45 protein-coding genes and 1 pseudogene are annotated in these 40,730 nt (G+C 65.8%); 9 read left to right on the forward strand and 37 right to left on the reverse strand.

Features of this window, described 5'->3' with window-relative positions; translation table 11 throughout:
* The 4 genes from QZ994_RS03805 to QZ994_RS03820 form a co-directional block, all read right to left on the reverse strand.
* Window positions 1–177, reverse strand: a 177-nt coding sequence (locus tag QZ994_RS03805; RefSeq protein WP_290868560.1) for an ATP-binding cassette domain-containing protein, incomplete at its 3' end; no start/stop codon positions are given.
* Between the two features lie 55 nt (window positions 178–232).
* The gene (gene modB, locus QZ994_RS03810) at window positions 233–931 is read right to left on the reverse strand and encodes a molybdate ABC transporter permease subunit (protein WP_290868443.1); all 699 of its coding nucleotides are present in this window, start codon (window positions 929–931) and stop codon (window positions 233–235) included.
* Window positions 932–934: 3 nt separating this feature from the next.
* A complete protein-coding gene (gene modA, locus QZ994_RS03815; RefSeq protein ID WP_290868562.1) occupies window positions 935–1,636 on the reverse strand; it encodes a molybdate ABC transporter substrate-binding protein in 702 nt (233 codons plus the stop codon).
* A 156-nt stretch (window positions 1,637–1,792) separates the two neighbouring features.
* Window positions 1,793–2,629, reverse strand: a complete 837-nt coding sequence (locus tag QZ994_RS03820) for a TOBE domain-containing protein (protein WP_290868446.1) — start codon at window positions 2,627–2,629, stop codon at window positions 1,793–1,795.
* Between the two features lie 101 nt (window positions 2,630–2,730).
* Between QZ994_RS03820 and QZ994_RS03825 the strand changes: the two genes are divergently transcribed.
* Complete coding sequence (locus QZ994_RS03825) at window positions 2,731–2,943, forward strand: TOBE domain-containing protein (protein ID WP_290868449.1); 213 nt, start codon at window positions 2,731–2,733, stop codon at window positions 2,941–2,943.
* Window positions 2,944–2,956: 13 nt separating this feature from the next.
* On the opposite strand, the gene QZ994_RS03830 is transcribed toward QZ994_RS03825, so the two are convergent.
* The 9 genes from QZ994_RS03830 to cphA (QZ994_RS03870) all read right to left on the reverse strand — a co-directional run bounded on the left by QZ994_RS03830 (window position 2,957) and on the right by cphA (QZ994_RS03870) (window position 12,859).
* Complete coding sequence (locus QZ994_RS03830) at window positions 2,957–3,367, reverse strand: hypothetical protein (protein ID WP_290868452.1); 411 nt, start codon at window positions 3,365–3,367, stop codon at window positions 2,957–2,959.
* A 67-nt stretch (window positions 3,368–3,434) separates the two neighbouring features.
* The gene (gene fdxB, locus QZ994_RS03835) at window positions 3,435–3,740 is read right to left on the reverse strand and encodes a ferredoxin III, nif-specific (RefSeq protein WP_290868455.1); all 306 of its coding nucleotides are present in this window, start codon (window positions 3,738–3,740) and stop codon (window positions 3,435–3,437) included.
* A gap of 13 nt (window positions 3,741–3,753) precedes the next feature.
* A complete protein-coding gene (locus QZ994_RS03840) occupies window positions 3,754–3,945 on the reverse strand; it encodes a CCE_0567 family metalloprotein (RefSeq protein WP_290868458.1) in 192 nt (63 codons plus the stop codon).
* A 1-nt stretch (window position 3,946) separates the two neighbouring features.
* Window positions 3,947–4,438 (reverse strand): NifX-associated nitrogen fixation protein, encoded by a 492-nt coding sequence (locus QZ994_RS03845; RefSeq protein ID WP_290868461.1) that lies wholly within the window; start codon window positions 4,436–4,438, stop codon window positions 3,947–3,949.
* Window positions 4,431–4,850, reverse strand: coding sequence for a nitrogen fixation protein NifX (gene nifX / locus QZ994_RS03850; RefSeq protein ID WP_290868464.1), 420 nt, complete (start codon window positions 4,848–4,850; stop codon window positions 4,431–4,433). The genes QZ994_RS03845 and nifX overlap by 8 nt, the downstream gene beginning before the upstream one ends.
* Complete coding sequence (gene nifN / locus QZ994_RS03855; RefSeq protein WP_290868467.1) at window positions 4,847–6,328, reverse strand: nitrogenase iron-molybdenum cofactor biosynthesis protein NifN; 1,482 nt, start codon at window positions 6,326–6,328, stop codon at window positions 4,847–4,849. Before nifN ends, nifX begins: the two co-directional genes overlap by 4 nt.
* Window positions 6,329–6,340: 12 nt before the next feature.
* The gene (nifE, locus tag QZ994_RS03860) at window positions 6,341–7,840 is read right to left on the reverse strand and encodes a nitrogenase iron-molybdenum cofactor biosynthesis protein NifE (protein ID WP_290868470.1); all 1,500 of its coding nucleotides are present in this window, start codon (window positions 7,838–7,840) and stop codon (window positions 6,341–6,343) included.
* 161 nt (window positions 7,841–8,001) lie between these two features.
* Window positions 8,002–10,584, reverse strand: a complete 2,583-nt coding sequence (cphA, locus tag QZ994_RS03865) for a cyanophycin synthetase (RefSeq protein WP_290868473.1) — start codon at window positions 10,582–10,584, stop codon at window positions 8,002–8,004.
* Window positions 10,585–10,639: 55 nt separating this feature from the next.
* Window positions 10,640–12,859: a cyanophycin synthetase gene (gene cphA, locus QZ994_RS03870; protein WP_290868476.1), complete on the reverse strand. Its 2,220-nt coding sequence runs from the start codon at window positions 12,857–12,859 to the stop codon at window positions 10,640–10,642.
* Window positions 12,860–12,996: 137 nt separating this feature from the next.
* On the opposite strand from cphA (QZ994_RS03870), the gene QZ994_RS03875 reads away from it, so the two are divergent.
* Complete coding sequence (locus QZ994_RS03875) at window positions 12,997–15,306, forward strand: ABC transporter ATP-binding protein (protein ID WP_290868479.1); 2,310 nt, start codon at window positions 12,997–12,999, stop codon at window positions 15,304–15,306.
* Between the two features lie 4 nt (window positions 15,307–15,310).
* Window positions 15,311–15,781 (forward strand): DUF1854 domain-containing protein, encoded by a 471-nt coding sequence (locus QZ994_RS03880; RefSeq protein ID WP_290868483.1) that lies wholly within the window; start codon window positions 15,311–15,313, stop codon window positions 15,779–15,781.
* A 43-nt stretch (window positions 15,782–15,824) separates the two neighbouring features.
* Here the strand turns inward: QZ994_RS03880 and QZ994_RS03885 are convergent, their stop codons facing one another.
* The 7 genes from QZ994_RS03885 to nifH all read right to left on the reverse strand — a co-directional run bounded on the left by QZ994_RS03885 (window position 15,825) and on the right by nifH (window position 21,938).
* Window positions 15,825–16,568, reverse strand: a complete 744-nt coding sequence (locus tag QZ994_RS03885; protein ID WP_290868485.1) for a YkgJ family cysteine cluster protein — start codon at window positions 16,566–16,568, stop codon at window positions 15,825–15,827.
* A 4-nt stretch (window positions 16,569–16,572) separates the two neighbouring features.
* Complete coding sequence (locus QZ994_RS03890) at window positions 16,573–17,082, reverse strand: hypothetical protein (RefSeq protein WP_290868488.1); 510 nt, start codon at window positions 17,080–17,082, stop codon at window positions 16,573–16,575.
* On the reverse strand, window positions 17,079–17,324 hold the full coding sequence (locus QZ994_RS03895; protein ID WP_290868491.1) for a hypothetical protein: 246 nt from the start codon (window positions 17,322–17,324) through the stop codon (window positions 17,079–17,081). Before QZ994_RS03895 ends, QZ994_RS03890 begins: the two co-directional genes overlap by 4 nt.
* A 13-nt stretch (window positions 17,325–17,337) precedes the next feature.
* The gene (locus tag QZ994_RS03900) at window positions 17,338–17,655 is read right to left on the reverse strand and encodes a hypothetical protein (protein WP_290868494.1); all 318 of its coding nucleotides are present in this window, start codon (window positions 17,653–17,655) and stop codon (window positions 17,338–17,340) included.
* A gap of 140 nt (window positions 17,656–17,795) precedes the next feature.
* Complete coding sequence (gene nifK, locus QZ994_RS03905) at window positions 17,796–19,352, reverse strand: nitrogenase molybdenum-iron protein subunit beta (protein WP_290868497.1); 1,557 nt, start codon at window positions 19,350–19,352, stop codon at window positions 17,796–17,798.
* 98 nt (window positions 19,353–19,450) lie between these two features.
* The gene (gene nifD / locus QZ994_RS03910) at window positions 19,451–20,911 is read right to left on the reverse strand and encodes a nitrogenase molybdenum-iron protein alpha chain (protein WP_290868501.1); all 1,461 of its coding nucleotides are present in this window, start codon (window positions 20,909–20,911) and stop codon (window positions 19,451–19,453) included.
* Between the two features lie 145 nt (window positions 20,912–21,056).
* A complete protein-coding gene (gene nifH / locus QZ994_RS03915; protein ID WP_290868504.1) occupies window positions 21,057–21,938 on the reverse strand; it encodes a nitrogenase iron protein in 882 nt (293 codons plus the stop codon).
* Between the two features lie 430 nt (window positions 21,939–22,368).
* On the opposite strand from nifH, the gene QZ994_RS03920 reads away from it, so the two are divergent.
* The 5 genes from QZ994_RS03920 (at window position 22,369) to QZ994_RS03940 (ending at window position 26,322) form a co-directional block, all read left to right on the forward strand.
* Window positions 22,369–22,977 (forward strand): hypothetical protein, encoded by a 609-nt coding sequence (locus QZ994_RS03920; RefSeq protein ID WP_290868507.1) that lies wholly within the window; start codon window positions 22,369–22,371, stop codon window positions 22,975–22,977.
* A gap of 235 nt (window positions 22,978–23,212) precedes the next feature.
* The gene (locus QZ994_RS03925) at window positions 23,213–23,902 is read left to right on the forward strand and encodes a hypothetical protein (protein ID WP_290868510.1); all 690 of its coding nucleotides are present in this window, start codon (window positions 23,213–23,215) and stop codon (window positions 23,900–23,902) included.
* A gap of 225 nt (window positions 23,903–24,127) precedes the next feature.
* A complete protein-coding gene (locus tag QZ994_RS03930; RefSeq protein WP_290868513.1) occupies window positions 24,128–24,811 on the forward strand; it encodes a hypothetical protein in 684 nt (227 codons plus the stop codon).
* Between the two features lie 122 nt (window positions 24,812–24,933).
* Window positions 24,934–25,668 (forward strand): hypothetical protein, encoded by a 735-nt coding sequence (locus QZ994_RS03935; RefSeq protein WP_290868516.1) that lies wholly within the window; start codon window positions 24,934–24,936, stop codon window positions 25,666–25,668.
* A gap of 108 nt (window positions 25,669–25,776) precedes the next feature.
* A complete protein-coding gene (locus tag QZ994_RS03940) occupies window positions 25,777–26,322 on the forward strand; it encodes a hemerythrin domain-containing protein (protein ID WP_290868519.1) in 546 nt (181 codons plus the stop codon).
* Between the two features lie 52 nt (window positions 26,323–26,374).
* Here QZ994_RS03940 and QZ994_RS03945 read toward each other — a convergent pair whose 3' ends face one another.
* The 14 genes from QZ994_RS03945 to nifB all read right to left on the reverse strand — a co-directional run bounded on the left by QZ994_RS03945 (window position 26,375) and on the right by nifB (window position 35,493).
* Window positions 26,375–26,680, reverse strand: a complete 306-nt coding sequence (locus QZ994_RS03945; RefSeq protein ID WP_290868522.1) for a 2Fe-2S iron-sulfur cluster-binding protein — start codon at window positions 26,678–26,680, stop codon at window positions 26,375–26,377.
* Between the two features lie 52 nt (window positions 26,681–26,732).
* A complete protein-coding gene (locus tag QZ994_RS03950; protein ID WP_290868525.1) occupies window positions 26,733–27,608 on the reverse strand; it encodes an SIR2 family protein in 876 nt (291 codons plus the stop codon).
* A gap of 45 nt (window positions 27,609–27,653) precedes the next feature.
* A complete protein-coding gene (locus QZ994_RS03955; RefSeq protein ID WP_290868528.1) occupies window positions 27,654–28,814 on the reverse strand; it encodes a DegT/DnrJ/EryC1/StrS aminotransferase family protein in 1,161 nt (386 codons plus the stop codon).
* 55 nt (window positions 28,815–28,869) lie between these two features.
* Complete coding sequence (locus QZ994_RS03960) at window positions 28,870–29,145, reverse strand: hypothetical protein (protein ID WP_290868531.1); 276 nt, start codon at window positions 29,143–29,145, stop codon at window positions 28,870–28,872.
* Window positions 29,146–29,183: 38 nt separating this feature from the next.
* Window positions 29,184–29,405: a putative nitrogen fixation protein NifT gene (gene nifT, locus QZ994_RS03965; RefSeq protein ID WP_290868532.1), complete on the reverse strand. Its 222-nt coding sequence runs from the start codon at window positions 29,403–29,405 to the stop codon at window positions 29,184–29,186.
* Window positions 29,402–30,613 (reverse strand): cysteine desulfurase family protein, encoded by a 1,212-nt coding sequence (locus QZ994_RS03970; RefSeq protein ID WP_290868535.1) that lies wholly within the window; start codon window positions 30,611–30,613, stop codon window positions 29,402–29,404. Before QZ994_RS03970 ends, nifT begins: the two co-directional genes overlap by 4 nt.
* Before the next feature lie 23 nt (window positions 30,614–30,636).
* On the reverse strand, window positions 30,637–30,978 hold the full coding sequence (locus QZ994_RS03975) for a hypothetical protein (RefSeq protein WP_290868538.1): 342 nt from the start codon (window positions 30,976–30,978) through the stop codon (window positions 30,637–30,639).
* A gap of 92 nt (window positions 30,979–31,070) precedes the next feature.
* Complete coding sequence (locus tag QZ994_RS03980; RefSeq protein ID WP_367172255.1) at window positions 31,071–31,385, reverse strand: nitrogen fixation protein NifZ; 315 nt, start codon at window positions 31,383–31,385, stop codon at window positions 31,071–31,073.
* Between the two features lie 42 nt (window positions 31,386–31,427).
* Complete coding sequence (locus QZ994_RS03985) at window positions 31,428–31,763, reverse strand: nitrogen fixation protein NifZ (protein ID WP_290868541.1); 336 nt, start codon at window positions 31,761–31,763, stop codon at window positions 31,428–31,430.
* Window positions 31,756–32,547 carry a 4Fe4S-binding leucine-rich repeat protein gene (locus QZ994_RS03990; RefSeq protein WP_290868543.1) on the reverse strand — a complete coding sequence of 264 codons (792 nt, stop codon included), beginning with the start codon at window positions 32,545–32,547 and terminating at the stop codon, window positions 31,756–31,758. The genes QZ994_RS03985 and QZ994_RS03990 overlap by 8 nt, the downstream gene beginning before the upstream one ends.
* A complete protein-coding gene (locus tag QZ994_RS03995) occupies window positions 32,547–33,203 on the reverse strand; it encodes a hypothetical protein (protein ID WP_290868545.1) in 657 nt (218 codons plus the stop codon). Before QZ994_RS03995 ends, QZ994_RS03990 begins: the two co-directional genes overlap by 1 nt.
* 11 nt (window positions 33,204–33,214) lie before the next feature.
* Window positions 33,215–33,622 (reverse strand): iron-sulfur cluster assembly accessory protein, encoded by a 408-nt coding sequence (locus tag QZ994_RS04000; RefSeq protein ID WP_290868567.1) that lies wholly within the window; start codon window positions 33,620–33,622, stop codon window positions 33,215–33,217.
* A 15-nt stretch (window positions 33,623–33,637) separates the two neighbouring features.
* Window positions 33,638–33,832 (reverse strand): 4Fe-4S binding protein, encoded by a 195-nt coding sequence (locus tag QZ994_RS04005; protein ID WP_290868548.1) that lies wholly within the window; start codon window positions 33,830–33,832, stop codon window positions 33,638–33,640.
* 77 nt (window positions 33,833–33,909) lie between these two features.
* Complete coding sequence (gene nifB / locus QZ994_RS04010; protein ID WP_290868550.1) at window positions 33,910–35,493, reverse strand: nitrogenase cofactor biosynthesis protein NifB; 1,584 nt, start codon at window positions 35,491–35,493, stop codon at window positions 33,910–33,912.
* Between the two features lie 324 nt (window positions 35,494–35,817).
* Between nifB and QZ994_RS04015 the strand changes: the two genes are divergently transcribed.
* The gene (locus tag QZ994_RS04015) at window positions 35,818–36,177 is read left to right on the forward strand and encodes a nitrogen fixation protein NifQ (RefSeq protein WP_290868553.1); all 360 of its coding nucleotides are present in this window, start codon (window positions 35,818–35,820) and stop codon (window positions 36,175–36,177) included.
* 82 nt (window positions 36,178–36,259) lie between these two features.
* Here QZ994_RS04015 and nifA read toward each other — a convergent pair whose 3' ends face one another.
* From nifA to QZ994_RS04030, 3 genes and pseudogenes are all read right to left on the reverse strand, one after another.
* Window positions 36,260–37,906 (reverse strand): nif-specific transcriptional activator NifA, encoded by a 1,647-nt coding sequence (nifA, locus tag QZ994_RS04020; protein WP_290868555.1) that lies wholly within the window; start codon window positions 37,904–37,906, stop codon window positions 36,260–36,262.
* A 282-nt stretch (window positions 37,907–38,188) separates the two neighbouring features.
* Entirely contained in the window at window positions 38,189–40,543 is a 2,355-nt protein-coding gene (locus QZ994_RS04025) for a response regulator (RefSeq protein ID WP_290868557.1), read from the reverse strand.
* Window positions 40,540–40,730: pseudogene (locus tag QZ994_RS04030) on the reverse strand (hypothetical protein); the annotation flags it as partial. The pseudogene QZ994_RS04030 and the gene QZ994_RS04025, both read right to left, overlap by 4 nt.

Here is a 40,730-nt window from a genome sequence, read left to right on the forward strand (position 1 = left end):
GCCCCGCGCCCGCCCCAGGCCCGCCAGGGCGCGCAGGACCGTGGTCTTGCCGCAGCCCGATGGCCCAAACAGCACCGTGACGCCCTTGCCGGGCAGTTGCAGGTCCACGTCGAGCTCAAACCCGGGGTGAGCCAGGCTCAGGCGGGCGTGGATGGCGCCAGGCAGCCCCACAGCCATGGCCTGCACGGCCCGATCCGAACGGCCCCTCAGGGCTTGCCAGGGTGCCATCCAGTCAGGCATGGTGTGCCCCCCTGGCCGACATGGGCCCGCGGCCGGAGACAAGGTAGAGCAACCACATCACTGCAAATCCAAAGGCCACCATGCCCGCGGCAAGCCACTGCGCCTCGTTCACTTCATTGGCCTCCACATGGCCGTACAGGGCGATGGACAACACCCGGGTCGCGCCAGGGATGTTGCCGCCAATCATCAGCACCACGCCGAACTCGCCCACCGTGTGGGCGAAACCCAGCACCGCGGCGGTGAGGAAGCCCGGTTTGGCCAGCGGCAGGGCGACGGTGACGAAACGGTCCCAGGGACCGGCGCGCAAGGTGGCGGCCACCTCCAGCGGACGCGGGCCCAGGGCCTCGAAAGCCTGCGTCAGCGGCTGCACCACAAAGGGCAGCGAATGCAGCACCGAGGCCACGACCAGCCCCTTGAAGGTGAAGGGCAGCAGCCCCCAGCCCAGGCTCTGCGTGAACTGGCCCACCAGGCCATTCGGCCCCATGAGCAGCAGCAGGTAAAAGCCGATGACCGTGGGTGGCAGCACCAGCGGCAAGGCCACGACCGCGGCCACCGGCCCTTTCCAGGCCGAGCGCGTGTGGGCCAGCCACCAGGCCACCGGCGTGCCCAGCACCAACAGGATCAGGGTGGTGAGCGAGGCCAGTTCGGCGGTCAGCACCAGTGCCTGCACGTCTTCGGCTTGCAGGGGCATCGCTCAGAGCCCGTAGCCGTAGGACTTGATCACCGCCTTGGCTGCATCCCCACGCAGGTAGGCCATCAGGGCCTTGGCGGCGGGATTGGCGGCCCCTTTGCTCAGCAAGACCGCATCCTGCTGGATGGGTGTGTACAGCTTGGGCGGCACCAGCCAGTAGGAGCCGACCACGGGCTTGTCAGGCGGGGCCACCTGCGCCAGGGCCACAAAGCCCAGTTCGGCATTGCCCGTGGCCACGAACTGCTGGGCCTGGGCAATGTTGTCGCCCTGCACGATCTTGGGCGCCACCGCCTCGTACAGTCCAAGGGCCTTCAGCGTCTCGACGCCCGCCGCACCATAGGGCGCCACCTTGGGGTTGGCCAAGGCCAGGTGCTCGAAGCTGCCCTTCTTCAGCACGGCGCCCTGGTCATCGACCAGGCCGGGCTTGGCGCTCCACAGCACCAGCTTGCCGATGGCGTAGGTGAAGGCCTCGCCTTTCACGCCCAGCCCTTCTGCGATCAGCTTTTGGGGTGTTTCGTCGTCGGCCGCGATCAGCACCTCGAACGGTGCCCCCTGCTGGATCTGCGTGTAGAACTTGCCGGTCGAGCCCGTGGCCACCACGGCCTTGTGGCCGGTCTGGGCTGCGAATTCGGCCGCGATCTTCTGGAAGGGCCCGGCAAAGTTGGCCGCCACCGCCACCTGAACCTCACCGGCCAGGGCAGCCATCGAGGGCAAGACGCCCAGAGCTGAGACCAGACAGGCCAGCACCCCACGCCGACGCAAGACACCCCACGACAAAACCGACATTTCGCACACTCCTGTTGAGACAAAACGATCAAACATCACAAGGCTTTGCTCCCCCCGACAAAGGGCGAGCCGCCCTCACCCCAGCACAGACAAGATCACGCTGGATGACTTGAACACCGCACAAGCCCGGGCACCGACACTGAGCCCCAAGGCTGTGACCGATTCCTGCGTCACCACCGAGGTGACCGACTTGCCTCCGCCCAGGTCGAGCGTGACCTCGGTGTTCACCGGCCCGTCCAGCACCCGCGACACCGTGCCCCAGAGCTGGTTGCGCGCACTGGTTCGCAGGCGCTCGTCGGTCAAGAGCAGCACCGCCGGGGCCTTGATCAGGGCCACCACCTCGGTACCGATGGCCATGCCCAGGGATTCGGCCGACTCGCGGGTGATGACGGCCACCAGCTCCTGTCTGCCATCCAGCCGCAGGAAGACCTCGTAATCGACCTCACCGGCGCGCAGGCCACTGACGGTGCAGGCAAACTGGTTGCGCGCGCTCGTGCGCATGGCCATGCGCCGCATGAGCTGCTGCACGCCCCGCACATTGCCCTGCTCGACCTCACCCCAGCGGGCCGTGAGCCGGTCCAGCGCCGCCTGGTATTCGGCCTCCATGGCGCGGTAGAGGGCCACGACTTTCTGACCCTGCTCGGTGAGCACCGTGCCACCGCCGTGTTTGCCACCGGTGGTGCGGGCAACCAGGGGCGCTTCGGACAGGTTGTTCATCGCGTCCACAGCGTCCCAGGCGGCCTTGTAGGACAAGGGCACGTGTTTTGCTGCCTGGGAAATCGACCCGTGCCGGGCAATGGCCTCCAGCAGCCGGATGCGGGTGTCGCCCAGGAAGGCGCCCATTTCGGTGGACACCTCCAGCTTGCCCGTCAGGCGGGGGCCGCTCACCCCTTGGGTCTGCAACGCCGACATCGGTCCATCTCCCACTAGACTGGGGCCACACCACGCGCCCCTTGTATACGCAGAACCATAGCGCAAATGCCGTGCCAGCGCGTCGCGCCCGAGGAATCCCCATGAACATCAGCGCCCGCAACACCTTTGAAGGCCAGGTCGTCGCCATCCGCCTGGGCACCATCAACGCCGAGGTCGAAGTCGCCCTTGCCGGAGGCCAGACCCTCGTGGCCATCGTCACCGCCGACAGCGTCAGCCGCCTGGGCCTGAAGGTGGGTGGCACGGTCACCTCGGTCATCAAGGCCAGCGACGTGCTGCTGGCCACATCCGCCTGAGCCGCTCACCCGCTCAACGCGGCATGCGCTCGCTGAGCGAATAGAAACTGTACGACGTAGGCCGCTCAGCCTGGCTGAGGATCTCGCGGTGAATCACCCATCGGCCATCGCGCAGCAGCCAGGCGGTCAGGTCCTCGCAGTAGGACAAGCGACGGTCCGGCTCGCCGGGCTGCACCTCCTGGCGCGAGATCACGAAGCGGTAGCGGCAGTAACAGGGCTGGTCGTCCTCGTTGTAACCCATCCAGCGCTCCGCCCCCACATCGTGGTCACGGTGCACCTGGACCCACAAGGGCCCCACCACTTGGTCCTTCCAGTTGGGCGGCAGGCGGGCCTGCCAGTCCATCTCGTGGGCCAGGTGCGTGGCCCGCTTGGCCTTGCGGGCTCGCCCATCGTTATAGCCAGATATATACAGCGTATGGTGCATGCGCATCTCTCCATCCATCGCGGAGCGACAAAAAAACGGAGGGCTTCAGGCCCTCCGCCTCAGGGGATCAGACCGTGGCCGCGCCGTGCGTGTAGCACTTCTTGGGGCAGATCTTCGAGCAGGCAGTACAGCCGATGCACATCTCCTGATGGGCGATCGTCATGACCTTCTTTTCGTACTCTTCGTCATCGTCCTCGTCGTCCGAGACCTTGACGCGCTCGCCCTCGTCATTGAGGCCGACCAGCTCCAGCACACCACGCGGACAGACCTTGAAGCAGCGGCCACAGCCAATGCAGGTGTCTTCGTTGATGTTCTGAACGAACTTGGGTTCCCAGGTCTCGCCACTGGGCAGGGTGACGGAAAACGTGCTCATCTCACCCTCTCCTTCAGGCGGCGGCCGCGGCGGCCTTGCGGGCTTCCATCAAGGCGGCATGCGTGTCATGGGCGCGCTGGGCCACCTCCAGGATCTTCTCCCAGTTGGTGGGCAGCTCTTCCGACAGGTCGTGCAGGTCCATCTTGGCCTGCGTGGCCTGGGCGTTCAGCTTCTTGAGCTTGGCTTTGAGTTCGTCGGCGTCCATCTCAGGCTCCGTAGTTCGCGACTTCGGGGTACTGGCGCACCATGGCCACCCCTTCATTGAAGAACTTGCCGCCCTGCTCGGCCAGCTTCTGCAACGAGGCAAAGCCGAAGCGATGCACGTCGCGCAGCTGCTTGTTGAACACGACCAGGCGGCCGGCCAGCAGCACCAGGCGGCCAAAGCCTTCGTGGCTCATCTTCATCATGGGCGAGACCATGTTGCCGGTTTCGCGCTCGATGGCCACACCCACGGCGTTGTAGAACAGCTCCATGCGCCAGAGGATTTCCGGGTCCGGGTCACCGATGATGGGCAGTTCGCGGCGCTGTTCCGCCGTGAGGATGAAAGGGTCGAGCAGGGTGCGGTCGCTCTTGCCTTCCCAGGTGCCGTGGGTGTCCTGGGCGCGCAGCACCTTGACCAGCTCACGCACAAAGGGCGTGGCCATCAGTTCTTCTTCGGTGGGCGCGGCGGGCGCGTCAAGGGTGGCAGCATCAGCCATGGTTGACCTCGTCTTCGTCTTCAAAGTTGGGGGCGGTGGCGGCCTGGTCCTTCATCAGGGCCTTGCGCAACCAGGGAGGCGGGGTGCCCTTGAGCACCTCCTGCAGTTTTTCCAGGATGTCCAGGATGGCTTCGGGTTGCGGCACCTTGATCGGGTGGATCTTGGCGGCCACCACGCGGGCTGCGGCCGAACCACCGATGGCGGCCACGTACAGGATGGCGCAGTCCTTGATGGCCTCCAGCTTGGGCGCGAGCTTGTCCTCGTCGCCGTCTTCTTCGAGCTTGCCGCCGAACTCGAGGTTCTCGATGAAGGTGTAGCTGTCGGGCGTGACCTCGTAGATGGCCAGGTTCTTGGCCCAACCGAAGTGCGCGTCAACGCGTTCCTTGTCCTGGGTGCTGAAGGCGATTTTCATGGGGAGACTCCGTCCGCGGCTGTGGTGTGATTGGTGCTGAGGTCGGCGGCCTGCGGCGCGCTGGCACCGGCAGGGGCCACCTTGGGCCAAGGCAGCTCGGCCACCGCAGGCAGCGGCTGGGCCACGCGCTGGGCGGCCTCCGGCAGCGGCCAGGTGTCCGGCTCGGCATGGGGGATGTGGGCCATCATCAGGTTGGCCACCTCGAAGATGAACTGGCGTGTGCCGCGGTAGCCCACCATCACGCGGTGGGCGTTGCCGATGCGGTCGAAGATGGGGAAACCGATCCGGAAGAAAGGCTTGCCCAGGCGCTCGGCGGCCTGGCGGCCGTGCGAGTGCGTCATCATCAGGTCGCACGCCTTGGCGCCGGTCTCCAGGTCTTCCAGGTCACCCAGCAGCGCGGTCTCGGCAGGCAGCTTGTCCAACACGGCCGATTTGGTCGTGGTGATGCAGCACGTCAGCTCGGCGCCCATCTCGTGCAGGATCGAACCGGCCGCATACAGCAGGTCGGGCTCGGCACCGATGGCCACCTTCTTGTGGCCGAGGTAGAAGTGGCCGTCCAGCATGGCGTCCAGCAACTGGCTGCGCTGGCGGCGGTACTTCTGTGGCACAGGCTGGCCGCTCAACTGGCTGAGCGTCATCAGGAAGGCGTCGTTGCACTCCAGGCCAGTCAGGCGGTCGAACAGGTGGTAAGGCACACCCGTGCGCTGCTGCATCGCCTCGGCCGCATCGCGCATCTGCTCGCCAATGGCCAGCGTGGCGATGGAGCCGCCCATGCGGGCGATGTCGTCGTGCCGGCTGCCGCCCAGCGTGGTGCCACGCCAATCTGGCGGAATGTGCCCGTCCAGCGAGCCCGACACATCGGGCAGGGTGATGGCGCTCAGGCCGAAGTCATCGAGGATGGTCTTGATCTCTTCGAGGTCGCCCGGCGTGAGGTGGCTGCCCGGCAGCAGGTTGACCTGCGTGGCCACCTTCTCGGGTGCAGCTTGCTCGGGCGTCACGTCCGGCACCAGGTGCTCGATGATGCCCTTCACGGCCACGCGCCAGCCATCTTCGAACGCACCCACGTAGTCGGGCGTGGAGATGTAGACCAGGGCCGTGTCGTCCAGCTCCGGCTTGCGTTTGCGGGCCATCTGCAGGTAGCCGTCGACGTCGTCGCCCTTGGTCTCCGTGAGGCCGGTGGAGCAGATGGCAATGATGCGGGGCGCGGCGCGCTTGCGGATGTTGAGCAGGGCCGCTTCGATGTTCTCGTAGCCACCCAGGATGGTGGTCACCTCGTTCATCGCCGTGGTCTGCAGCGGGATCGCTTCCTTGAAGTGGCGCACGAACAGCACCAGGCCGAAAGAGGTGCAGCCCTGCGAGCCATGCATCACGGGCATGCAGCTGTCCAGGCCCAGGAAGGCGTAGCTGGCCCCCAGAGGCTGGCTCATCTTCAGCGGATTGACGGTGCAGGCTTTTTTGGACTCGACGGTCTTGGCCATGGTCGTGTCCCCTCAGGCGTGAGCGTGCTCGTGACCATGACCCTGGTCGTGACCGTGGCCACCACCGCCCTGCCCTTCGGCCTTGACCGGCTTCACGAAGGGATCGGCCTGCAGCATGCCGGCATCGACCTCGTCCCACGGTGCGGGGATGCGCACCTGCTGCCACACCGGGTTGTAGAGTGCCTTGTCGATCTCTTCGACCAGTTCCACCATGCCCTCGTAGCCACCGTAGGCGTGGTGGCGTTCCTGGTTGATGTCCAGCCAGGGCATGCGGGCCTTGAGCGCGATGAACTGCGAGCGGCCGCCCGAGAGCATGATGTCGGCCTTGGCGTCGCGCAGCATGGCGTACATCTCGCGCGGCGTCATGTCGTCGATCATGTGGGCGTCGTCGCCCATGATCTCCTTGATCTTTTCCTTGTCTTCCTTGGTGGACTTCTTCACCGAGGTGCCGACGATCTCCATGCCCACTTCCTGCAGGGCCGAGACCACCGACCAGCTCTTCACGCCGCCGGTGATCAGCAGCACGCGCTTGCCCTTGAGGCGCTCCTTGTACTTCTCCAGCCGCTTCCAGGCGCGGGCCTCTTCTACCTCGATCAGGCGCTCGGTGCGGTCGATCAGGTCGGCGCCGGCGCCCTGCTTCACCAGCAGGCGCGCGATCTGGCGCAGGGTGTCGCTCATGTCGCCGATGCCGTAGAAAGAGCCCTCGAAGTACGGGATCCCCCAGTTCTTCTCCATGCGCGTGGCGATGTTGATCATCGACTTGCTGCACACCATCATGTTGACCTTGGCGCGGTGGCTGCTGGCCACCTCGTGGTAGCGACCGTCGCCCGAGATGCAACTCAGGATGCGCACGCCCAGGGCATCGAGCAAGGGCTTGATCTGCCAGAGCTCACCCGACAGGTTGTACTCGCCGATGATGTTGATGTCGTAAGGCGTCGTGTATTCGGGCTCTTCGGTGCCGATGACGTAGTCCAGGATGGACTCGCCGCCCAGCTTGTTGCCCAGGTTCTTGGGGCCGGCAAAGCCCGGGCTGTTGACGGGGATCACCGGCTTGCCGAACTTCTCCGAAGCCTTCTTGCACACCGCTTCGATGTCGTCTCCGATCAGCGCCGTGACACAGGTCTGGTAGACGAAAACCGCCGGCGGGTTGTACTTCTCGATGATCTCCCGGACCGACTTGAACAGGCGCTTCTCGCCGCCATAGACGACGTCGAGCTCGTTGATGTCGGTGGTGAAGCCCGTGCGGTAGAGCTGCGAGCCAGACGAGGCGCTGTGCCGGTTGTCCCAGCTGTTGCCCTCGCAGGCGATGGGGCCGTGCACCAGATGGGCCACGTCCACGATGGGCTGCAGCGCGATCTTGGCGCCGTCGAAGGCGCAGCCCCCGGCAGCGGCGCCGGGCGACAGCTGCTTGGTGCAGCCCTTCTTGCGTTCCTTCTCGCTCTTGCCCTGGTTCTTGTCGCAACCAGGTTCGTCAAAGACTTCGGCAATCTTCTGTTTGAGCGATGCGGCCATGGTTCGACTCCGGTGGGCGGGTTGAACCAGGTATTGCAGCTTCGGTGCCAGCTCGCGATTCTTTTGGAATCAAGCACTTAAGCAAAAGGGCCCACCGCAGTGAGCCCTTTGTGTTTCGCACAAACCCGACAGAAGGCTGTCAGGAATGCTTCAAGCGCCGATCAGGGCGTCGGCACCACGCCGTCGGCACAGCGCTGAGCCAGATGGGCCAGGGCCTCTTCAACCTGGTCGACCAGGACCAGGCAGAGGTCACCAGGCTGCAAGCGCGACAAGGCGGTGTCGATGGCGATGAACTCGCCCCGGATCTCGTCCACACGCTGCACACGCTGGGCCTTGCTCAGGCCTTCGCGCAACAGGGCCAGCACCTCGCCGTCCTCGCGGCCACGCTGGCAGGCGTCCTGGAAGAGGATCAGGTCATCGAAGGCCTCACCCAGGATGGCGGTCTGCTCGCGGATGTCTTCGTCGCGGCGGTCGCCCGCGCCACTGATCACCACCGAGCGGCGCTTGCCCGGCAGCGCGTTCACGGCCGACACGAGGGCGCGCATGGCATCGGGGTTGTGGCCGTAGTCGGCGATCACGGTGGCCCCGCGGAAGTCCATCACATTGAAGCGGCCGGGGGCGTTGTCGGCGTCGTTCACGAAACTGGCCAGGCCGTTGCGGATGCTGTCCCAGTCCAGGCCCGAACTCCAGGCTGCGCCCACCGCGGCCATGACGTTGTCGACCTGGAAGCCGATGCTGCCACCGCGGGTGATGGGGATGTCGCGCAGAGGCAGGGTTTCGCGCCAGCTGCCTTCGCACACCACGATGGCGTCGCCATCGACCGAGATGGTGCGCTTGCCCTGCGCACGGTGGGCCGTGAGCACGGGGTTGTGCGAATCGGCCGCGAAGAAAATGACACCGCCAGGGCACTTGGGCGCCATGGCCACCACGATCGGATCGGTGGCATTGAGCACGGCGTAGCCCGTGGGCGCCACGTTCATGACGATCACGCGCTTGAGCACGGCCAGGTCTTCGACGGTGGTGATGTAGTTCAGGCCCAGGTGGTCACCGGCGCCGATGTTGGTCACCACCGCGGTCTGGCATCGGTCGTAACCCAGGCCTTCACGCAGGATGCCGCCACGGGCGGTCTCGAAGACGGCCGCATCCACATCGGGGTGCATCAGCACGTTGCGGGCGCTCTTGGGGCCGGAGCAGTCGCCACTGTCGATCTGGCGGCCGTTCACGTAGACGCCATCGGTGTTGGTCATGCCCACGCGCAGGCCACTGGTGGCCAGCAGGTGCGCGGTCAGGCGGGCGGTGGTGGTCTTGCCGTTGGTGCCGGTCACGGCCACCACGGGGATGCGACCATCGTCACCCGGCTTGTAGAGGTTGGCCACCATGGCCTCACCCACGTTGCGGCCCTTGCCGAAGGACGGCGAGAGGTGCATGCGCAGGCCGGGCGCGGCGTTGACTTCGACGATGCCACCGTTCTGCTCTTCGAGGGGCTTGTGCACGCTCTCGGCCAGCACATCGACCCCGCAGATCTCCAGGCCAATGCACTGGGCCGCGGCGATCGCACGGGCGGCCACCTCGGGGTGAACGTCGTCGGTCACATCGGTGGCGGTGCCGCCGGTGGAGAGGTTGGCGTTGTTGCGCAGGATGACGCGGCGGCCCTTTTCGGGCACGGAACTCGGCTCCAGACCCTGCACTTCCAGGCGCGCGATGGCGATGTCGTCGAAACGGATCTTGGTGAGCGAGGTGGCGTGGCCTTCGCCACGGCGCGGGTCGGCGTTGACCTTGTCGACCAGTTCGCGCACGGTGTGCACGCCGTCACCGATCACGTGCGGGGGATCGCGGCGGGCGGCAGCCACCAGCTTGTCGCCCACCACCAGCAGGCGGAAATCGTTGCCTGGCAGGTATTTTTCAACCATGACCTGGCCGATTTCGGCCGCGGCCTTGTAGGCAATGGCCAGGTGCTCGCGGCTGACGATGTTGACCGTCACCCCCTTGCCCTGGTTGCCGTCCTGGGGCTTGCAGACCACGGGCAGGCCGATCTCCTGGGCCACGACCCAGGCGTCGTCCACGTCCGTCACCGGGCGGCCGATGGGCACAGGCACGCCAGCGGCGGCCAGCAGGCGCTTGGTGAGGTCCTTGTCCTGCGCGATGGACTCGGCCACGGCACTGGTGGTGTCGACCTCGGCGGCCCAGATGCGGCGCTGCTTGGCACCCCAGCCGAACTGCACCAGGCTGCCCTGGGTCAGGCGGCGCCAGGGGATGCCGCGCGCGGCAGCAGCGGTCACGATGGAACCGGTGCTCGGGCCCAGGCGGACGTCTTCATCGAGCTCGCGCAAGGCGGCCAGCGAGGCCTCGACATCGAAGCTGCCGTCGTTCAAGGCCGCATCGACGAGGGCGCGGGCCTGCTCGAACGCCAGCTTGCCCACGGCCTCTTCGCTGTACTCGACGACCACCTGGTAGATGCCGGCTTCCACCGTGGCCGCGGTGCGGCTGAAGGTGACCGGGCAACCGGCCTGGGCCTGCAGGGCCAGGGTGGCGGCCTCCAGCACATGGGCCAGCGAGATCTGCCCCGGGCGACCATCCGGGCGCAGCGGGCCCAGGGTGGGGAAGAGTTTGCGCAGGCGCACCTCGAAGCCATCGAGCAGGCTGAGCTCGCGCTCGGCCGGCTCGCAGGCCACCACGGCTTCGATCGCCGTGTGGCGGCTCCAGAGGTTGGGACCACGCAGGGCCCGGATACGGGAAACGTCCATCAGCCTATCTCTCTCAATGCTTTGCTCAAAGCGTATCGGTGCGCCAGCCAGGGGCTCAGCGCGCAGCGCGCGGTGCGGGGTCGTAGGTTTCCAGACCGGCGGCAATCAGCTCGGGCGAAATGCCCAGGGCCCAGGCCGCGGCCACGGCGGCCAGCAGGTAACGCACGGTGGCGCCCGGCACCGACTGGTCGGCGCCACCGGCCACCATGCGGCGGGCGGCGTGGCCATTCAGGTCGGCACAGCGAACCGGGCTGTGCCCGTTGTGGCTCAGCAGCACGTGGTGGCCGTCCACCGACACCGTGCGACCGCCCTTCTCGCGATGGGCCACCAGGACGGGGTTCTCGTGGTCCAGGTCATAGAAGATCACGTCGCCATCGCACAACTCGGCCATCTCGACCAGTCGCTCGTCGGCGGCGTTCAGCACGGCCACGCCATCGGGCAGGACCACGTCCACCTGGGTGCGCAGCACCTTGAACATCTGCCCAGCCTCGTGGATGTCGTGCTCGGCCAGGGCCGGTGCCACGGGGGCTTCGGAACCCAGCAGATCCGTCACCACGCCCACGGCGCAGCGGTCGTAGGCCAGGCCATCATTGAGGATGCTGGCGGCGCTGTTTTCGAGCACCACGGCATTGACCTCGCGGTTCATCAGCAGGCGCTGACCCGAGGCCCAGTTGGCGCGGTCGCCCGCTTCCACCTTGCGGCTGCCCAGGAAAAGGCCTTCGCGGCAGGCCAGGCCCACGTGGCGGCCACTGAGGTGCAGCAGCCAGGCCGTGAGGCGGGCGATGTTGGCCGTGCCCTGCGAACCCGCGACCCCGATGATCGGGATGCGGCCGGACTCGTCTTCGGCAAACAGGTTGTCGACGATGGCCTTGCCCACCGGACGCGGCAGGCCCTCGGCCGGCTTGAGGTGCATCAGCAGGCCCGGGCCGGCGTTGACCTCGACCACGGCGCCGCGCTGCGGGCCCAGCGGCTTGGAGATGTCTTCCACCACCAGGTCGATGCCGGCAATGTCCAGGCCCACCACGCGGGCGGCCAGCGAGGCGGCAAAGGCCACGTCGGGGTGGACATCGTCGGTGCAGTCGATGGCCACGTTGCCATTGCGCTGCACCAGCACGCGCTGGCCGTCGGCCGGCACGGAATCGCCATTCAGGCCCTGGCGCTCCAGCAGCAGGCGCATGGCGGGCTCGCGCTCCAGCACGATGGTCTCGAGCGGGAATTCCTCGGCCTCGCCACGGCGGGGATCCGAGTTGAGCTGGCTGTCGATCAGCTGGACCACGGTGTCGCGGCCATTGCCGGTGATGTGCAGGCTTTCGCCACGCGCCGCCGCCACGACCTTGCCGCCAACCACCAGCACGCGGTGCTCGTCGCCCGGGATGAAGCGCTCGACGATGACCTCGCTGCCCTCCTGTTCCGCGATGCGGTAGGCGGCTTCAATGTCTTCGCGGGTGCTCAGTTCCAGCGACACCCCCCGGCCATGGTTGCCGTCCAGCGGCTTGACCACCACCGGCAGGCCGATGTCCTCGGCCGCATCCCAGGCGGCTTCGGGGCTGTCGACCACCTCGCCCTCGGGCACGGGCACGCCGCAAGACTTGAGCAAGGTCTTGGTCAGGTCCTTGTTGCCGGCGATGCCTTCAGCGATGGCGCTGGTGCGCTCGGTCTCGGCCGTCCAGATGCGACGCTGGGCGCTGCCATGGCCCAACTGGACGAGGTTGCCATCGTTCAGGCGGATGTGGGGGATGCCCCGGTCGGTGGCGGCGCCCACGATGGCCGCGGTGGAGGGGCCCAGGTAGCAGTCGTCGATCTGGGTGCGGATGGCGTCGACCGCCGCTTTCACGTCGAAGGGCGTGTCGTTGATCGCGGCCATGATCAGGGCGTGGCCCTGTTGCAGCGCCACACGCGCCACCTGTTCGTCACGCGCACGGAACACCATGCGGTAGACGCCGGGCTGGCTGGTGGAGCGCGTCTGGCCAAAGCCCGTGGCCATGCCGGCCAGGTTCAGCAGCTCGATGACGATGTGCTCCAGCACATGGCCGGCCCAGGTGCCTTCCTGCAGGCGGGCCAGGAAACCACCCCGCTCGCCAACACCGCAGTGGTGTTCGATCAGGGCTGGCAGCCAGGCTGTGAGGCGTTCATTGAAGCCCGGGAGCAGGTTGGAGGGGAAAGCTTCCAGCTCACCCAGGTCCAGCCAGACTTCCAGCACCGGACGGTAGGTCCAGATGTTCGGGCCACGGAGGTAATTGATGCGCTGCAGCGCGATGTCGTTCTTTTGGGTCATGTCCAGCTTGATTACTGCGCCCGGTCGGACCAGCTGGTGAAAAGCGAGAACGCGATTGTGAGGCCGGCATCGGTCAAAATGCCACACCTTGCACCAGGGGTCGCGGAGTCGAGACCCAGCCGGGCCATACCATCACCATGCACCATCATCACTCCGTCGACGCCTCCGGGCGTCAGGCCGTATCCGAACAATCCAGCGCAAATCTGTCGCTGGCACCAGGGGAGAACGTTCTGGCCAGCCTGGAGGTTGACCTGAACGCTCAACTTCAATTCTGCGCCATCCCGCTGGTGCTGACCACCCGGCGCCTGGCAAGTCGGCCTGAAACCGCGGCCCCCTGGGCCGAGTGGGCACTGACCGCCGACCTGGCCCTGCACCAGCACGACCACGCTGGCGTCGGGGTGTTGACCCTGCAAAACAGCCAGCAACGCCTGGCCGTCTGGCATTTCACCCTCGAAGCCCAGGCCCAGGTTCTGCGCCTGATCGAGCAGTTCAAGCGCCACCAGGCCGCCCTCGCCACCGGCGACGCCGCCCAGGCCGAAGACGCCAGCCTCTGCCCCAGTTGCAAGGCCCAACTGCCGCCCGACAGCGAGGAATGCCCGGTCTGCCACCGCGAGCTGCAAACCCCGCCCTCGACCTGGGTGCTGCTGCGCCTGTGGCGTTTTGCCAAACCGTATCAGGGCAAACTGGCCGCCGGCTTCGGGCTGACCCTGGCCTCCACGGCCGCGACACTGGTGCCGCCCTACCTCACCATGCCGCTGATGGACGAGGTGCTGATCCCCTTCCAGAACGGGCAGACCATCGACCAGCACAAGGTCACCCTGCTGCTGGGCGGGCTGCTGCTGTCGGCCCTGCTGGCCTGGAGCCTGGGCTGGGCCCGCACCTACCTGCTGGCCCTGGTGTCCGAGCGCATCGGCGCCGACCTGCGCACCACCACCTACGAACACCTGCTGCGCCTCTCGCTGGACTACTTCGGCAGCAAGCGCACCGGCGACCTGATGAACCGCGTGGGCTCCGAGACCGACCGCATCAACGTCTTCCTCTCGCTGCACGCGCTCGACTTCGCCACCGACGTGCTGATGATCGCCATGACGGCGGCCATCCTGGTCTCGATCAACCCCTGGCTGGCCCTGGTCACCCTGGTGCCCCTGCCCTTCATCGCCTGGCTGATCCACCTGGTGCGCGACCGCCTGCGCACCGGCTTTGAGAAGATCGACCGCGTCTGGGGCGAGGTCACCAACGTGCTGGCCGACACCATCCCGGGCATCCGCGTGGTCAAGGCCTTTGCGCAAGAGCAGCGCGAAGCCAACCGCTTCAAGGCGGCCAACCAGTACAACCTCGAGGTCAACGACAAGCTGAACAAGACCTGGTCTCTGTTCACACCCACCGTCTCCCTGCTGACCGAGATCGGCCTGCTGGTGGTCTGGGCCTTCGGCATCTGGCTGGTGTCGCACCACGACATCACCGTGGGCGTGCTGACCGCCTTCATCGCCTACATCGGGCGCTTCTACGGCCGGCTCGACTCCATGAGCCGCATCGTCTCGGTCACGCAAAAGGCCGCGGCCGGTGCCAAGCGCATCTTCGACATCCTCGACCACGTCTCCAACGTGCCCGAGCCCGTCAACCCGGTCAAGCTGCCGCCGCTGCAAGGCGGCATCACCATGGAAAACATCGGCTTCCGCTACGGCAGCCGCTCGGTGGTGCGCAACCTGAGCCTGGACATCCGCCCCGGCGAAATGATCGGCCTGGTGGGCCACTCAGGCTCGGGCAAGAGCACCCTGGTCAACCTCATCTGCCGCTTCTACGATGTGAGCGACGGGGCCATCAAGGTCGACGGCGTCGACATCCGCCGCATCGCCGTGGCCGATTTCCGCCGCCACATCGGCCTGGTGCTGCAGGAGCCTTTCCTCTTCTTCGGCACCATTGCCGAGAACATCGCCTACGGCAAGCCGGGCGCCACCCGCGACGAGATCGTGGCCGCCGCCCGCGCTGCCCACGCGCACGAATTCATCCTGCGCCTGCCTCAGGGCTACGACTCGCTGGTGGGTGAACGGGGTCAGGGCCTGTCGGGCGGTGAGCGCCAGCGCATCTCGATTGCACGCGCCCTGCTGATCGACCCGCGCATCCTCATCCTGGACGAGGCCACCTCGGCGGTCGACACCGAGACGGAAAAGGAAATCCAGCGCGCGCTCGACAACCTGGTCAAGGGCCGCACCACCATCGCCATCGCCCACCGTCTGTCGACCCTGCGCAAGGCCGATCGCCTGGTGGTGATGGACCGCGGCGAGGTCGTGGAAGTGGGCCCGCACGACGAGCTGATGGCCCTGCAAGGGCACTACTGGCGCCTGTACGAAGCCCAGGCGCGCAAGGCCGAGCAGGACGCCCTGCTCGACGCCGAGCCCCTGGACCACACCGCCCTGCCCGCAACGCCCCCAGCCATCCAGGGATGACCCCATGAGCACACCCGACTTCACCCTGGCCCGCGATGCCTTCGGCAAGCTGGTGTTCACCGGCACCGATGGCGTGGCCCATGTGGGCGCCGTGCCCGTGCGCGCCTTCCCCATCGCCGCGCCCGACGAAGGCCTCTCGCTCATCGGCCCGCAAGGCCATGAACTGGCCTGGGTGCCACGCCTGAGCGCCCTGCCTGCGGCCCAGCGCGAACTGATCGAGGCCGAACTGGCGCTGCGGGAGTTCACGCCCGTGATCGAACGCATCCGCGAGGTCTCGACCTTCTCGGTGCCCAGCACCTGGACGGTCGACACCGACCGCGGCCCCACCCACTTCGTGCTGAAAAGCGAAGACGACATCCGCCGCCTCGGCAACGGCCGCCTGCTGATCGCCGCCAGCCAGGGACTGAGCCTGAGCGTGCGCGACATGGGTGCACTCGACAAGCACTCGCGCAAGCTGCTGGAGCGTTTCCTCTGAGTGCTCAAGCGGGCTCAAGCAGGCTGGCGAGCTGCTGCCCGCGTCAATGGGCCTGCTTGATGGCGTCGAAGGTCTGGGCCATTTCAGACTCGCTGACCTCTTCCAGGCGCGCTGCGGCCAGCACGTCCTCTCCGGCCAGCCAACGTGCCTCGAGCGAGGCATCGCGCAAGGCCAGGGTGAGCGACTGGTTCAGCTCGTAACTGCCCCAAGGCAACTGGGCATCCCGCAGCGCCGACTGCATGGCGTTCTGCACCAGGCTGCGCACGTTCATGTGCGGTTCTGAATAGGGGATGCTGTCACTGCGACCCGATGCAGCCTGTGCACAGGCGCGCTTGTCGTACGAGGCCAGGCCCCTGCAGGCCAGCGGCCGAACCTGGTACACCACGCAGACGCCCTGTGCGATGAAGGGGCAACGCTGGCGGGCCTTGACCCGCTCGGACTCGCTCAGTCCCTGGGTGCGGGCATCGGCCTGGGCAATCTGGCCCGGCAGGTCCACACCACGGGCCTGCAGACCCGGGTCCACCGCCCGGATGAACCGCGCCATCAAGAACACCTCCGGGGCGGTGGCACTCACACGCAGCGTGCAACAGGTGGCGCACCCCCGGCCGCAATCGACCTCGGGCAGCCCTTCTGACTGCACGGCCACGTTGGCATCGAAGCTGCCAAAGGCCAGGCTCAGCAGGCCTTCGATCAAGGCTGGCTGCCCGGGCCGCTCGCGCAAAACCTGGGCATAGGCCCCATGCAGATGCTGGAAGTAAGCCAGCGACGACAGCTGCGGCGCCCCCATGGGTTCAGTTCTCCGCCACCACTTCCAGGGCCAGCAGCTGTTCGCGCAAGGCATGCAGGGCGCGCCAGCCATTGGCCTGCTCATAGAAAGGCTCGATGGTCTCGGTGGCCAGCACGGCCTCCGGATCGCTCCAGTAAATGCGCACATCGCGCAAAGGCCCTTGAGCGGAGTCTGCGGCCACGCGGGCCCGCAAAGCCGCCTCGCAAGCGGCCTCGACGCTCACCGGTTCGGGCTGGTAGGCCCCGCGACCCAGTTGGTGGTCGGCACGGTAGAGGTCGGTGTCCCAGCCGTGCTCATCCCCCAGACTGCAGATGCCGGGGAAGGCCTCTCGGGCCGCATCCGGCTCGCCGTCATGCCCCACCAGGTCCAGCAGCTCACGGGCCGTCGTGACGTCGTGGATCTCCCACTCGTCCAGCGGATCGGCCGCGGCCACCTTGCGAAAGAAATCTTCCGCATCGAAAGCGAACCAGGCTGACGGGTCGCCCTCGTGGGGCAGTTCGACGACGTAGATCATGCGCCCGCCGAAGGGCGCGGATCGCCCATGAGGCTGCGAATGAAGCCCACGGCTTCCGGTGCCAGCAGCTCACGCTTGCCCACGGCACCGCACTTCACGCACTTGCCAGACGCGTCAAAACCCTGGTTGGTGCACAGCTCGGGCTTGTTCTGAGTGCAGCCGATTTCGCCGCACACGCATTTGTAGAGAGAGCCGTTGCACAGCATCTTGTAGCCCGCACGGGCGCCATCACATCGAACCATGGTGATCTCCTGTTTACTCGACGCCTTCGGCCTGGGCCTTGGCCCAAACCACCTTGCGGAAGCGTTCCGCGATGGCGACGGGGTCGTCTGAAAAGGTGCGCTTGGCCACGTCCATGGCCCCTTGGGCGATGGCGGCCTCGTCATGGCGCAGGGGAATGCGCCCGCCCATGTGCGTCGCGCCAGGCACGGCCCGCTGGATGGCCTGGCGATTCGGATGCTCGATCAAGGGCACCAGGGTGTCGGCTTCCACCACACCATTGAGGCAGAGCTTGCCGTCGATCACTTCGACCGTGCGGCCGTCCATCGTGGTCTTCACAAACGTTGCAGGCATCGCGTCACTCCAGGCCAATCAGGCATCGAGACAGAGGGGACAAATCGAGGGTGGGGCAAAGAGCAGGTGAAAGGGCGACAAAGAACGAAGCAGACAGGGCAAAAAAAGGGGCAGCCCACGCCGCCCCTTTTCGCCAGACATCAGCGGATGATGTCGTAGGAGTAGTCGGTCTTGCCCGGGATGATGGTGTTGGCATCCAGGGTTTCGAAGTACTCATCCAGCAGCTGGACCAGCACGCGCAGACCGCCGTCGTAGCCCCAGATCGGGTAACGGTGATAGTGGTGACGATCGAAGATCGGGAAGACCATCCGGATCAGCGGGGCGCCGGTGTCGCGCTCCAGGTACTTGCCGTAGGTGTTGCCGATCAGGAAGTCGACGGGCTCGGTGTGCAGCAGCGAGCGCATGTGCCACAGGTCGCGCTTGGGGTAGACCTTGCAGCCTGCGCCGTAAGGCGAGCTGTCGAACAGGGCTTGCACCTTGGCGGCCCACTTTTCGTCGCCGTTGGTGGCCAGCACGTGGGCGGGTTCGGCTCCCAGCTCCAGCAGGAACTGCGTCAGGCCCAGCATCTCGTCGGGGTCACCGTACATGGCGTAGCGCTTGCCGTGCAGGTGGGCCTGGCTGTCGGCCATGGCGTCGAGCAGCTGGCCACGTTCCTTCTCCAGCTCGGCAGGGATGGGCTTGCCCGTGGCTTCAGACACGGCCATCAGGAAGGCATCGGTGCCGGCAACACCGATCGGGCTGTTCAGCACGATCACGTTGTGGCCCTTTTCCTTCAGGTACTTGATGGTCTTCTCGGCGCTGTACTCCTGGAAGACGATCGTGGTCTTGGCGTTGAGGGCGCGGATCACCGTTTCCTTGGACGTGCCACCTTCGTACATGCGGAACTCGCCATCGGTGGGGGTGTTCCACACTTCGGACGGGTCGCAGATGATGTTGTAGTCCAGGCCGAACAGGCCCAGGATGCGCTTGATTTCCTTCATGTTGCCCACGACGTAACCGTCGAAGCCGCCGATGAAGTTGATGGTGTCGTCGGGCACGCGCTCCAGGGCGGGCACGGTGCCGGCCTTGCCGTCCCAGAAGTGCTGCAGGATGCCCAGCAGCGCGTTGTCGTAGCCGGTGATGTGGCTGCCGACGAAGGCCGGGGTGTGGGCGAAGGGCACGTCGAACTCGGCAGGCACCGAACCCTTTTCCTTCGAGGTCTTGATGAAGGCGTTCAGGTCGTCACCGATCACCTCGGCCATGCACGTGGTCGAGACGGCGATCATCTCGGGCTTGTACAGGTTGAAGGTGTTGGCCAGGCCGTCGATCATGTTGTTGAGGCCACCGAACACGGCTGCGTCTTCCGTCATCGAGGACGACACGCAGGACGTGGGTTCCTTGAAGTGACGCGAGAAGTGCGAGCGGTAGTAGGCCACGCAGCCTTGCGAACCGTGCACGAAGCTCATGGTCTTGGCAAAGCCATTGGCCACGAAGACGGCACCCAGCGGCTGGCAGGCCTTGGCGGGGTTGACCACCAGGGAGTCACGCTTGAAGTTCTTCTCTTTGTAGTCTTCGGTCTTGGTCCACTCGACGATCTGCTTGATCTTCTCGTCGGCGTGGTTGAACTCGAAGGCCTTCTTGCCTTCCAGCATCTCTTGGTATTCCGGCTCGCGGAACAGGAATTCGTGGTCAAGGACCTTGTCTGCGCTTTGCGGCATGGTGGCTCTCCTAGATAACGATGGTCAACTCAAGTGGTTCTCTGGACGCCGGCCGTCCCCAGGACGGGCCGGCGTCTTGTGCGCTGGGATCCGGTGGATCAGGCGGCCTTCTTCCAGGGCGCCTTGGTCAGGCCCCAGATCGGGCTGCTGATGGCCATGTCCATGTCACGGGCGAAGATGGCGAAGCCGTCGTAGCCGTGATAAGGGCCGGAGTAGTCCCAGCTGTGCATCTGACGGAAGGGCACGCCCATCTTCTGGAAGACGTACTTTTCCTTGATGCCCGAGCCCACCAGGTCAGGCTGGACCTTCTCGACGAACTGCTCGAACTCGTAGCCGGTCACGTCGTCATAGATCAGCGTGCCGTCCTTGACGTAGTGCGTGGTGCGCTGGTAGTCGTCGTTGTGGCCGAATTCGTAGCCGGTACCGACCACGTCCATGCCCAGGTCTTCATAAGCACCGATCACATGACGGGGGCGCAGACCACCCACGAACAGCATGACCTTCTTGCCTTGCAGGCGAGGCTTGTACTTGGCGATGACGGCTTCCATCAGCGGCTTGTACTTGGCGATGACTTCTTCGGCCTTGGCCTTGATGCTGTCGTCGAAGTGAGCGGCGATTTCGCGCAGCGACTTCTCGATCATCGAGGGGCCAAAGAAGTTGTACTCGACCCATGGCACACCGTACTTCTCTTCCATGTGACGGCTGATGTAGTTCATCGAGCGGTAGCAATGGAGGACGTTGAGCTTGGCCTTCGGGGTGTTTTCCAGCTCGGCGATGGTGCCGTCACCCGACCACTGGGCGATGACGCGCAGGCCCATCTCTTCCAGCAGGATGCGGCTGGACCAGGCATCGCCACCGATGTTGTAGTCGCCGATGATGGCCACGTCGTAAGGCGTGGATTCGAAGACGTGTTCCTTCTTCGTCTTGCCGTCAAACACCCAGTCTCGGATGGCGTCGTTGGCGATGTGGTGACCCAGCGACTGGGACACGCCACGGAAGCCTTCGCAACGCACCGGCACGATGGTGTGGTTGTTGTGTTCCTTGGACTTCTTCTTCGACACGGCTTCGATGTCGTCACCGATCAGACCGATCGGGCACTCCGATTGCACCGAGATGCCCTTGTTCAGGGGGAAGAGTTCCTGGATTTCGTCGACGATCTTTTCCAGCTTCTTGTCGCCGCCGAAAACGATGTCCTTTTCCTGGAAGTCGGACGTGAACTGCATGGTCACGAAGGTGTCCACGCCGGTCACGCCGATGTAGTAGTTGCGGCGGGCAGCCCACGAATACTGGCCACAGCCCACGGGGCCGTGCGAGATGTGGATCATGTCCTTGATCGGGCCCCACACCACGCCCTTGGAGCCGGCGTAAGCGCAGCCACGGATGGTCATCACACCGGGCAATGACTTGATGTTGGATTTGACGCCGCAGTCAGGCTTGCCTTCTTCAAAGGTGCCGAGGTGCTTGGCGCGACGCTTGGCCATCTTCTCGGGATAGGCCTTCAGGACTTCATCGATCAAGGCCTTGTTCTGGGCCTTGCGCTCTTCAACGGTCATGCTCATGGTGCGACTCCGTGTGTGGATTCAGAGGGTTCCGGGAGGTCTTGCTTTGGTCTTCTTGGTGTGATCGTCAGCAGCCTCTGGTCTGGTCCACCCGGGCAGGCGAGCGTGGTGACCACGCCCACCCGACCGGGTGGGGAACCGGCTGTCAGGCAGCCAGTTCAGCGGCGGTCTTGCCGACTTCGCTTTCGTCGATGGTCTTCATGATCCCGTGCTCCATCAGCAGGTCTTCCAGCTGGTCCATGGTGATGGGGGTGGGGATGGTGCCGTTGCCAGCGTTGCCATGGACCTTGGTGGCCAGGGTGCGGTATTCACCAGCCTGCTTGCTGTCCGGTGCGTACTCGAGCACGGTCATGCGGCGCAGTTCGGCGTGTTGCACGATGTTGTCGCGGGGCACGAAGTGGATCAGCTTGGAACCCAGCATGGCAGCCAGGGACTCGGCCAGTTCCAGTTCCTTGTCGGTCTGGCGCTCGTTGCACACCAGGCCACCCAGGCGCACACCACCCGAGTTGGCATACTTCAGAATGCCCTTCGAGATGTTGTTGGCGGCGTACATGGCCATCATTTCGCCGGACATGACGATGTAGATTTCCTGGGCCTTGTTTTCGCGGATGGGCATGGCGAAGCCGCCGCACACCACGTCACCCAGCACGTCGTAGGACACATAGTCCACGCCGTCGTAGGCGCCGTTTTCTTCCAGGAAGTTGATCGAGGTGATCACGCCGCGGCCGGCGCAGCCAACCCCGGGTTCCGGGCCACCGGATTCCACGCAACGGATGTCGCGGTACCCGACCTTCATGACGTCTTCCAGCTCGAGGTCCTCGACCGAACCGGCTTCAGCGGCCAGCGACAGGATGGTGTCCTGGGCCTTTGCGTGCAGGATCAGGCGGGTCGAGTCAGCCTTGGGGTCGCAGCCGACGATCAGGATCTTCTGACCCATTTCGGCCAGAGCGGCCAGGGTGTTTTGCGAGGTGGTGGATTTGCCGATGCCACCCTTGCCATAGAAGGCGATCTGTCTCAAAGAAGCCATTGCAGTTCTCCAGAAAAGTGAGGAAAGAAAAAGCAGGTTGCGTAGCCGCGACCCTGATGTGCCTTTGGTGCCGATGTTGGTCTTCTGTTGCCGCCACTCGCTGGCCAGACATGGTCTGCGCAATCCATCTACCGCAACTGCCGTGCCATGCCCCCCTGCTGTCTGCAAGGCCTTGATTTGCCTAGAGAAAGCACTGTTTGTCGGGCTTTCCTAGCCCCCCTGACGCCATGTGGGAAAGGTGACAAAAGCCCACACGACGTCGCGAACAACACAGGCCTGTCGTTTGGCAGAGTGGGCCCACAGCCCCGATGGCATCGGGGTTCCCGGGCAATGCCCCTTCAATCCCGAGCATCCGCTTCTGGTATGGGGATTGCAGAAATGGGCTCACGCGTGCGCGCACGTTCCACCCCTGTCACCCAAGGACTTCACCATGACCGTCACACTGGACAAAACCACCATCGACCAGACCGCCTTTGCGGCTCTCGATGCCGCCAAACGTCTCCAGAACCCGGTGCTGAAAGCACCCACGCACAAGCCGGGTCGCTTCGGTTTCCGCGGTGAACTGGCGCTGCGCTTTTCACAGCAGATGGCCGACGAGGCTCGCCCTCCCGAGCTGACCTGTGACCAGGTCATGGCCATCGCCCAGGCCGGCGAAACCACCATCCCCTTCTTCACCGGCTACCTGCTCTCCTTCGAACACCTGAAGGATGTGGCCGAGGCCTTGGGCAGCACCCTGACCGCTGGTGGCAAGTACTTCCTGTTCTGCAACAACATGGACATCAGCAAGAAGTACCAGGTGCCCTTCAAGGGCGCGATGTTCTATGTGCTGCCGATCGACGAGGCGACGGTCTACAACGAACTGCTCGATCTGCTCTACCTGGAGAAGAACGAACTCAAGAAGCTCGACACGGCCGCCAAGCTCGATGCCATCGCCGATGCGGCCATGAAATTCGACGTGACCTTCGACATGATCACGTACAGCGAAGGGCTGGAGCTGATGGGCCCGGTGCGCAACCCGAACGAGAACCGTCCGGTCTGAAGTGCCGTGAAGCGCCGCCAGGGCTCGCCAATGGGGTCGACCGCGCCTTGAGGGTCGCCCCTTAGCCCTGACAGGAAATCGCTCCCAGCGTTTTCCCGCAATCAGGCCGAATTCCGTGGATTCCAGCCGTTTCGCCCCTTCAGACAGGGGGGATTCGGTAAATGGGCGCCGGTGCACGATTAACACCACACCAACACGACACGCCACAGGCCTGTCACCGCCCACAGGAGTTCACATGACTTTCGCCTCCCCGCTGATCCGATCCCTGGTTGTCTCTGCTGGCCTGGTCGTCGCCAGTGCCACGGCTTCGGCCGCCGGCCTGACCATCCCCGCGGCCGGCATCCAGGCCAACTCGGTGCTCGACTTCTCCGACGACGCGCTGAAGTCCTTCAACCTGCGCTTCATCAGCGTATCCATCGAGGCCAAGGGCAACGCCACGGTGCTCGACAAGACGCTGGGCACCTACAACATGCCGATCACCAGCATCTCGGTGAGCTCCTCGCTGAAGGTGGCCGGGGGCCAGGCCAGCGGCTCGGCCTTGCTGATCACCCGCGCCAACGACGATGACGTGACCGTTGGCATGACCCTGGCCAACTTCACCATCAATTACGAGACCAAGCAGGTGCTGGCCGACGCCACCCCGCTGCATGGCGCCACCGTCCCGCAGATGCCGCTGTACAACTTCAACGTGGCCACGCCGCTGGCCCTGAAGTACAAGTTCCCCCTGACCATCACCGGTCACGAGGTGCTGGACAAGCTCTTCCTGACGCCGGAAGCCAAGGCCTTCTTCATGTCCTCGCTGGAACTGCCCGCTGTGGCCACCGGCCTGCTGGACACGACCGATTTCGGCACCCTGACCCAGGACATCAGCACCAAGGCCCGCAAGCCGGCCGTGCCGACCGCAGCCTACGTGCCCGCACCCTGAACCTTGTGCGCCAGGCCCTGACGGGATAACCCGACACCTCGCGTTATCCCGCACCTGATTCAGGGGAAAGCCTCCTTGGGGCAACCCTGGGTTTGGCGCTTTTTGTTCCAGGTCGGCACGCTCGTCCCTCCACCTCAGGGGGGCGGGGGGCGGGGGGCTGCGCGATGATGAAGCCATGTCCACCCGGGCTGGCTTCAACCGGCCCGTTCAACCCAGGAGCGCCCCATGCTGTCGATGTCCTTCCGTTCGTTTGCCGTCTCTGCCGCCCTGGTGGCCGCTTCCGCTTCGGCCACCGCCACCGGTCTGACCATCCCCGTCAACGCCCTCACTGCGGACTCGGTGCAGGCCTTCTCCGACGCTGCCCTGAAGTCCTTCGCCCTGAAGTTCATCGGCGTGACCGTCACCCCCAAGGGCACGGCCACCGCCTCGGCCAGCACCACGGGCGCCTATGTGCTGCCCATCACCCACATCACGCTGAAGGGCCTGAAGATCGCCAGCGGCCAGGCCCGTGGCGCCGCCCTGGTCATCAGCCGTGAAAACGACGATGGCGAGGTCGTGGGCTTCACCCTGGCCAACTTCTCCATCAACTACGAGACCAAGCAGGTGCTGGCCGACACCACCCCGCTGGGCAGCACCGTGACCGTGCCGCAGCTGCCGCTGTACAACTACAACGCCCTGGCACCCCTGGCCCTGAAGTACAAGTTCCCGCTGACCATCACCGGTCACGAAGTGCTCGACCAGCTCTTCCTGACACCCGAAGCCAAGGCCGTGTTCATGGATTCGCTGCAATTGCCGGCCGTGGCCATCGGCCTGCTGAACACGACCGACTTCGGCACCCTGACCCAGGACATCAGCACCAAGTTCCGCAAGACCCCGGTGCCGAACAAGCTCTACGTTCCTGCGCCCTGATCGCTGTTCCCTTTGTGAGTTTTGCGCCAGTTCCAGCCTGGCGCCCCACATCCTGATCCGGCACGCGTGCCGGGAGCCTCGGCTTCCGGTAGGCTGCCGGATCTGCCTTTTCTGCTTCGCACATGATCATCCAGCAAGACACCCCTCTCTGGAAGCGGCTCGCCCTGCCGGTTTCCCTTGCCCTTGTGGCGATCGCGGCCTACGCCATCTGGTCTCACGGCCCTGAGGACGGGCCTGCGGCCAACGACACAGCCGCTTCGGCCTCCGCCGGCGGCGCCCAGGGCAATGTGCCCAGCCCCTTCGGCAGCATGGCCACCCACCAGGCACCTGCCCCCGACGGCAAGCCCGCGACCATCTCGCAGGAAGACTGGGACGCCCTCAAGGCCGCCACGGCGCGCTTGCCCCAGGGTGCCGCCGAGGCCCAGCGCATCGTGAGCTACCTGGGCTACCAGCACGACTTCGAGTTCTGGCAATCCACCATCGACTCCAGGAACGTGGAGAGGCGCCACCAGATGGCCCGCGCCCTGCTCGACCAATTGCCAGAAAGAGTGGCCAAGGGTGAGTTCACCGGCCCTGAAGGCACGCTCATGGGCACCGTGCTCCTGGGGGACCTCATCGCCGAAGAAGCCAAGCGAGAAAAAGCCATTGAAGAATGGACCCAAAAGCTCAACACGGCCGCACCGCAGCCCAGCGACGAAAAACTGCTGTCCGACCGCGACCGGATGACCGAGCTGATGCGCCGCCGCGCCGTGGCTTACCTGGAGTGGCAGGCGAAAGCACCGTCCGAGCGCAAGGCGGGCGAACTGGACAAGGCCTTTGACGACGCCCAGCGCTGGTTCGCCAGCGGAGCCCCCTGACCCGGGGCGCACGGCGGCCTTGACCTGGGACAAGGCCCGGCTCGGGCAGGTGTTCAGAATGGATTCAGACACACAGACCACCGATCCACCTGAAGCCAGGAGAGCACCATGCCAGCCCTCGCCACCGCCCCACGCACCACGTCGCCCCGTGGCATCCAGCCCTTTGACGTGCTGGACGCCTGTCACCAGCAGATGGTCACGGCCCTGCACCAGCTCGCTACCCTGGTTGAGCACCTGCGGGAGCGCGGTGTGGACGGCAAGGCCCAGGAGATGGCCCGCAACATCTTCAACTTTTTCATGACCACGGCCCGCCAGCACCATGAAGACGAAGAAAAGCACATCTTCCCTGCCCTGCTGCGCAGCGACGACGACAACCTGATCCGCCAGACCCTGCGCCTGCAGCAGGACCACGGCTGGATCGAAGAAGACTGGCTGGAACTGGCACCGCAGATCGAGTCCATCGCAGCCGGCTACAACTGGTTCAACCTCGAACAGCTGGAACTCGGCATCCCGGTGTTCACCGCGCTCTACCAGGACCACATGGCGCTGGAAGAATCGCTGATCTACCCGGAGGCCAAGGCGCGCATCGGGGCATGGGACCTCCAGGGCGCAGGACGCGAGATGGCCGAAAGGCGGCGCGTCAACAAGCGCTGAGCACACCGACAGAGGCCCCGAGGGGCCTCTTTTGTTGTGTGGCGCTCAGCGTTCAGACGCCCGATTTGAAGCCCAGCAGCTCAACGGTCACCGGCTCTTCGCCCAGGGTGGCCTGACAGGCCAGGCGCGACTTGGAGCCCACACCCACGATGGTGTCGAGCATCTCGTTTTCGGTGCGCTGGATCTTCGAAATGCCCTTGCGGCCTTCCTGCACAAACAGATGGCAGGCGCCACATTTGCCCTGGCCTTCGCACTTGGTCATCAGGGCCACGCCGGCTGCCTTGATGGCAGCCAGCAGGCTCATGCCAGGGGTGGCCTCGAAGGTGATGCCTTGGGGCAGGATGGTGAGTGCGGTCATGGTGTGTTCTCCGTGTCAATCAAAGCGAGGAATGCAAGGGAAATGCGGCCAGTCAAGCCGCGGTGATCAGCCCGGCCACGTCGGCCAAAGGCATGGGGATGCGCGTGACGTTGTATTCGTCCAGGAAGCGCTGCTCCATGCGGGTGGGCTCTTCGGGCAGCACGGCCCAATGGCGATCGCTGGAGCGCTTCATGATCTGGCGCGCGAAAGTGCGGGTGAGCTGGTCGTTGAACCGGCACCCCAGGAAAAGGAAACTGCGCCCCTCGCGGATGCGCTGCACGTCCATCGGGATCGGGGTCTGGATGTCGATCTCGGTCAGGACCTCGACGTAGTCGGTATCGGACACCAGGTAGTTGCCCGCCGGCTGGTGACCACCAATGGGGCGGTAGACCAGCGAAGCCCACGAGGCAGGCAAAGCCGCATCGGTGACCAGTTGGCTCTGTGCGTCGTAGAAGGCCGTCCAGGTGCCGAAGTGTTCGGACTGCGACAGGCCCTGCACCTGGCCCCAGTCGCCCTGGGGGCGAACCTGGGCGTAAGCGGCGGTCAGGGTGTCGTCGTACCAGCTCTCGACCACCATGGGTGGCGCCACCTTGGCGAGCCAGAGGTGCAGCGGGCTGGGTGTGGGCGTGGCAGCAAAGGCCTCGTTCATCAGTTGCACCACGCTCTTGCGGTGCTTGAAGTTTTCGATGAACTGGGCGGCCTGCGTCAGGCGGTTGCGGATCTTGTGCGGCACGGTGGCCTTGGCCGTGAGCTGGCCAACCAGCACCTCGGGTGAGGCCGGCACGGGCAGATCAGGGATCAGGCTGAGCACGCCCGGGCCAAGGTAAGGCAGCACGCGGCCTTCCTTGAGGCCGGTGATCAGGCCCTGGATGTCGGCCAGCACGTCTTGCGACTGTGCAACGGCTTCGGGAGAGGCGACGTCGGTCATGGTGTTTCCTTGGGTTCTGAACAGGGGTGGCTCAGCCTGTGAGCCTCAGTAGATGGCTGCGCCCGCACCCACGTTGACGGAGGCGTCCTTCAGCGTCTTGACGATGAAGTGCACCTCGTCTTCATCGAGGTGGACGTGGAATGGGAGGGCCAGGGAACGGTCACCGATGCGCTCGGTGTTGGGCAGCTGGCCATTGCCACGCTTGTGGCCCATGGCCTGGTAGTGGAACTGCTGGTTCAGGGGCAGGCAGTAGGCCGCGGTCTCGACGGCGTTGCTGTCCATGTCCTCGATGATCTGGTTGCGGGCGCTGGCGGTGAAGCGTTTGCCCAGGTGGATCTTGTAGACCATCCAGTGCACCTCGTCGACATCGTCGGCCAGGTAAGGTGGCTTGATGCCCTCGAAGCTCTGCATCTCGGCCGTGTACCAGGCTTCCACCTTCTTGCGCTTGGCCAGGATCTCGTCGATGCGCTGCAGTTGGGCCAGGCCCACGGCCGCGTCCAGTTCGCCCATGGTGGCGCCCCAGGGCACGCGGCTGCCCACGGACACCGAGGCGCGGTCGCTGACCTTGCGTTCGCGCAGGTAGGCCACTTCGCTGGCCACCTTGGGGCTGTTCGTGACGACCATGGCCCCCTGACCACAACACAGGGCCGAAGGCTGGCTGAAGTCGAAGATGGCGACGTCACCGAAGCTGCCCACCATCTGGCCCTGGTAGCGCGATCCGATGGCTTCGGTGCTGTCTTCGATCAGCACGAGGTTGTGCTGGTCGGCCAGGGCGCGCAGGGCCTGCCAGTTGGCCGGATGGCCGTTGACGTTGGAGGCCAGGATGGCGCGGGTGCGCGGCCCGATCTTGCTGGCCGCCTGGGTGGGCTCCAGACAGCCCGACCAGTAATCGATGTCGGCCAGAACGGGCGTGGCACCCACCAGGGAGATGCCATGCGCGATCTGGTGCCAGGCATAGCCCGTGGTGATGACTTCGTCACCCGGGCCAATGTCCAGCGCCTTGAGCGTGAGCGCCATGCCCTGGATGCCGCTGTTGAGGGCGACCGCATGCGGCCGGCCCAGCCAGATGGCAAAGGCCTGCTCGAAGGACTCGACCATGACCCCGGACGACAGCTGGGTGCTGCGCAGGGTCATGACCACGTTCTCCAGTTCGGCCGGGGTGATGTCCGGGTCGGACAGGGTGATCAGGTCGACTTCTTCTTCCATGGGGCACCTTTTGATCGCTGGGTTGGAACGTGGGGAGGACGAGGGCGGTGCAGGCTCAGCCCTGGGTGAGCACAAGGGCCGAGGCCTGGAGCGGGTCACGCGTGACCGTCCAACAATGGCCATCGGTGCTCATCATGTAGAGCGCCCGCTCGGGGCCCTGGGTGGTCGGCACGTGGACGGCGGGCTTTTCCCCACGCATGTCGAAGGCATCGAGCACCAGCGTCTTGAGCGGCGAGAGGCGCTCGCGCAAGGTGACCGCGGCGGCGCGCACGGTCTCGGCCTGGGACACGATCTGGGCGGCCTGGGTGAGTTGTTCGGCGGTGATGGCCATGGTGTGGGCTCCCTTGGGATTCGGCTGGGTGTGCGGGATCAGTCGTCGTTGCCGCCCGAGATGCGGCGGGACTCGACCGTGATCGGCAGCGTCGTGCCTTCGGGCATGTCGGGCAGGCTCATCAGCCAGCCATTGCCCAGGGTGACGTTGCCGCCCCACATGCCGGGGCGCTCCATGGAGACGATGGGCTCCTCCAGGTCCTTCTTGGGGACGTAGAGGGACAGCGTGCCCTTGCCGTCTTTGCGGATCATGACTTTCATGCAAACACTCCTGGTGAGGTAACGGAATCGGGATGCGGGTGCGGCAGGGGTGCGGTGGACTCGGCCATGAGGCCACCAATCTCCCGCGGCAGGTGAGCCAGAACGTGGTCGATCTGGGCCTCGGTGGTGTCGGCCGACAGGCTCAGACGCACGGCACAGAGCGCCTCGTTGCGCGGCACCCCCATGCCGGTGAGCACGGTCGAGGGCTCGTTGCCACCGGCTGAGCACGCCGAGCCAGAGGAGGCCTGCACCCCCAGCCGCCCCAGCTTGTTGAGGACCAGGTCGGCATGCAACAGGCCAAACCGCAGGAAGCTGGTGTTGGGCAGGCGCGGCGAGAGTTGGCCGTAGACCTCGGTTCCGGGCAAGGCTCGTTGCAGGCCTTGCTCGAGCCGGTCGCGCAGCGTGGCCATGCGGGCGCTGTGGGTCAGCCAGTCGTCAGGACTGAGGGTGAGGCGCTCGGCGGCCGCGGCAAAGCCCGCGATGCCGGGCAGGTTCTCGGTGCCCCCACGGCGCCCTCGCTCCTGAGAACCGGGGAAGAGCACGGGCCAGTTCAAACCCTGGCGTACGAGCAAGGCCCCTACCCCTTTCGGGCCGTGGAACTTGTGGGCCGAGACCGAAACCAGATCGGCCCCGGACTTGCCGAAATCGAAGGGCAGCTTGCCCACCAGCTGGGTGGCGTCCACATGCAGCATCGCACCCTGGGCATGGGCCAGCCGGGCGATCTCGCCAATCGGCATCAGCACACCCGTTTCGTTGTTGGCCGCCATGACGGAGACCAGCGCCACCCGGTCGGTGATCAGGCTGCGGGCCTGGGCCATGTCCAGCGTGCCATCGGACAACAGACCGATGAACGCCACGTCGCCACCAGGCTGCTGCGCCAGTTGGCGGGCGAGCTTCTGCACCCCGGCGTGCTCGGCCGCGCTCAGGACCAGGCCGCTTCGGCCATTGAAGCCCACCGCCCCGCGCAGGGCGATGTGGTTGGCCTCGGTGGCACCACTGGTGAAGACGACCTCGGCCGGCTTGCAGCCCAGGAAGCGCGCCACCTTGACACGGGCTTGCCCCAGCATCTGCTTGGCGTCCTGGCCTGCGTCGTGGTTGGACGAGGCATTGGCCCAGTTCTCGCGCAAGGCCTGCAGCATGGCGTCAACCGCCTCGGTTGCCGGCGGCGTGGTGGCGTTGTGATCGAGGTAAATCCAGTCGGGGTGCATGGTGGGTCCTGTGCAAGATGGGCTCAGGGCCAGAAGACGCGATCGGGGTCGAGGCAGACCTCTTCCAGCAGGGGCTGCATGTGGGGTGCCTCGTCGTGCTGGAGCCACTGACCGGTGTCGTGATCGTGCGAACACAGCAGCCAGCCGCCACCCTCCAGGGGAGACAGAAGCGCGATGTTGATCACGCCGCCGTCGGGGTCGACGTTGCGCGAGCAGCAAGGGCTGGTGATGAGGTAGGCCTCACCTTCTCGCAGCACGGTGGGCTTGACGTAGCGGTAGCGCACGCGTTGAGCCAGTGCCCGCTCGATGCGGGCGCAGCCCAGGTCATGCAGGCTGGCGCGCGGTTGGCTGAGGGTGGCGGCCATGCGTCGGCTGCTGCGGCGGGTTCGACCGGGCTCGCTGCTCGGAAGCGATGGATCCGACTCGGAACTGCGTTCGCGGCGGGCGGGTGGCTTGCTCATGTGCCCACCGGCGTGCTCTCTGACAAGAGCGGCAACTGCCCCCTTGCCTTCTCGGCCAGATCGGCCAACTCCTGAAAGAGCATGATTTCCGCTTCCAGGCAGCCCACGACCATGCCGCTGAAATCGACCATGTAGACCGGCATGTTGGCCTCTTCGTGGTGACCGATCTGCACGATCTCACCCTCGGCGCCCATGGGCACGACCACGGCATCCAGCGGGTGCTCGGGGTAGGTGCCATCGTTGATCAGGTCTTCCAGGGCCACGACGCGCTGGCCCCACTGGTAGATGGCTTCACGCGGTTCGATCATCATGTTGGGGCTCCTGATTCAAGGCAGTCAAAAAAGGGGGGCGGGCTAACGCAGCTCGTTGAGGCTCTTGGCCTTGTCGCCAAGCTGCGCGAGGATGTCCTCGGGCAGGTTGTCCAGCGTCATCAGTTCCTTGGCGCGCATGCCCACGCGGTAGCCGTGGTCGGTGAACTCCACCGCATAGATGTAGAACTGCTGCAGGAAGGTGCCGATGGAGACCACGTAGCCCACATCGCCCTTCTTCACGAGCACCTCGCCGATGTCCTTGCCGTTGAAGGTGCCGTCGTTGCGCACGATGCTGCGCGCCACGACGCGCTCGCCGAAGTGGAAACGGGGCGGGTCGGCGACCTCGATGCTGTCGTCGTCACGGTTGATGTCACCCATGCGGAGCTCCTGTGTCGTAGAGACGTTGGTGGACGGCCGCCCGCACTTCGGTGTCGGGGTCGTCCTGCATGCGTTGCAGCAGATCGGGCTGGGCGCGCTGGCTGACTTCCCAGCGCACGAGCAGGTCTTCGTCGAAGGCAAGGCGGTCGAGCAGGCCCATGGGCAGGCGCTGGGCCACGATCCGGCGGACCTCGGGTGCCCGGTCGTCGACCAGGCGCAGCAGGGCCGGCATCTCGATGCGCTGGGCCACCTCCTGGCGGACCTGGCTTTCGGGGTCGGACGCCATCAGGGGCAAGAGCGCCACGGTGAGCCGACGGGCCACCCATTGGCGCACGCCGTAGTCGGGGTCCTGCACCATGGACGGCAACTGCTCGGCCTCCAGGCGCTGCGCCACCCGGATGCGGACCTCGCGGTGCGGGTCGTCGCGCATCTTGAGCAGCGAACGCTGGGGCAGGCGCAAGGCCAGCTGCAGGCGCACGGTCTCGTCCGGGTCGGCGATCATGCCGGGCAGGTGGAAGACATCGGCATAGCGCGCGGCGATGGCGCGCACCTCGAAATAGGGGTGGGCCAGCTGTTCCTTGGCCAGATCCGGGTGCCAGCGGAAGAAGCGGTCGATGCGGCGGGCATATCCGTCCTGCATGCAGGCGTGGCCGATCTCGCAACCCCCAGGCCCCTCAATGCCCTTCAAGGCCACATAGGGGCAGGCCTGGCAATCGATGGCGGCACCTTGCCAGTCCATCGCGACGATGTCGCCAGCCGGGGCACGGGCGGTGGGCAGGCTCATCATGGCTGGCCCCATCCACGGTGTGGCAGGCGACCTTCTGCCAGGGCTTGCTTGTCGTAGTCGCGCTCGGGCTCGTCGTCCGGGTCGCCGCCTTCGGCACGGGCCAGGACCACGGCCAGCACGGCACCGCCCACGCGGTCCTGCGGGTCGAGCTCGCGCAGTTCGGCCAAGGCCGCACGCCCGGTGTCGAGGTCACCCAGGCGCAAGCTCAGGTAGGCATAGCCCTTGAGCGAAAACAGGTAGAAGCGCACCGCCGCATCGAAGCGGGCCTGCTCGTCGGTGATGCGCGGCAGGGGCTCGGTGGCGGGGTGGCTGGCCTGCGGCAAGAGCGCCGCGCGGGCCACGGCCAGGGCCTCGGTGGCCACCTCGCGCGCTTCACGCAGGCGGTGGCCATAGAAATGGAAACGGTAGAGCGCAATCAAGGTGGCCGGGTGCGTGGGCGCCAGGGCCTTGGCCTTCAGCAGCAAAGGCTCGGCCAGTTCACGCTGGCTGCGCACCAGGCCGGCCTGGGCGATCAGCGACTCCACCTCCGGGGCCAGGCCCTGACCCAGCACCGCGGTGTCAAAGCCCATGCCATCGGAGGCCGGCGCGCCCTCGCCTGCCGCCATGCCGGTGGCCAAGGCGTCAGGGTGGGGTGAGGTCGCAGCCGGGCTCATGCTCACGTCCTTCAGCGAGGCGTGGCCGACGGGGCCATCTTGATCGAACCGATCTCGATGCGCGACACCGCAGGCGGTGCGGCGCTGGCCGCGTCACCACTGCTGCTGCAGGCGCAAGGGGCGGCACCCGGGTTCACGAAGGTGAGGCCCGACTTGGTCGGGGTGTCGGCGAAGTCCACGATCACGCCGTCCATCAGCGTGCCGGTGTCGGCGGGCATGAAGACCTTCACGCCATTGACGTTGGCCACCACATCGCCGGCCTGGGGCTCGGCTTCCACCGTGAACTCCGAGTTGTAGCCAGAGCAGCCACCAGGGGTCACGGTGAGTCGGAAGCCTGCGGTGGCGGGCAGGCCGGAGAACATCACCATCCGACGGATGAACTTCTCTGCAGCGGGGGACACGGTCCAGTTGGGCAGCATGGTCATGGTCCTCGCTCAAGCCTTGACGATGCAGCCGTCAACCGGGCAGACCGCCACGCACTGAGGCGAATCGAACTGGCCTTCGCATTCGGTGCACTTGTTGGGGTCGATGATGAAGGTGCCGCCCTTTTCGCGGATGGCAACGTTCGGGCACTCGGGCTCGCATGCGGAACAGCCGGTGCAGGTGGAGGCGATGATCTTCAGGGCCATGGTGCTTCTCCTTTGAGTCAAGCGTGGGTGGGGAAACTGGAGGCAAGGGAGCCCATGCCCCCTTGCCCGTCCGCGGATCAGGCCGCGGCTTCAGAGGTGTAGGCGCCTTGACGGATCGAGGCGTCGCCGCGGGCCTGGTGCACGATCTGACCGCTGGCGATGCGGTTGCAGTAATCGGCAAACCAGCTGAGGGCGGCCTTCTCGATGAACTCGTGGGCGTAGGCGTCGATGGGCTCGATGCCAGCGGCCTTGAGCTCGTCACGCGGGCAGGCACCGATCTTGGCGACCAGCACGGCATGGCAGTCGTTGATTGCCCGCACGATGGACGGCAGTTGCTCGTCTTCTCCGTAGCCACCCTGGCAGTAAAGGTCGACACGGCGGTGGCCCACGAACAGCGCTTCGGCGGCCGAGACCTCGAAGATCTGGAACTCGGTGGCGTGACCGAAGTGCTGGTTCACACGGCCATGGCCTTCGGTGGCCACGGCGACCAGCACTTTCATGTTCGGGTCGACCTCGGGCATCGACGCCTTGGCGCTTTCCAGTGCCTCGACCTTGGCCGCATGCTGAGACTGGCGCTCCAGCTCGACCTTGTCCTGGTAGGTCTTGCGCTTGTCCAGGTCGTAGACGATTTCCATCTCTTCGATCTTGTCGAGCGTGAACTCTTCGGAACGGTCTTCACCCAGCAGGCCGACGGCATCGGCGCGGCACTGACGGCAGTGGCGCATCAGGTTGGCGCCGCCCATGCAGGCGTCCTGCACGGCCTTGAGTTCCTGAGCGGTGGGGCCACGCTGGCCGGTCAGACCAAACACCGTGCCGTGCTCGGCTTCCGAGATCAGCGGCATGATGTTGTGAAGGAAGGCACCGCGCTTCTTGACCTCGCGGTTCACCTCGATCAGGTGCTCGTCATTGATCCCGGGGATCAGCACAGAGTTGATCTTGGTGAGCACGCCTCGGGCGGTCAGCATTTCCAGGCCCTTCATCTGCTGCTCATGCAGGATGCGGGCGGCCTCGATGCCGGTCACGCGCTTGTGGTCCCAGAAGATCCAGGGATAGATCTTGGCGCCCACTTCCGGATCCACCATGTTGATGGTGATCGTGACGTGGTCGATGTTGTACTTGCAGATCTCGTCGACCAGGGCCGGCAGGGCCAGGCCGTTGGTGGACAGGCACAGCTTGATGTCCGGTGCGCTTTCCTGAAGCATGCGGAAGGTGTCGAAGGTCTTCTTCGGGTTGGCGAGCGAATCACCAGGACCGGCCACACCCAGCACCGTCATCTGCGGGATCTCGCTGGCCACGGCCAGCACCTTCTTCACGGCCTGTTCGGGCGTGAGCTTCTGCGACACCACACCGGGCCGCGACTCGTTGGAGCAGTCGTACTTGCGGTTGCAGTAGTTGCACTGGATGTTGCAGGCCGGGGCCACGGCCACGTGCATGCGGGCGTAGTGGTGATGGGCTTCTTCGGAGTAGCAGGGGTGGTTCTTCACCTTGTCCCAGATCTCCTGTGGCATGTCGTCCGGGCCCCCGGAGGTGCCGCAGCTGGCTTTGCCTTCGCCGCCTGAAGTCCCGCAGCCACTGTGGCTGGCAGGGTCGGGTGCAGCCCCCAAGGGCTTGATTTGGCCGATGCCGATGAAGGCCGTCGGTGCAAGTGTTGAAGCGTCCATTCGATTCCCCCGGCTATGGGCACGATGCCCAGACGAGAGCCGCTTTGCCATTTCCGTGCCACATTTTTGAGCGTTCAAAATCAAGCACTTAGCGATTGATCTGGCGCAAGGTCAGGCAGGCTTGGCAGCTTTGACACAGCCCTTGTCGGCCAAGGCTGTCAGGGTTCTGACAAAGCTGACAGCGCGGGCGATGGCCCTTGTCGCGATGGCCAGAAGGCATGCTGGGTTGCTGGTCTCACCGCGCAGGCAAAGGCCCGATGGCATGGGACTTGTATGGACAGGCCGCATCGGCCCTTCCTGGCCGCTTCTGCGCGAGGTGTGGCAATGAACGATCAACTGCCCGTCAACGTCCTGCTGGCCGAGGAGATCGCCGACGTGGCCGCCCTGCTCACGGAGCACGCCGCGGATGACAGCCCCGAGACGCAGGCGCTGATCTGGCGCATCGCCGAATCCAGCATGGGCCCGAACCACCTCTGGCAAGACCTGGCCCTGCCCGACCGGGCCGCCCTGGGCGAGCTGATGCAGCGTCATTTCCCCGCCCTGAAGGCCCGCAACAGCAAGCAGATGCGCTGGAAGAAGTTCCTCTACCGCGAGATCTGCGCCAAGGCCGACGTGCTGATCTGCAAGTCACCGCATTGCGAGGCTTGCGACGAGGTGCACGTGTGCTTCGCGCCGGAGGAATGACGCCCATCGAAACCCCCAAAAAAATGGGTGGCTCATCGACTGAGCCACCCTCCTCCTTGCACTGCACCGCGATGACAGCGTTTCAGAACTTGCGGACCTCGATGTCGTACTTCTGCAAGGCATAGCCCATCTGGCGGGGCGTGATGTTGAGCAGGCGTGCCGCCTTGGCCTGCACCCAGCCGCAGCGCTCCATGGCCCACACCAGGCGCTCACGTTCGCCATCAGGCTTGTCGTCGTGGCGTTCACCCTGCGGGGCGTGCACAGGCTGCCCAGGTCCCCCCACCGCGGCGTAGTCCCCATCCGCCATGCCGTGGGTCTCGCGGGGACGGCCCGGCACCTCGGCGATGGGAATGTGGATGGGCTTGCCTGTCATGGGCCGCACGGCGTCGTCGCGCTCGATGTGGTGCAGCACCTGGGTCAGGCAGCGGTTGTCGTGGCAGGGGAAGCTCAGGTCACTGAGCTCTTCGCCCATGGCCATGGTGGCGGTGCGCTCAACGCAGTTCTCGAGCTCGCGCACATTGCCCGGCCAGTAGCAGCTGGTCAGCACCTTCATGGCCTTCGGGCCCACGCGCACCTTGCGGCCGTTCTCGCGGTTGAAGCGCTGCATGAAGTGCTCGACCATCAGCGGGATGTCTTCGCGGCGCTCGCGCAGTGGCGGCAGGAAGATGCTGACCACGTTGATGCGGTAGTACAGGTCGGCGCGGAACTCGCCTGCGGCCACCATCTTCTCCAGGCTGCGGTTGGTGGCCAGGATCAGGCGCACATCGACCTTGATGGGGTGGGTGCCCCCCACGCGTTCGAACTCCTTTTCCTGCAGCACGCGCAGCAGCTTGGCCTGGAAGGAAGGCGAAATGTCGCCGATCTCGTCGAGGAAGAGCGTGCCACCGTGGGCCAGTTCAAAGCGCCCCTTGCGCATGCCGACCGCGCCGGTGAACGCCCCCTTCTCATGACCGAAGAGTTCGGATTCGAGCAGGGACTCGGTGAGCGCCGCACAGTTCACACGGATGAAGGGCTGGTCTTGACGCGGCGAGAGGTTGTGCACGGCCCGCGCGATCACTTCCTTGCCGGTGCCGCTTTCTCCGCGCAGCAGCACGGTGGTGCGGGCCGGCGCCACCTGATGGACCTCGGAAAACACCTCCTGCATGCGCGAGGACTGGCCAATGGCCGTGTCGAGCTTGTAGGTGGGCTTGAGGGCCTTGGACAGGCGGCGAGACTCGTCATTGAAGCGCTCGTGTTCGGCCTGCACACTGCGGTGCAGCAGCAGGTTCTGCCCCATGAGGCTGGCCACCATGGAGAGCAGACGGGCGTCTTCATCGAACACGGGCGAGCGCTCCCCCACAGCACGGTCCATGGTGAGCACGCCCAGGGTGCGGCGATCGGCCTTGATCGGCGTGGCGATGTAGGCGATGGGCGAGTCGCCCATCTGGTCGGCCGCGCCCGTTCGATTGAGGAAAAGCGGCTCCTGCGCGATGTCGGGCACGACCATGGGGATGCCGCTGGCGAACACGCGACCGACGATGCCCTCGCCAACCGCAAACTCCAGTCGCCGCGTTTCTTCGCGCGAAAGGCCCACGGCACACAGGCCGCACAGCACGCCATCGTCGGTGTTGAGCACGACCGCGCTGCGTCGCCAGCCCATCATCGAGACCATCACATTGAGGGCCTCACGGAATGTCTTGTGGATGTCGAGCGACGAACCCAGGATCTTGCTGACCTGGTACATCGTCATCAGCTCGATGCTTGCTCGTTCGTGGTGCGCACTGACCATGGCCTGTCACCCCTGCTGTTGCATTCAGGCAGCCCCACACCCCTGTGCTCCCCGCTTTGGTTCAGCTTGTGGCTGCTCGCGGTGCACAAGGCCCGGGGAAGGGCTGTACCGCAGAGGGGGCAGCAAAAAACAAGCCCATGAGCCGCATTCGCGTCCGGAAACATGTCAGTCAGATGACTGTGCGACGCTTCGTTTGACAAATGTCAAACCGCCTCCTCTGCCGCCTTGACGGACAACCCAGCCTCAGGCGGGAAGGGCCTGCGGATGCCCCCACTTCGCCACGATTCGCACCAGCAGGGCATGGTCAACGGGCTTGGTGATGAAGTCGTCCATGCCCGCATCCAGTGCCGCTTGCCGATCCCTGGCCATGGCATGGGCCGTCATGGCGATCACGGGCAGGCTCGACCAGGTCTGGTGCGCCCGGATGCGGCGTGTGGCCTCGTGGCCGTCCATCACCGGCATCTGGATGTCCATGAGTACCACGTCCACCGGCTGCACGGCAAGCTTTTGCAAAGCCACGGCCCCGTTGTCGGCCACGATGACCTCGGCGCCAGCCAGGCCCAGCATTTCGCTGGCCACCTGCTGGTTGAGCGCGTTGTCTTCCACCAGCAGCACACGCAGCCCCTGCAAGGGCGAAGTACCGGCGGGAGGAGGGACCACGACGGCCGCACGCGGCTCGGCTTGCGGCGCATCCGGGAGGGCGGTCGGCAGGCGACGCGTCGATTCAAGGGACAGGTCAAGGGGCAGATCGAGCACCACCTCGAAGCGACTGCCCTGCCCCACCTCGCTGCGGACACCCAGCTGCCCGCCCATCAGGCGCACAAGCTGGCGACAAATGGCCAGCCCCAGGCCGGTGCCGCCGTGGCGTCGCGTGCTGGAGGCGTCGACCTGCGTGAACGGCTCGAAGAGCTGCGACTGGGCCGCCAGGCTGATGCCGGGCCCCGTGTCTGACACAGCCAAGCACAGGCGCCCCAGACCCGCTGCAGCCCCTGGCAGGCACCGTGCCTGCAGCACCACCTCGCCCTGTTCGGTGAACTTCACGGCATTGGCCGCCAGGTTGACCAGAACCTGACGCAGCCGCATGGCATCACCTCGCCAGGCCGTGGGGAGGTCGGACGGCACGTCCAGCCGAAAGTGCAGGCCCTTGGCCTTCGCCTGGGCGGCCAGCAGGTCCATGACCTCCTGCAGCACGGCGGGCAGCGAAAACGGCTGGTTCGCCAGGCTGAGTTTGCCCGCGTCCACGGCGGAGAAATCCAGCACATCGTCCACGATGCCCAACAGGGACAGGGACGCCTGCAGCGTCTTCTCGAGGTAGTCGCGCTGAACAGGGTTCAGGGGCGTGCGCAGGGCCAGCTCGGTCAGGCCGATGATCGCGTTCATGGGCGTGCGCACCTCGTGGCTGACGTTGGCCAGAAAGGCGCCCCGTGCGCGCGAGGTCTCGAGGGCGGCCTCCCGCGCGTCGATCAAGGCGCGCTCGGTCTCGCGCCGCTGGCTGAGGTCCCGCAGCACAATCTGGATCCGCCCGGGCTGACCGGCGACCACCGTCTGGATGCGCGACAGGCTGGCCTCGACGGGCAGCGTGCGGCCATCCAGGCAGCGCAAGGCCATCTCGACCGACAGCAGGCGCCCCCCTTGCGCGTCCAGACGGCGTACCAGGGAGGGCCATTCGGGCGACTGCAGCCAGGCGCCTCCGCAGCCCTGCAGCGCCTCCGGCCCCTGGCCTGCCGCCACCATGCCCACCCAGGCCGGATTCGCCAGGCAGATGTGGCCGGCTTCGTCGAGCAGGCCCGCGCCATCGGCCATCTGGTAAAGCACATCGTCCAGCAATTGCTGCTGCCGGGCCAGCAGGCTGTCGAGCCGGTCGCGCTGCGACAGCAGTTCAGCGGCGGCCTGTTCCCGGTGCAGCAACTGACCCTGCAGGGCCGCCTGCAAGGCGGTGATGCCGCGTGCCAGACGATGCAGCTCGTTCTCGGGGCCCAGGGCGGGCTGGGGCGCTGGCTGGCCAAGGGCGCCCGCGCCCAGGCCCGTCACATGGGCAGAAAGCGCCTCGACGGGCTCGGTCACCCGCCGCTTGACCAACCAGAACACCAGCGCGGCCATGAGCAACAACTGCGGCACCATCAACAGGACGAAGTAACGCACCTGGGCCATGACCTGCTCGCGCAACAGCCCTTCGTCCAGGGTGATGCGCCAGTGCGCCACGACCTGCCTGCCATCCGGGCTCATGAGGGGCACACTGACCATCCCTCCTGGCGAAAGGAGCCCCTGAGACACCCCCGCCATGGGGGCCGCCGCCCCCTTGCGGTAATGCTGCGCCAGACCCGAGCCCTCCACCTCGGCAGACTGCACCACCGGGAAATGCTTCAGACCGTCGAGCTGGGCGGCCAGTGCCTCGTCGTCCAGGGCCCAGGCTGCCTGGGCCAGACCATGTCGGTAGGCTGCCACCACCGCTGCGAGCTCCTGTTGCTGTTGCGCCGTCTCGCGTCCATGGCTGATGCGCGCCGCGATGAAGCCGCCCAGCAGCGAAAACACGAGGCTGAAGCCCACCACCCGCCAAAGGAGGTGACGAGACAAGGTGTCTCGGTTCGCGTCGCTCACGGTGAGGGGCCTCTCGGGGTGTGCAACGTGGCGCCCGTGAGCACCAGCACGTCGCTGCGCTCGCCGGCGGCCAGGCGCTTCATGGTGAGGTAGGCCTGGCGGCCCATTTCGTGGAAGTCGATGGCGGCGATCCCGCCGATGAGCCCCTCATCGAGCAGCGCCTGCTGCGGCGCCGACACCTGCCCTG

It is taken from the genome of Aquabacterium sp. (genome assembly GCF_021768455.1).
Lineage (GTDB): Bacteria > Pseudomonadota > Gammaproteobacteria > Burkholderiales > Burkholderiaceae_C > Aquabacterium.

What these genes read in the sequence shown, in the direction of transcription:
- nifN (WP_290868467.1), bottom strand. Translation starts at nt 6,328, where the DNA reads ATGGCCAAGACCGTCGAGTCCAAAAAAGCCTGCACCGTCAATCCGCTG.
- nifA (WP_290868555.1), bottom strand. Translation starts at nt 37,906, where the DNA reads ATGACGATGTACCAGGTCAGCAAGATCCTGGGTTCGTCGCTCGACATC.
- QZ994_RS03960 (WP_290868531.1), bottom strand. Translation starts at nt 29,145, where the DNA reads ATGGCCATCACCGCCGAACAACTCACCCAGGCCGCCCAGATCGTGTCC.
- QZ994_RS03840 (WP_290868458.1), bottom strand. Translation starts at nt 3,945, where the DNA reads ATGGACGCCGACGAACTCAAAGCCAAGCTCAAGAAGCTGAACGCCCAG.
- QZ994_RS04000 (WP_290868567.1), bottom strand. Translation starts at nt 33,622, where the DNA reads ATGCTGCCCAACTGGACCGTGTCCCCCGCTGCAGAGAAGTTCATCCGT.
- QZ994_RS03990 (WP_290868543.1), bottom strand. Translation starts at nt 32,547, where the DNA reads ATGAGCCTGCCCACCGCCCGTGCCCCGGCTGGCGACATCGTCGCGATG.
- nifD (WP_290868501.1), bottom strand. Translation starts at nt 20,911, where the DNA reads ATGAGCATGACCGTTGAAGAGCGCAAGGCCCAGAACAAGGCCTTGATC.
- QZ994_RS03895 (WP_290868491.1), bottom strand. Translation starts at nt 17,324, where the DNA reads ATGGTTCGATGTGATGGCGCCCGTGCGGGCTACAAGATGCTGTGCAAC.
- nifE (WP_290868470.1), bottom strand. Translation starts at nt 7,840, where the DNA reads ATGGCCGCATCGCTCAAACAGAAGATTGCCGAAGTCTTTGACGAACCT.
- QZ994_RS03880 (WP_290868483.1), top strand. Translation starts at nt 15,311, where the DNA reads ATGAGCACACCCGACTTCACCCTGGCCCGCGATGCCTTCGGCAAGCTG.
- QZ994_RS03885 (WP_290868485.1), bottom strand. Translation starts at nt 16,568, where the DNA reads ATGGGGGCGCCGCAGCTGTCGTCGCTGGCTTACTTCCAGCATCTGCAT.
- nifB (WP_290868550.1), bottom strand. Translation starts at nt 35,493, where the DNA reads ATGGACGCTTCAACACTTGCACCGACGGCCTTCATCGGCATCGGCCAA.
- cphA (WP_290868473.1), bottom strand. Translation starts at nt 10,584, where the DNA reads ATGGACGTTTCCCGTATCCGGGCCCTGCGTGGTCCCAACCTCTGGAGC.
- QZ994_RS03940 (WP_290868519.1), top strand. Translation starts at nt 25,777, where the DNA reads ATGCCAGCCCTCGCCACCGCCCCACGCACCACGTCGCCCCGTGGCATC.
- QZ994_RS03820 (WP_290868446.1), bottom strand. Translation starts at nt 2,629, where the DNA reads ATGTCGGCGTTGCAGACCCAAGGGGTGAGCGGCCCCCGCCTGACGGGC.
- QZ994_RS03900 (WP_290868494.1), bottom strand. Translation starts at nt 17,655, where the DNA reads ATGCCTGCAACGTTTGTGAAGACCACGATGGACGGCCGCACGGTCGAA.
- QZ994_RS03945 (WP_290868522.1), bottom strand. Translation starts at nt 26,680, where the DNA reads ATGACCGCACTCACCATCCTGCCCCAAGGCATCACCTTCGAGGCCACC.
- QZ994_RS03985 (WP_290868541.1), bottom strand. Translation starts at nt 31,763, where the DNA reads ATGGGTGACATCAACCGTGACGACGACAGCATCGAGGTCGCCGACCCG.
- QZ994_RS03955 (WP_290868528.1), bottom strand. Translation starts at nt 28,814, where the DNA reads ATGGAAGAAGAAGTCGACCTGATCACCCTGTCCGACCCGGACATCACC.
- QZ994_RS03830 (WP_290868452.1), bottom strand. Translation starts at nt 3,367, where the DNA reads ATGCACCATACGCTGTATATATCTGGCTATAACGATGGGCGAGCCCGC.
- fdxB (WP_290868455.1), bottom strand. Translation starts at nt 3,740, where the DNA reads ATGAGCACGTTTTCCGTCACCCTGCCCAGTGGCGAGACCTGGGAACCC.
- cphA (WP_290868476.1), bottom strand. Translation starts at nt 12,859, where the DNA reads ATGACCCAAAAGAACGACATCGCGCTGCAGCGCATCAATTACCTCCGT.
- modB (WP_290868443.1), bottom strand. Translation starts at nt 931, where the DNA reads ATGCCCCTGCAAGCCGAAGACGTGCAGGCACTGGTGCTGACCGCCGAA.
- modA (WP_290868562.1), bottom strand. Translation starts at nt 1,636, where the DNA reads ATGGCTGCCCTGGCCGGTGAGGTTCAGGTGGCGGTGGCGGCCAACTTT.
- QZ994_RS03950 (WP_290868525.1), bottom strand. Translation starts at nt 27,608, where the DNA reads ATGACCGACGTCGCCTCTCCCGAAGCCGTTGCACAGTCGCAAGACGTG.
- nifH (WP_290868504.1), bottom strand. Translation starts at nt 21,938, where the DNA reads ATGGCTTCTTTGAGACAGATCGCCTTCTATGGCAAGGGTGGCATCGGC.
- QZ994_RS03825 (WP_290868449.1), top strand. Translation starts at nt 2,731, where the DNA reads ATGAACATCAGCGCCCGCAACACCTTTGAAGGCCAGGTCGTCGCCATC.
- nifX (WP_290868464.1), bottom strand. Translation starts at nt 4,850, where the DNA reads ATGAAAATCGCCTTCAGCACCCAGGACAAGGAACGCGTTGACGCGCAC.
- QZ994_RS03875 (WP_290868479.1), top strand. Translation starts at nt 12,997, where the DNA reads ATGCACCATCATCACTCCGTCGACGCCTCCGGGCGTCAGGCCGTATCC.
- nifK (WP_290868497.1), bottom strand. Translation starts at nt 19,352, where the DNA reads ATGCCGCAAAGCGCAGACAAGGTCCTTGACCACGAATTCCTGTTCCGC.
- QZ994_RS03890 (WP_290868488.1), bottom strand. Translation starts at nt 17,082, where the DNA reads ATGATCTACGTCGTCGAACTGCCCCACGAGGGCGACCCGTCAGCCTGG.
- QZ994_RS03920 (WP_290868507.1), top strand. Translation starts at nt 22,369, where the DNA reads ATGACCGTCACACTGGACAAAACCACCATCGACCAGACCGCCTTTGCG.
- QZ994_RS03845 (WP_290868461.1), bottom strand. Translation starts at nt 4,438, where the DNA reads ATGGCTGATGCTGCCACCCTTGACGCGCCCGCCGCGCCCACCGAAGAA.
- QZ994_RS03980 (WP_367172255.1), bottom strand. Translation starts at nt 31,385, where the DNA reads ATGATGATCGAACCGCGTGAAGCCATCTACCAGTGGGGCCAGCGCGTC.
- QZ994_RS03970 (WP_290868535.1), bottom strand. Translation starts at nt 30,613, where the DNA reads ATGCACCCCGACTGGATTTACCTCGATCACAACGCCACCACGCCGCCG.
- QZ994_RS03975 (WP_290868538.1), bottom strand. Translation starts at nt 30,978, where the DNA reads ATGGCCGCCACCCTCAGCCAACCGCGCGCCAGCCTGCATGACCTGGGC.
- QZ994_RS03925 (WP_290868510.1), top strand. Translation starts at nt 23,213, where the DNA reads ATGACTTTCGCCTCCCCGCTGATCCGATCCCTGGTTGTCTCTGCTGGC.
- nifT (WP_290868532.1), bottom strand. Translation starts at nt 29,405, where the DNA reads ATGAAAGTCATGATCCGCAAAGACGGCAAGGGCACGCTGTCCCTCTAC.
- QZ994_RS03930 (WP_290868513.1), top strand. Translation starts at nt 24,128, where the DNA reads ATGCTGTCGATGTCCTTCCGTTCGTTTGCCGTCTCTGCCGCCCTGGTG.
- QZ994_RS03935 (WP_290868516.1), top strand. Translation starts at nt 24,934, where the DNA reads ATGATCATCCAGCAAGACACCCCTCTCTGGAAGCGGCTCGCCCTGCCG.
- QZ994_RS03995 (WP_290868545.1), bottom strand. Translation starts at nt 33,203, where the DNA reads ATGAGCCCGGCTGCGACCTCACCCCACCCTGACGCCTTGGCCACCGGC.
- QZ994_RS04005 (WP_290868548.1), bottom strand. Translation starts at nt 33,832, where the DNA reads ATGGCCCTGAAGATCATCGCCTCCACCTGCACCGGCTGTTCCGCATGC.
- QZ994_RS04015 (WP_290868553.1), top strand. Translation starts at nt 35,818, where the DNA reads ATGAACGATCAACTGCCCGTCAACGTCCTGCTGGCCGAGGAGATCGCC.